Source organism: Janthinobacterium sp. BJB304 (assembly GCF_002735765.1).
Classification (GTDB): domain Bacteria; phylum Pseudomonadota; class Gammaproteobacteria; order Burkholderiales; family Burkholderiaceae_D; genus Janthinobacterium.
In genome coordinates this window covers 1-55,860 of the sequence record NZ_PDZN01000022.1, presented here as the reverse complement: position 1 = coordinate 55,860, position 55,860 = coordinate 1, and the positions used below count along the sequence as shown (strand labels likewise).

The window sequence follows — 55,860 nt, the reverse complement described above, 5'->3', positions numbered from 1 at the left end:
GCCTGGCGCACGAGCGCATCCTTGATGCCGGCGACGTCGTTGACGATGGCCACGTCGACGTTGTTGATCAGGGCGATCTGCGGCGCGGCGAACGTCAGGCCGGCCATGTACTCGCGCAAGCGGTCCGATGCCGGTTTCAGCAGCGACGAGTGGAATGGCGCGGAGACGGGCAGCTTCATGGCGCGCTTGGCGCCCTTGGCCTTGGCCAGTTCGCAGGCACGTTCGACGGCCGCCGTGTGACCGGCGATGACCACTTGCGCAGGCGCATTGAAATTGACGGGTTCGACCACCAGGGTCGGGTTTTCCGCCGCCGCTTCCGCACAGGCGGCGCGCACGTCGTCGTCCGACAGGCCCAGCACGACAGCCATCGTGCCCTGCCCTACCGGTACGGCTTCCTGCATGGCTTGCGCGCGGAAACGCACGAGCGGCACGGCATCCTTGAACGAGATCACGCCGGCGGCGACCAGCGCCGAGTATTCACCGAGGCTGTGACCGGCCACGACCGTCGGCACGGGGCCGCCCGCTGCCAGCCAGGCGCGATAAAAGGCGACGGCCGCCGTCAGCATCACCGGTTGCGTATTGGTGGTCAGGTCCAGCTCTTCCTTCGGACCTTCGGCGATCAGCTTGCCCAGGTCGAATTGCAGGGCGTCCGACGCTTCGGCGACCGTTTGCGCAACCACAGGGTTGCCGGCGAAACCGTCGAGCATCGCAATCGCTTGCGAGCCTTGGCCTGGGAAAACAAATGCAAATTGTGTCATGTCGACTCCGTTTTTTTACTATTTAGAGAATCAGAGACCCAAAGGCAACTGCTGGGGTACGTCCCTGCGGGATCGGAATGCATTCCATTGGAATGTATTCCCCCGACGGGTCGGACCCAAAAGTCAGCCTTCGGCTATCACATCCTTGCCAGCACGGCGCCCCAGGTAAAGCCGCCGCCCACGCCTTCCATCATGACGTTGTCGCCCTTCTTGACCCGGCCGTCGCGCACGGCGATGTCGAGCGCCAGCGGGATCGAAGCGGCCGAGGTATTGCCGTGCTGGTCGACGGTGACAACCATCTTTGCCAGTGGCAAGCCGAGTTTCTTCGCCGTGCTGTTCATGATGCGGATATTTGCCTGGTGCGGGATCAGCCAGTCGATCTGGTCCGACGTCATGTTGGCGTGTTCGAGGGCTTCGTGCGCGACCTTTTCCAGCACGGACACGGCCAGCTTGAACACGGCCGGGCCATCCATGTACAGGAAGGCGCTGCCGGCCAGCGCGCCGCCAGCCAGGCTGCCCGGCACGCTGAGGATGTCCGAGTGGCGGCCGTCCGCGTGCAGCTTGGTGGCCAGAATGCCCGGCTCTTTCGATGCCGTCATGACGATGGCGCCAGCGCCGTCGCCGAACAGCACGCACGTGCCGCGGTCGTCGAAATTGAGGATGCGCGAAAATACTTCGGCGCCGATCACCAGCACGTTTTTATGCATGCCCGATTGAATAAAACTGTCGGCCGTGGCCACCGCATACACGAAACCGCTGCAGACGGCTTGCACGTCGACGGCGGCGCAATTGTTCGTGATGCCCAGCTTGTTTTGCACGATGCAGGCGGTGCTGGGGAAGCTGCCGAAGAAGTCGGGGGTCGAGCTGGCGACGATGATCAGGTCGAGGTCGTTGCCGTTCAGGCCAGCCATCTCCAGGGCCTTTTTGGCCGCTTCCACGCCCAGGTCCGATGAGTTTTGCGTTGGCGCCGCGTAATGGCGCGCCGAGATGCCGCTGCGCGAGACGATCCATTCATCCGACGTCTCGATGCCCTTGGCGGCGAGCTGTTCGGTCAAGTCCTGGTTGGTGACGCGCTTCTCCGGCAGGTAGCTGCCGGTACCGATAATTTTGCTGTAAGTTTTGCTAAAAATAGTCATGCAAGTACCCGTCCACTAAATGGTAGAGCTTGTTGATGTAGGTTCATCCGGAACTGGCGTGCGTGGCATCAACTCGGCGATCATGCTGGCCAAGTGCGCTTGCACGTCATTTTTTGCCGCATCAAAGGCGCGGCGCAAGGCCCATTCGAAGGAATAGGCATCGGCGCTGCCATGGCTCTTGAAGACGAGGCCACGCAGGCCCAGCAGGCTGGCGCCGTTGTAACGCGATGGATTCAAGCGGTTGCCGATGGCTTTCAGGGCCCCGCGGGCGATCAGCGCGCCCAGCATGGTAATCGGATTGCGCTTGAATTCGGAAGTGAGCACGTCTTTCATGAAGCGCGCCAGGCCTTCGATGGCTTTCAGGGTGACATTGCCGACAAAACCGTCGCAGACGACGATATCGGTCGTGCCTTTGAAGATATCGTTGCCTTCCACGTTGCCGTAGAAGTTCAGCGCGCCACGCTCGTGGTCGGCCTGCAGCAGCTTCGAGGTGAGTTTCACCACTTCATTGCCCTTGATATCTTCCGTGCCCACGTTCAGCAAGCCGATCGTGGGACGTTCGATACCCTCCATGGCGGACACGAGCACGGAGCCCATGATGGCGAACTGGTGCAAGTGATGCGGTTCGCAATCGACGTTGGCGCCCAGGTCCAGCATGTAGGTCGGGCCGTTCTTTTGATTCGGCAAGATGCTGCAGATGGCCGGGCGGTCGACGCCGGACATGGTTTTCAATACGTAGCGCGACACGGCCATCAAGGCTGCCGTATTACCGGCGGAAACGGAGGCTTGCGCCGCGCCGCTCTTGACCTGTTCGATGGCCACGCGCATGGAGGAGTCCTTCTTGCGGCGCAGGGCCACTTCCAGGGGATCGTCCATGGTAACTTGTTCGGAGGCATGCAATACCGACAGGCGCGGATGCGTGTCGGCTTTATGTTTCTTCAGTTCGGCACGAATCACGTCTTCCAATCCAACAAGGATCAGTTCGGCTTCAGGCTCATGTTTTACGAAGGAAATTGCTGCGGGGATAGTGACTGAGGGACCGTGATCTCCGCCCATGCAGTCGATAGAAATTTTGATTGTCATTTGTGTTGATTCAATACCGCTGCGGGCGTGCGGCAAGATGTGAATCGGACTGGAGCATATGCAGGGCGCAGCATGTCATGCACAGGCCTGGACAGCGTGATTCAAAATGACGGGTGTGCAAGATGAATTGCAGCCGATAAAAAAGAAGAAGCGGCGCCACGCCGAATAACCACGCAACACCGCTTTCATCTTACCCAACAAAAACGTCGATTACTCGTCGTTTTTGGTCTTCAACACTTTACGGCCACGATAGAAGCCGTTAGGGCTGATATGGTGACGCATGTGTGTTTCGCCGGTAACTGGCTCGACGCTCAATTGCGGCGCGACCAGGAAGTCGTGCGAACGGTGCATGCCGCGCTTGGAAGGGGTTTTCTTGTTCTGTTGAACTGCCATGATGACTCCTAATACATAAGTTCTAAAATTTTAGCACAATCGATTGGCAAATACATGCGAATCGAGTATCCCAGCGGCAAAGACTACCCGAAAATAGCCCGGACCGACATCGTTTATTACAATTACATTTCACTACACTTGCCATACTCGATTACTACACGCGTTTGACACGTTCTCTAAAAGGGACCTCACAAACCTACTGCGCGTCCCACTATCGCCTCGGCGGCGCTCAGTACTTTCGTACGCTTGCGCTACTCAAGACGATATTGGGCCGCTCGCTACGGTTTTTGAGGCCCCCTACAAACTACCACTACTACTTAACTTATTCTCTTAACTTATTCTGACTTCAAGTCTTTCAGTGCCGCAAACGGCGACTTCTTTTCAGTCTTGAGAGCATCGAGCTGCGCCGTATCGGGGCAGACGTCGTGTTTGGGTACCTGCGGCAGGGCCAGCAAGGCTTCATCTTCGATCAGGGCCGCGGCATCCATGCTGCGGCTGCCGACGATCACGTCGATCGATTCATCGTTGATGATTTCTTCGATCTCGTCCGCGTGCTCGTCATCCTTGCCCAGCATCAGAGTGGTCGTCGAATCAATTGCGTAAGCATACGGAGTCAGGCAGCGCTGGCAAACCAGCTGAACGGTGCCGTTGACCGACAAGGTCAGTTGTGGGTAGCCCAGCTTGCTGGTGCCGCCGACGATCTTCCAGGCGATCTCGCCGGAATTATCTGCACAATCCTTGGTCAACCGGGTCATTTCAGCGACAGGAGTTACACCCTCGCGGCTCCCGCTGATACGACAAAAATCAAAGGCGTCGATCACAAAAGCATTCATTGGTAGAAAATTTCCCCGGAAAACCTGCGATAATAACAGGGTTTTTAGCACGGAGTCAAAGGCTAAGCATCTTTTTTGACGCGATCATTGCCATCAACATGACAACTTCATCAACACCGTCATGCCGCATGGAGCCTCAGTTATGGGCTCTGCGCCCTGGAATTTGCGTGAAATCCCACTGACATCGACCTGCGCGGCCATGCCGGCCGCCATCCACTACCGAATGATACCAACTTCCGCCCCATTGCGCTTGATTCTTGCATCGAGTTCGACCTACCGCAAGGAATTGCTGCAACGCCTGCGCCTGCCTTTCGAGGTGGCCGTGCCCGATCTCGACGAAAGCCCCCTGCCAGGCGAAAGCCCCAGCGCCACGGCCTTGCGCCTGGCCCAGGCCAAGGCACAGGCCGTGCTCGACCGCTATCCCGGCAGTCTCGTCATCGGCTCCGACCAGGTCGCCACCCTGGACGGCGCGCAGATCGGCAAGCCCGGCAACCATGACTATGCCCTGCGCCAACTGCAAACCATGCGCGGGCGCCAGACCGTGTTCCACACTGCACTATGCCTGCTCGACGGGCGCCACACTCCGGCCGTGGCCCAGGTGGAAGATATCCAGACCCTCGTCACCGTGCGCGACTTGCCCGACGCGGAACTGGACGCCTACCTGCACATCGAGCAGCCGTACGACTGCGCCGGCAGCGCCAAGAACGAAGGCCTGGGCATCGCCCTGCTCGAACGTATCGACAGCACCGACCCGACCGCCCTCACCGGCTTGCCGCTGATCGCCCTCACCGGCATGCTGCGCAAGGCGGGCGTCACATTTTTCACCATTTAAATTACCGACAAAAAGAATATGACCGGCACCCTGTACCTGATCCCCAACCACCTCGGCCTGTCCGACGGCGCCATCGACCCGCTGGCCCGCATCATTCCCGAGCAGGTGCGGCAGATCACCTCACAACTCGATTATTTCGTTGCGGAAAACGCCAAGACGGCGCGCGCCTTCCTCAAATTGATCGGCAACCAGCATCCGCTGGCCAAGCCGCTGCAGGAAATCACGATTTCCGAACTCAACGTTAATACCCCGGCGCAAGCGCTGGCCGGCTTGCTGGCACCGCTGCTGGCGGGACGCGATGCGGGCCTCGTGTCGGAGGCGGGCGTGCCCGCCGTGGCCGACCCCGGCGCCGACCTGGTGCGCCTGGCGCATCAGCACGGCATTAAAGTACGCCCGCTGGTGGGCCCGTCGTCGATCCTGCTGGCCGTGATGGCCAGCGGCTTGAACGGCCAGAGCTTCGCCTTCAACGGCTACCTGCCCACGGACGCGGCCCTGCGCGCCAAGCGCATCAAGGAACTGGAAAGCCGTTCGCGCAATGAAAAGCAAACTCAGCTGTTCATCGAAACGCCATATCGCAACGCCGCCATGCTCGAAGCCCTCGTGGCCCAATGCGCGCCATCGACCCTGATCTGCGTCGCCACCGACCTGAGCCTGGACTCGGAAAACGTGCAGACGTGGAATGGCGGACAGTGGAAGAAACAATTGGCCGCCGGCAAGGCGCCGGACTTCCACAAGAAACCGACCGTGTTCTTGCTGTTGGGTCAGTAATCTTCCGCCCATAAAAAAACGCCATGATCGAATGATCGTGGCGTTTTTCATTACAGCGCTACCAAACCGAGTATGACTACACTCTTCTTGTTCCGGTATTTTTCTGACCGCCCTTGCCCGTCTCCAGCACAAACTTCGCGCCATCGTCTCGGCCCAGCACCTTCACCAGGTAGGGCATGACTTCGCGCAGCATCGGCTCCAGGGTGTACGGCGGGTTCAGGATGAACATGCCGCTGCTGTGCAAGCCGAAGCCGTCCGGCGACGGCGTGTTGACGGTCAGGGTCACGTGCAGCCAGTCCGAGCTGGGCAATTGCTTGAGTTTGTCGGCGAACTGGCGCGATTCCATGCGCTGCAGCACCGGGTACCAGACGGCATACATGCCGGACGGGAAGCGCACGAGGGCGTCGGCCAAGGTATCTTTGACCTTGCGGTAATCCATCTTGTCTTCGTATGGCGGATCGATCAGCACCAGCGCGCGGCGCGATGGCGGCGGCAGCAGGGCTTTCAGGCTCTGGAAACCGTCCGCCTTGGTGATGAGCACGCGCTTGCCGCGCACGGTCGGACGCTCGCCCTGGGCCAGCGCATGCGCCTCGACCTTGCGGAAGTTGTCAGCCAGAATCTTGGCATCGGCAGGATGCAGCTCGAACAGGCGCAGACGGTCTTGCTCGCGGCTGACCTTGTCGGCGCAGTACGGCGAACCCGGGTAGTAGCGCATCTTGCCGCTCGGATTCATTTCCTTGATCAGCTTCATGTACTCGGCCAGCGAGGCCGGCCAGTCCGTGCGGTCCCACAGGGGCGCGATGCCCGTTTCGTACTCGGCATTTTTCGAGGCATAACCACCGTCGAGCGCATACACGCCCGCGCCGGAATGGGTATCGATATAACTATAGGCGGTATCTTTTTGATTCAGATATTGCAACAACTGAATCTGCACATAATGTTTCAACACATCGGCGTGATTACCCGCGTGAAAGGCGTGGCGGTAACTCAACATAAGCTGGCTAATTCCATAATAAAATAAACAAAGGCGGGAGCGCTGACACCGGGCAGGGCATGAAAACAGACTGGAGGGGGTCAGGCTGCGGGGCCAGGAAACAGCATGGACCAGCGTAATCAGCGCGCAATTATCAGCATTATCCACCAGAAAGGTGTATTGCATCAAAAAACACCCACAAACAAGCTCATGCATTCTCGGGACTGAGGGGGCCGGGCGCGGTAGAATACGCGCATCGGGCACCCGCGCCCATCCGCCTACTGATCTGATACGACCATGCACAGCCTGACCCTCACGACCGATAACCGCGCCGACGTCGCGGCAGCCCTGGCCGGCCCGCGCTGGACCGTGGCCTGCCTGTGCGCGCTGTGGTGCGGCACTTGCGGCAGCTACCGCGCCACGTTCGAGGAACTGGCCGCGCGCCATCCAGACACCGTCTTCGTCTGGATCGACATCGAAGACCAGGCCGACGTGGTGGGCGACCTCGACATCGACAACTTCCCCACCCTGCTGATCCAGCGCGAAGACAACGTGGCCTTCTTCGGCACCGTGCTGCCCGACGGCGGCCTGGCGCACCGCATGGTGCAGGCGCAGCAGGCACTCAGCGCCGGGGAACTGGCGGCGCTGGCCGGCAGCACACAGGAACGGCGCGACTGGCAGCGCGACTGCAATCTGCGCACCCTGCTGGCCACCACCCTCGCTTGATCCGCATCAAGCCAGGCGCAGCGGCAAGCTGCGCAGGCGTTTGCCCGTCAGACTGAACACGGCGTTGGCCACGGCCGGCGCGATCGGCGGCGTGCCCGGTTCGCCCACGCCTTCCGGATGCTCGGCGCTGGCGATGATGATGGTTTCCACCTCGGGCGTTTGCCCCATGCGCAGCACGGGATAGTCGTGGAAGTTGCCTTGCTCGACCTTCCCTTCCTGGAACGTGATCTCGCCGCCCAGCGCCGCCGACAGGCCGAACAGCACGGCCGACTCCATCTGCTGGGCGATAATGTTCGGATTGACGGCGATGCCGCAATCGATGGCGCACACGACGCGCTGCACGCGGATCTCGCCGTTTTCCACGGACACTTGTGCCACTTGCGCGACGATGCTGCCGAACGACTGGTGCAGGGCCACGCCATGCGCATGGCCCGGTGGCGGGCTGCCCGCCCTGGCGACGGCTGCATCGAGCACGGCCAGGTGGCGCGGATGCTGCGTCAGCATGGCGCGGCGGAAGGCGATGCCATCCTGCCCCGCCGCATGCGCCAGTTCGTCGATAAAGCTTTCCTTGAAGAATGCATTATGCGAATGCCCGACGGAGCGCCAGTAGCCGACCGGCACGGCACTGTCGGCGATCACGTGGGCGATGCGCTGGTTGGCGATTTCATACGGCATGTCGAATTCGCCTTCCGCCGTGGTCTTGTCCGGCCCCGCGCCGGGCAGGCCGAAATTACGCTGCAGGTACTGGTGCGTGATGGAGCCGCTGACGGATTTATTGTCCCAGGAAGCGATGCGGCCATGCTCGTCGAGCCGGGCCGCAAAGCGGGCCAGCGCGGCGGGACGGTACATATCGTGCTTGGTGTCCTGTTCGCGCGTCCACACCAGCTGCACGGGCGCGCCATCGCACTGCAGCGCGATGGCCACGGCTTGCGCCACCATGTCCACTTCCAGGCGGCGGCCGAAACCGCCGCCGAGCAGCAGCACTTCGATGCTGACGTCCTGCGCATCGACCCCGGCCACTTTCGCCGCCACGTCGACGGCGATGCCGGGCGCCTGCGTCGACACCCACAGCATCACCTTGCCATTTTTCACCTGCGCGGTGCAGTTGACGGGTTCCATGGCGGCGTGCGCGAGGAACGGCGCGCGGTACTCGGCGCTGACCTGCCGCATGCCCTGCACGGCCTTGCCCTCCACCTCGCCGCTGGCGTGGTAGGCATAACCGGCTTCGCTATCCAGCAGGCGGGAAAATTCCGCATACACGCCGGCGCTGGACAAGTTCGCTTGCGGACCCGCCTTCCACTGCGTCGGCAAGGCGGCCGCCGCCTGTCTGGCGCGCCACCAGGTGTCGGCCACCACGGCCGCGCAAGACACGCTGCGCTGGGCCAGCTGCGGCGTCAGGTCCACCACCTTTTTAACGCCGGGCATGGCCAGGATGGGCGCCGCATCGAACGCGGACAAGGTATCGCCCAGACGCGGCGGCAGATGCAGGGCCGCGTACAGCATGCCGGGCGGACGCGCATCGATGCCGAAACGCGCGCTGCCGTTGACTTTGGCCGGCGTGTCGCGGCGCGGCGCCGGCTGGCCGATCAGTTTGAAATCCTTGGGCGACTTCAGCACGGGCGTGCCCGGATCGATGGCTGCGGCGCGCTGCGCCAGGCTGGCGTAGCTGGCGCGCCGGCCATCGGGGTGGACCACGGCGCCATTTTCCGTGCGGCATTGCGCGGCCGGCACCTGCCACAACGCGGCGGCGGCCCCCACCAGCATGGCGCGCGCGGACGCCCCCGCCTCGCGCATCGGACCCCAGCCATCCTTCACGCTCGACGAGCCGCCCGTGACGATTACGCCCAGTTCGCGCGCCGCCTTGGCCACCGTCCACTGGGCCAGCGCTTTGACGCGGCCCTGGTCATCGGGATGGAACGGCAGGCTATCCTTGAGCATGGCGACGTTGCCGAAGATTTTATCGTTCGGCGCCTGGATCAGTTTGACGCTGGCCAGCGGCACGTCGAGCTCCTCGGCCACCAGCATGGGCAAGGCCGTGTGCACGCCCTGCCCCATCTCGCTGCGCGGCATGGCCAGGGTCACCGTGCCATCCGTGCCTATGGCCAGCCAGCCGTTCAAGGCCACGGCGCCATCCTGGAGCGGCAGCGGCGAACTGCCATGCAGGCGCTGGCGCGGCGGCAGCACGCCCCATCCCAGTACCAGGGCGCCCACGCCGGCCACGCCGAGGCCAAGGCCGCCGAGCAGGAAACGGCGGCGCGACGGGGAGGATTGTGCGGCCATGGGCTGTCCTTTATAGTAATGAGTGATCGATCCAGCGCTCCAGCATATCCTGTGCCAGCACCGGACGGCTATAAAAATAACCTTGCGCCAGCTTGCAGCCATGGCGCAGCAGGAAGGCCGCCTGCTCTTCCGTCTCCACGCCTTCGGCGATCACGGACAATTGCATGCTCTTGCCCAGCTGGATGATGGCAATCGCAATCGCTTCGTCATTGACGTCCGTCGAGATATCCTTGATGAAGGAGCGGTCGATCTTCAAGGTCTGCACGGGCAGCTGTTTCAGATACGCGAGCGAGGAATAGCCGGTGCCGAAATCGTCGATGGCCAGACCCACGCCGATGGCGTGCAAATCATTGATGAAACCGAGGGCGTCGCCCGTGTTCATGATGACGGACTCCGTCACTTCCAGCTGCAGCCGCTGCGGCTCGAGACCCGTTTCCTGCAAGATGGCGGCCACCATGCCGGCGATGCTGCCCCGTTCGAACTGCTTGACGGACAGGTTGACGGCCATCTTCGGCACATGCAAGCCTTGCGCCTGCCAGCGCATCATCTGGCGGCACGCTTCGTCGAGCACCCATTTTCCCAACTGGTTGATGAAACCGCTGTCTTCGGCCAGCGGGATGAAACGCGCGGGCGGCACCAAGCCCAGTTCCGGGTGGTTCCAGCGCACCAGCGCCTCGACGCCGACCAGGCGGCCCGTGTCGATTTCCACCTGCGGCTGGTAATTGAGGAACATCTCGTGCTTTTCCAGCGAACGGCGCAAAAAGGTTTCCAGACGCAGGCGCTCGACGCCCTCGCCCGTCATCGACGGCGCATAGAAGCGGTAGCCGTTGCGCCCGCGCGCCTTGGCCTGGTACATGGCCACGTCAGCATTGCGTATCAGCATGTTCAAGTCCAGCGCATCGTCCGGATACAGGCTGATGCCCACGCTGCAGGTGACGAACAGTTCGTGGTCGGCCACCGTGAACGGCTGGTCGAACATGGTCATCAGCTTTTCCGCCACCTGCGTCGCGCCGTACTCGCCGTCGATACCCTCAAGCAGCACGATGAACTCGTCGCCGCCCAGGCGCGCCAGGGTGTCGCCTTCGCGCAGGCGGGCCGCCAGCTGGCCGGCCACCTTCTGCAGCAATTCGTCGCCCACGTGATGGCCCAGGGTGTCGTTGACGTTCTTGAAGCGGTCCAGGTCGATGAACAGCACGGCCAGCTGCTCCTGGTCGCGCGCGGCGCGCAGCAGCGCGTGCTGCAGGCGGTCGTGGAACAGCAGCCGGTTCGGCAGCGCCGTCAGCGGATCGTGGTGGGCCATGTGGTCGAGCTTTTCCTGTGACTGCTTGACCAGCGTGATATCGCTGAACACGCCCACGTAATGCGTGGTGCCGGCGCGCGCGTCGCGCACGGCGCTGATGGTCAGCCACTCCAGATACAGCTCGCCGTTCTTGCGCTGGTGCCAGATCTCGCCGCGCCAGAAACCGCTGGCCTTCAATTCGTCCCACATGGCCTGGTAGAACGCAGAGTCGTGGCGCGCCGAGCGTGTCAGCGAAGAATGCTGGCCCACCGCCTCGGCTTCGGTATAGCCGGTGATCTGCGTGAAGGCGGGATTGACGGTGACGATGATGCCGTCCGCATCGACCACCATCACGCCGTCGGCGATATGTTCGAGCACGGTGGCCGACAAACGCAGCTTTTCCTCGGCTTCCTTGCGCGCCGTGATATCGGCATACACCCAGATGCTGCCCTCGTTGGGGCGCAGGGGATCGAGCGCGCAACCGCTGACCAGCGCCCAGAACAGGCTGCCGTCGCGGCGCTTGTACTGGCGCTCCTCACTGAAATCGCCGCCCGCGGCCATTGCCGGATACTGGCGCTCGCCCGCCTCCTCGAAGTCATATGAGGTCATGAACACGATGGCGGTGGAACTGCCCGTCATCTCGGCATGGCCGTAGCCGAACAGTTCCTCGCAGCGACGGTTGACGGAAATGATGCGGCGGTGGCGCACGAACATCACGCCGAACATCACGTTGTCGAGGATCGCGCTCTGCTCCGTGAGCAGCGCCTCGATGCGCATCTCGTGGTGCTTGCGCTGGCTGATGTCGGCAATGATGCCGTCGATCCAGATGACGCCCTGCTCGCCCGCCTGCGGCTGGCCATTCTCGGCCACCCAGCGCTCGATGCCGAAAGCGTCGATGATGCGGTATTCGAGCGCATACGGCCGTTCGTCGGCCACCGCCTGGCGCACGGCGCGGCGGTGCTCGCGCCGGTCTTCCGGACAGATCAGGTCGGCCCAGGCATGCGTGGTGCCGCGCATGAACTGGTGCGCCGAGTAGCCGGCGATCTCTTCGATGGCGTCGCTGACGAAATCGATGGGCCCATCGGGCCGGTAGCGGAAGACGGCGCCCGGCACCTGCGTGACGATGGTGCGGAAACGCTCTTCGCGCTGGCCCACATCCTCGAACAGCTGGCCGATGGCCGCGCGCATTTGCTCGAGCTGGGCCGTCAGGCGACCCAGTTCATCATTGCTGTGCGACGTCAGCGGCGTGTCGAAATCGCCGTGCGACAGGCGGTCGGAAAAGCGCGTCAGGCGGCGCAGGGGTTTGAGCAGGCGGCGGTTCAGGAACAGCACGATCAGCGCCATCGACACGGCCAGCTGCGCGCCCAGCACGAAAATATAGGACATCTGCTTTTCGCGCAGCTCCTGCTGGCTGCGCGCGTCGTCCATCTCGACGACGATATGGCCGATGCGTTCGCCGCGCACGAGGATGTCGCGTTCGGCGCGGTACAGATTGCCCACGGGCCGCTGCGGCGCCTGCAGACGGATGAATTCCGTGTCACCCTGCCCCAGTACCTTCACCAGCAGCACGGCGCGGTCGCGCATCACCGATTCGACCAGCGAATGGGCCGATTCCGCATTCATGTTCCACAGCGACTCCTGCATGCCCAGCGCCAGGATGTCGGCATTGCGCTGCAAGGCCTCGTTCAGGCTGGTGCGCGCCGACTGGCGCTCATGCACGCCGACCAATACATAGCTGCCGAAAATGGCGGGCACGACCAGGCCGCCAAACACCACCAGCAGCAGGGCGCCATAGATCGACGAGCCGTACAGCACGCGCAGGCTGGCGCGCAGGCGCTGGTAAGGTGAATTAAACATGCGGCAACAGGGCAACAGGGATCAGGCGGGCGATCATCGAACTTTACAGGGGAATTCAGGTGACAAGGCGGGAAGAAACTTTTTCAAAAGCAATTATGCATGGAAAAAGCGGGAAAAGTCACCAATAAACACGTGTCAGCATCCAGGTCATGCTATATAGACAGGCTTGAAAAACCACACGTGGGCCGGCGCGCCCGGGCGGCGCCAGCAAAAAAGCGCGCGGCTTGCTATCATCGCGCCACTTTACCTAGAGGAACCACCATGACCTTCTCCATCTACTCCGCTTCGATCCCCGTCTTCAAACAGATCCTGGGCAGCCTGGCCGCCATCCTGGACAAGGCGGAAACGCACGCGCAAGACAAGAAAATCGACCCGAACGCCCTGCTGCAATTCCGCTTGTTCCCGGACATGCTGCCGTTCGTGCGCCAGATCCAGATCGCCACCGACTTCGCCAAGGGCTGCGGCGCGCGTCTGGCCGGCGTGGCCGTGCCGCCGTATGAAGACAGCGAACAGAGCTTTGCAGAGCTGAAAGCGCGCATCGTGAAAACCATCGCCTTCCTGGAAAGTCTGCCGCAAGCGGACATCGACGGCAGCGAAACGCGCGCCATCACCACCGGCAGCGGCGAAAAGACCAAGCACTTCACGGGCCAGACCTATCTGTTCCACTACGCGCTGCCGCACTTCTTCTTCCATGCGACGACGGCGTACGACATCCTGCGCCACAATGGCATCGAAGTCGGCAAGAAGGATTTTATCGGCAGTTATTAATAGTTGACGCCAAAAGTACCGGGGTCAGACCCTCGCGGCCGCCAACGCTGAGCTCTGCGTTGGCGGCCTTGGGGGTCTGACCCCAGCAGTTGCCTTTGGGTTTGGCAATACAAACGTCAAGTATTCCGGCGCGGATACCCCTGCGCCAGGATGCGCACCCACACCACTTCCTTCTCCTCGTCCGTCATCGACACCCAGTGGGCCACTTCCACCACGGTGCGGCCGCAGCCGCGGCAGATTTCATCGAACGTCGTCGAGCACACGGCCACGCAGGGCGTGTCTGGACGCGGCGGCAATTCCTTGTCAGCCATCAGGATACCTTCGGCAAGCCGAGCTTTTCCCAGCCTTCGACGCCCAGCGCTTCCAGGGTGGCGATATTCTTGTCGAAGATTTCCGACGCTTCCGGGAACGCTTCGACGGCGCGCTCGATGCTGTCTTCGCGCAGCAGGTGCAGGGTCGGGTACGGCGAGCGGTTGGTGTAGTTGCTGATGTCGTCCTCGAACGTCTCGGCAAACTGGTAGTGCGGGTGGAAACTGGCCACTTGCAGTTCGCCGGCCAGGTGCATGTCTTCCACGGCCGCGTCGGCCACATCGAGGAACTCGTTGTAGTCGAGGAAATCGTTCAGGGTGTAAGGGTGGATCAGCAAGGTCGTGTCGATCTGTTCCGGGTCCGTGTCGGCCAGGGTTTGCAGCTCGTCCATCAGCATCGCCAGCAGATCTTCCGGGTTCTCCGACTCGCATACCACATAGCGGATCTGCTTCTTGACGTGCACGGCCTTGGCGAACGGGCACAGGTTCAGGCCGATCACGGCCTTTTCCAGCCAGGCAACGGTATTGGCGATGATGACGGCGTTGTCGTCGTCGTGGCGCGGCGGGGTGTTCATATACTTAACTCTCTATCAATAAGGCAGCCGGCAGCCAAATGGCCGGCCAAAGCCAAATTGTACGCACTCTTTGCGCAGTCTCATACCGGACGGCCGCCAAGCTTGCGCCAGCCTCCACGCCATGTATGCTATAACAGCGGCCGAATCGCACATCTGGCAAATTAAATTTGTAATAATTACATTATTAGCGACTGGAAACATCGCTATTGACGCCTATGTGCTGTCATCATGCTGACATAATTCTTGACTCCGGCATGTGGATATACGTACACTCGCAGCTTGATCATGGGTCTGTCCGATGTTTCTCCGACGACAACAATGGAACACTATGCACGAAAACTCCTTTAAATCTACCGTCCTGGCGGCGTTGGCCCTGGCGCTTGCGCCCGCCCTCAGCCAGGCGTACGAAGCCGGTGTTGAGAGCGATAACGCGCCAGTCGCCGCCGCCGCACCTGCCCTGATCCCGATGACCGCCCAGGTCACGGCGAAACTCCCCACCCTCGACAACCGCCTGCAAAAGACCGACCGTCTGCTGAAAAACCTCAGCGACAATTCCGATCCGCTGCGCGAAGCCGACGTCTGGGGCCGCATCCGCAGCGGCTATGCGATTCCCGACATCAACAACCAGCTGGTGGCGAATCACGTCAACTGGTACGCCACCCGCCCCGACTACATCGCCCGCACCACGGCGCGCGCCTCGCGCTACATCTTCCACGTGGTGCAGGAACTGGAAAAGCGCGGCATGCCGACGGAACTGGCCTTGCTGCCGTTCATCGAGTCCGCCTTCAACCCGCAGGCGTTCTCCAGCGCCAATGCGGCCGGCATGTGGCAATTCGTGCCCGCCACCGGGCGCGATTTCAACCTCAAGCAAAACATGTTCAAGGACGAGCGCCGCGGCGTGCTGGCCTCGACCGATGCGGCCCTGACATACCTGCAGCGCCTGTATGACATGTTTGGCGACTGGCAACTGGCCCTGGCTGCCTACAACTGGGGCGAAGGTTCGGTGCAGCGCGCCATCAAGAAAAACCAGGCGCTGGGCAAGCCGACCGACTTCGAAAGCCTGGCCGACCTGATGCCGGCCGAAACGCGCAACTACGTGCCGAAACTGCAAGCGGTCAAAAACATCATCGCCAATCCGGCCCAGTTCGGCCTGACCCTGCCGGTGGTCGACAACCAGCCGTATTTCACGGCCATCGACAAGACCAGCGACATCGACATCACCGTCGCCGCCCAGCTGGCCGAACTGTCGATGGATGAATTCAAGGCCTTGAATCCGCAATTTAACCGCCCCGTCATCATCGGCGGCGAAAAGACCAAGATTCTGCTGCCGCAGGAAAACGCCGCCAAGTTCACCACCAACCTGGCGCAATGGGGCCATGCCTTGTCGAGCTGGACCACGCACAAGATCACCAATGCGCGCGAACGCATCGAAACCCTGGCGTCGAAATTCGGCACCACGGCCGACGTGCTGCGCCAGGCCAACAACATTCCCCAGCGCACCAGCCTGCGCGCCGGCTCCACCATCCTCGTGCCGAAAACCTCGGCCACGATGAACAGCGACATCACCCAGGAAATCGCCGACAGCGCCACCATGCTGCTGGAAGCGGACCGTCCTGAACGGGCCGCCAAAGCACTGCGCCGCGTCGCCAAGGGCGGCAAGGCGCAAACGGCACCGATCTCGCTGGTGAAGCCGCGCATCCAGCGCGGCGGCGGTAACAGTCGGGCAAAAGCGCGTCACTGATCGCCTGAGTTGTATTGACGCACTTTACCGGCCGCCACAGCTTTGCTGTCGCGGCCGGTTGTACATCCGCCCGACCCACCACCCCAGACAGGAGTCGTCATGGCTTTCTTGCAAGGCAAAAAAATTCTTATCACGGGCTTGCTGTCGAACCGCTCCATCGCCTATGGCATCGCCAAGGCTTGCCACCGCGAAGGCGCCACCCTCGCCTTCACGTATGTGGGCGAGCGCTTCAAGGAGCGCATCACGGAATTTTCGGCCGAATTCGGCAGCGAACTGGTGTTCGACTGCGACGTGTCCAGCGATGAACAGATCGCCGCCGTCTTCCGCGACCTGGCGCAGCACTGGGAACATCTGGACGGCCTCGTGCACGCCATCGGCTTCGCGCCGCGCGAGGCGATCGCGGGCGACTTCCTCGACGGCCTGTCGCGCGACAGCTTCCGCATCGCCCACGACATTTCCGCCTACAGTTTTCCCGCCATGGCCAAGGCCGCCCTGCCCCTGCTGCATCCGGGCGCCTCGGTCCTGACCCTGACCTACCTGGGCGCCGTGCGCGCCGTGCCCTACTACAACACCATGGGCCTGGCCAAGGCGTCGCTGGAAGCGTCCGTGCGCTACCTGGCCGAATCGCTGGGCCCGCGCGGCATCCGTGCCAACGGCATCTCCGCCGGCCCCATCAAGACCCTGGCCGCCTCAGGCATCAAGGATTTCAGCAAACTCCTGGGTTTTGTGGCCGAGCACGCCCCGCTGCGCCGCAACGTCACCATCGAAGAGGTCGGCAACACGGCCGCCTTCCTGCTGTCCGACCTCGCGTCGGGCATCACGGGCGAGATTACCTACGTTGATGGCGGTTTTTCACAAGTGATGGCGGTCAATCCTGAAGTGGAGTAAAGCGGTGACGTGTGCCGACCTGGCGGCATGCCAAGGGAATGTATCAGCTGGAGCCCGGCCGGCACGACAGGCGCCGCCGCTGCCCGACGACATCGTGGCCATGCTCAATTAAACGGACGAAACCTACGTATTCCTACTGATTTCAGATAGGAAACATCTTCAAAACGTGGTAGGACTTGCGTTTCTTCCCATTTAGCCCGTGCAAAACGGCGGCAAATACGGTATAGTGTCGTTGTGCGCTGCAATATGTTCCCTTGAAGCGATGGCAACACCGCAGTCATGCACTACAAACTTAGCAGCTTCGCAAGCCTTAGCGCATCCACAGGATGCCGCTTATAAAGCCCTCCCGCCTTGTGTGTCGCACCTGACACCGTCCCGGCGCAAAGCTTTTGTGCCGAAATTTCTTTTTAGTTGAGTCATTTCGTTTTGGTTGGCGTTGCTATTTTGCGTTCTGCTTTTTGCAAGAACGCTGATTTTTACGAAAGAAAAGAATGACATTTGAATCCTTAGGCCTGCATCCGTCCATCATCGCCGCTCTGACCGAATCGGGCTACACCGCGCCAACCGCGGTACAGTCGCAAGCGATTCCAGCCGCGATCGAAGGCCGTGACCTGCTGGTCTCGTCGCAGACCGGTTCGGGCAAGACCGCAGCTTTCATGCTGCCGTCGCTGCACAAACTGGCCAGCGCCGAACAAAGTGCCGCCGGCAAGACGCCGAACCAGGAAATGCAAGCATCGCGCGCCCGCGGCGAGCGTCCACGCTTCAAGGCTGCCCAGCCAAAAATGCTGGTACTGACGCCAACGCGCGAACTGGCCCTGCAAGTGACCACCAACACAGACAAGTACAGCACCGGCATCCGCCGCATCAAGGCTGTGTCGATTCTGGGCGGCATGCCTTACCCTAAACAGATGCAATTGCTGGCCAAGAATCCTGAGATCCTGGTCGCCACCCCTGGCCGTCTGATCGACCACATGGATTCGGGCAAGATCGACTTCTCGCAACTGGAAATCCTGGTGCTGGACGAAGCCGACCGCATGCTGGACATGGGTTTCATCGACGACATCGAAAAAATCGTCGAAGCGACGCCGGAAGGCCGTCAAACCATGCTGTTCTCGGCAACCTTGGACGGCGTCGTCGGCAACATGGCCCGCCGCATCACGAAAAACCCGCTGGTCATCCAGGTGGCAAGCTCGAGCAACAAGCATGAAAACATCACCCAGCGCGTGCACTTCGTCGACGATCTGTCGCACAAGAATCGCCTGCTGGACCACCTGCTGCGCGACGAATCGCTGGACCAGGCTGTTGTGTTCACCGCCACCAAGCGTGACGCCGACACCATCGCCGACCGTCTGAACATCGCCGGTTTCTCCGCTGCCGCCTTGCACGGCGACATGCATCAGGGCGCGCGCAACCGCACCCTGGACGGCATGCGCCGCGGCCAGGTCAAAGTGCTGGTTGCCACCGACGTTGCCGCCCGCGGCATCGACGTGCCAACGATCACCCACGTGTTCAACTACGATCTGCCGAAGTTCCCGGAAGACTACGTCCACCGCATCGGCCGTACCGGCCGCGCTGGCCGCAATGGCCTGGCCATCTCGCTGGTGAACCACGCTGAAGGCATGAACGTCAAACGCATCGAACGCTTCACCAAGCAATTGATCCCGGTCAATGTCATCGAAGGTTTCGAGCCGAAGAAAACGGCATCGGCGCCACGTTCGAGCGCCCGTCCAGGCGGCTGGAAACCAGGCGACAACCGTGGCGGCGCGAAGCCAGGCCAACGCACGTTCAGCAAGCCGGGCGCACCACGCAAGGACGGCGCGCCGAGCACCGGCGGCGGCTACAAGGGTTCCAACCCGCGCAGCACCGACGGCGCACGCCGCAGCTACGGCGACCGTTAATCACGGCGCCATGCCGCCAGCAGGCGGCAGGCAATAAAAAAAACGGCCACCAGATCACTCTGGCGGCCGTTTTTTTATGCCGATTGCCTTTACTTCTTCGACACCTTCTGGCGCGACAGCTTGCGCAGCTTGGCTTGCTCGAAGCGCGCATGCTGCTCCGGCGTCTCGAGCACCAGTGGCGGCACGGCCACCGGCTTGCGGTTGGCGTCCACGGCGACCATCGTGAAATAACAGCTGTTGGCGTGGCGCACCAGGCGCTGCTGGATGTTTTCCGTCACCACGCGGATACCCACTTCCATCGACGTCGTGCCCGTGTAATTGATCGAGGCGAGGAACGTCACCAGCTCACCCACGTGGATAGGCTGCAGGAACATCACCTGGTCCACCGACAAGGTGACCACATAGCTGCCCGAATAGCGGCTGGCGCAGGCGTAGGCGACGCTGTCGAGGTATTTCAGGATGGTGCCGCCATGCACGTTACCGGAAAAGTTGGCCATATCGGGCGTCATCAAGACCGTCATCGTCAGTTCGTGGGCCGACCAGTTCATCGCGCTGTCCAAAGTGTTCTCCAAGGGGAAAATGAAAAAATGAGGGGATGTGAAAACCGGCCACTGGGGCCGGTTGCCGGGACAGGCTGTTACAGTCCCAGGTTGTCGATGTCGGCCAGCGATTCGCGGCCCTTGTCGGAAATGTCGTGGCCCTCGCCTTCGGCGCGCGCCACGATGTGGGCTTTCTTGCCCAGGAAATACGCCACTTCCGTGTCCAGCTTGGTCAGCGGATCGGCGGCCACGGCGCGCAGCCCCATGATGCAGCGGCGCAGGAACAGCAGTTGTTGTGCTTTCTCGGTGATGGACAGACGGCCATCGCGTGCATAGCTGAGCAGCTTCAGGCCGGACAGGCGCTTGGCATTGCGAGCAACGCAGGCGCTCGGGCGCTCGGTCTTGATGCCGCGTGCAACTTGCTCCAGCGCGTCATATTCATCGGTTGTTAATTTCTCGTTCTTCATTACTTTTCCATAAAAGGCCAGGTGTTCGGCCCCCATGGTACGCGCCCCGCTGCGCATCGGCAACAGGCAACGTGCATCTACCGCCGCCGGCCAGGCGGCCAGGCGGCGGAAACACGCGTGTGATGAGCGTTATTTGTAGCTGCGCAGCAGCAGCCATGCCAGGCCGCAACCAGCAACGGCACCCGCCAGGGCCAGCGCCACGAGGTGTTTGCTGGTGATCACAGGCCGCCGGCCCAGGTAGATTTTGTTATGCAAGGAATTGCCCACGATGGTCTCCTGTACAAGAATTTTTATGATGTCTCATTATAAGAACAGAATCGTGACGGCCGCATGACACTCGACAGTTGGGGCTTGATTTGTATCCACTCGGCAACATTTGTGGACATTTTTGTTGTTTAAATGGCGTACCTCCGGCGAGGCCCGCGCCTTCCATTTCTGACTGGAAATAAACACGGCGCACGCCTGCCCACCGCAGGCCTTGGCGCGGCGCCATGGCACGAAAACCGCTCAATGCATTTTCACGGGCGGTGGCGGCGGCGTTGGCTCCTCGACCGGCACGGGGTCGATGTGCGGCGGCTGTTCCGGCGGCGGCGTGAGGGGATCGCCTTCCGGCGGTGGCGGCATATCGGGTTCGGGCGTGCTGTGTGCACGCAGCGGGGAAAAACGGAATTGTGGCTGCATGGTGGCCTCCTTTGCCCCACTCTAGCCGATGCGGCCAAATCCTGGCGCCCGCCAGTGGCACGCTGCAGGGGAACTAAACGGCGTGGCGCCACTCCAACTTGGCAGGCATCCCCTACAGCACGAGTGCAAGCGACCCTATGGCGCGCAAGAAAATCCTCTTTATGGCCGAGGCAGTGACCCTGGCCCATGTTGGCCGCCCACTGAGCCTGGCCCAGGGCCTGGACGAGGAAGCGTACGAAGTGCACTTTGCCTGCGCCGATGGGTATGACTTTTGTTTCAGGCAAGCCCACTTCCGCCGCTGGCGCATCGACAGTATTTCATCATTGCAATTTCTGCAGGCGCTGGCCCACGGCAAGCCCGTCTATACGGAAAGCACCTTGCATGCGTACGTGGAAGATGACTTGCGCCTGCTCAATGCCGCCCAGCCCGATCTCGTGATCGGCGACTTTCGCCTGTCGCTGTCCGTCAGCGCGCGCCTGCAGCACATTCCCTACATTACCGTCAGCAACGCCTACTGGAGTCCCTGGGTGCGCCAGCATTACACGGTGCCCAGCCTGCCCCTGACGGGCGTGCTGCCCATCTGGCTGGCCGATCCCCTGTTCCGCCTGATCCGCCCGCTGGCCTTCGCCTCGCATGCCGTCCCCCTGAACCGCGTGCGCCGACGCCATGGCCTGCCATCGCTGGGCAGCGACCTGCGGCGCATCTATACGGATGCCGACCGCACCTTGTACGCCGATATTCCCCAGCTGTTCCCGCCGCATGGCATGCCACCCACGCACGACTACCTGGGACCCATCATCTGGGCGCCGCCGCTCGACTTGCCGGACTGGTGGCAGCGACCGGAACTGAGCAGCGGACGGCCGATCATCTATGTCACCCTGGGCAGCTCGGGCCAGGGGCAATTGCTGCCGCGCGTGCTGCGCGCGCTGGCGCCCCTGCCCGTCACCGTGCTGGCGGCCACGGCCGGCACCATCCGCGTCGATGCCGTGCCGCCGAATGCCTATGTCGCGCCCTTTCTGCCGGGCGACGCGGCCGCCCGCCGCGCCAGCCTGGTGATCTGCAACGGCGGCAGCCCCACCAGCCAGCAGGCGCTGACGGCAGGCGTGCCCGTCATCGGCATCGCCGGCAACCTCGACCAATTCCTCAACATGCACGGCATCGCAGGCGCCGGCGCCGGCCTGCTGCTGCGCGCCGACCGTTTCCAGGAAACCGCCCTGCGCCATGCCGCCACGCGCATGCTCGACGATGGCCGGGCCAGGCTGGCGGCGCGCCAGCTGGCCACCGCCATGCGCGAGTATGTGCCCGGGCAACGCTTGCTGTCCCATCTGCACGCCCTGCTGGGCTCGTCGCCCCGTGGTAGCCAGCCTTGACGGGCGGCGTCGGTTTTTCTTACAACGCGTCCGGCAACACCTGCACTGTGTCAACAAAAGCACGCCAAGTCATTGATTTCAAAAGAACCTCATGCGTTGGCATGGAAGTCGCTTAAGTCTGGCCATGAGCACCTGCCGACAGGACTCAGGCAAGACTTCCAGACTCACTCAACTACGAGGTGAATGACATGAAACTTTCTAAACTGAAACTGCTCCCGGCCGCAGCAGCATTGGCCATGCTGTGCGCGGCCGGTAGCGCACAAGCGGGCGCCTACGGCTATGCCTACAACAATATCTTCGGCCTGCAGATCGCCGCCGCCACGGGTTCCATCACCGCCCTGAACAGCACCACGATCTCGCGCGCCACGGCCACCCTGAATGGCGTCAGCGTCATCAATGGCGGTCCCGGCCTGCTCGACTCGCCCCGCGCCGCCGTCGGTGCCGTGACCAAGGGCGAGAACGACTTCACGCAACAAGGTGCCACGGGCAACTTTTCGCGCGGCGACGCGCAGATCGTCAGCACGCAGTTCCCCTCGTTCCCGCCCGGCTCCACCTCCACGCAGGCGGTGAACGTGGCCGAAGCCCATCTGGATGATCCTGCCGGCACGGCCGATGCGTCCGGGCGCAACGGTTCGACCACGGGCTTCTCCGTCAACTTCGTCGTCGGTTCCCCCACGGCAACGCTGAGCTTTGACTTCTTCTCGTCGCCATTCATGCAAGTCTTCCTGCAAAGCACAGTGGGCCAGCTGTCCACCGCGACGGCCAACCTGGTGATGACCATCACCATCACCGACTCGACCGGCGCGACTGTCTTCAACTGGACACCCGATGGCGTTATCGGCTCCGGCATCTTCGGTGGCACGGAATCGGCGGATGCGGCCAACCTGAACACCAGCCTGGCGACCAACTTCCTGACGCGCGGCAACCTGTTTACGTATGACCCCACCGGTTGCGGCACACCCACGGGCACAGGCGTGGGTACGGCTTGCGGCGGCAACTTCAGTTCCGTCAGCAATGCCCTCGCGACCGGCAACTACACCTTGACATTGAATGCGGTGGAAAGCGTGGACCTGGTGAAACAGGCGGTGCCGGAACCTGGCACTCTGGCACTGCTGGGTCTGGGTCTGGCTGGCCTGGGCTATGCCCGCCGCCGCAAGCTTGCCGCCTGAACCAGGCAACAGGGGGATTTACAGGCGAGGGAGTCTCCTCGCCTTTTTTTATGTGGCAAGCCTGTCGGTTTTCCTTACAACGCGGCCGACCGGCAGATGAGGATTTTCATGACTATATTTTCTTGTACCCGCTTGCCAACGGCCCTGCTGGCCTTGCTGTTGCTGGCCAGCAGCGGCACTGCCAGCGCCGCCGCCTATGGCTATTCGTACACCAGCGTCTTTGGCCTGGTCATCAGCAATCCCTCCGGCTCCGTCTCCCTGCTCAGCAACATCGACCTGTCGCGCACCACCGCCACGCTCAATGGCAGCAGCATCATCCACGGTGGCAGCAACGAGATTGACGCACCGCAAGCGACACGCGGCGCCGTCACCAAGGGACAAAATGATTTTACGCAGCAAGGCATGGGCAATGCCTCGTATGCGCGCGGCGAGGCGCAGATCGTCACCTCGCAAATCCCGCCCTTTCCACCGGGCTCGACCAGCACGCACACGGTGAATGCGGCGGAAACCTTCCTCACGGGCGGCGGCAGCGCCGACGCCTCGGGACGCAACGGTTCCAGCACCGCGATGACCGTCAATTTCGTCGTCGGCCAACCGGGCGCGACCCTGGCCTTCGACTTCCAGGCCCTGCCTTTCATGCAGTTGTACCTCGATGCCCTGGCCGGCACGGGCTCGGCGGCCACGACGAATATGGCGATGACGTTTACCATCATCGATGAACATGGCCAGATCGTCTTCAACTGGGCCCCCGACGGCAACCTGGGCTCCGGCATCCTGGGCGGCACCGAACTGGCCGACGCCGCCAGCCTCAATACAGGGTACGCACAAACGCCGCTGACCAGCGGCAGCGTGTTCACCTACGATCCCGGCGGCTGCGGCGCGCCCACGGGCACCGGCATCGGCACGACGTGCGGCGGGCAGTATGGCGCCGTCACGGACAACCTGGTGGCGGGCAGCTATACCCTGGTATTGAACATGCTGAACAGTTCCGAACTGGCCTATGTGCCGACGGTCACGCCGATGCCGCTACCGGGCACCTTGCCGCTGCTGGCCGCTGGCCTGGCAGCGCTGGCCAGCCTGGCGCCACGGCGGCGCCGCTGACGCGCGCAGGGAACGTCTCACGGCCCAGCCGTGGGCGCCACCAGCAAGTCTTGCAGCGGACGGCGCAGCGAGCGCGCACTGGCCGCCGGCCCGGCGCCGATGCGTCCGAGGAACACGGCCCGCTCGACCGCCTCCGCCCCCAGCACGCCCTGGCATTGCACGGCCAGCTCCTGCGCCATGTCCTGCATGCCATCGGTGCGCGAAAAGGCGCGCCGTTCGCGCACGTAGCGGGCAAAGATCAGCGGCGTCAGTTCCGGCTGCAATTGCAGTCCCAGTTGCGTGGCAGTCAGCCAGAAGCGCTGCATGGCGCGGCCGGCCGCCACGTAATCGTCGATATGGCGCGGCGGCGCATCGGCCAGCAGCACGAAATGCGCGGCACAATACAGGCCCGGCAGCAAGTCCATCTGCAGCCGCGGGGCAATGGTGCCGCCCAGCCAGGTATTGAAAAAATCCACGCGGCGCCAGCTGTGCATGACCCAGCGCATCAGCCGCGCCGTCATGGCATCGACGCCGAGCGCCTGCTCCGGGATGCGGTCGGCACTGAAGCGCGCCCCCCATTCAATGACGTCGCGGTGCACCTTGTGCGCTTCGGGCATGGTCAGGCGCAGCTTCGCATTGTCGAACATCAGGCGCGCACAGGCCAGGCGCGCGCGCCCGCCTTCGAACCACTGCACGCCGTAGCCGGGCGGCAAGCTGGCCGCCAATGCAGCCTTTTCGCTGGCGCGCAGGCTGCGCGTGCTGAGCCGGCGCCGCTGCACGCTGCGGCGCGGCAGGAAGGCTGCCAGCGCATCGGGCAGCATACCGGGGCTGTCGACCAGCCGTACATCGAAGGTGGGCAAGGTGTCGGGCATGGACAAACGCCGGCGCGCTTCCATCCGCAAGCCGTGACAGCTGGCCGCCAGGGCCATGCTTTCAAGCAAGGCACCCAGCGATAGCTGGCTGGGATGGCCGTCGAGGTCGTACACGCAATGGCTGCGCGTATCGAAGCCATGCACGACCACGTGCCGCTGGTCCACGACTTCAAAGCGCCACGGCTGCGTATTGTCGCCGCTGGGCGCCCAGCGCGCCTGCTCGAGGATGTTTTCCAGCACGGGATCGTTCAGCAATGCTTGCGCCATTTATGCCTCCTGTGCGGCGCGGCGCCGCTTGATGATGGCCATCGTCAGGCGTTGCAGCGGATGGCGGTTGCCGCCTGGACGCCAGGTATGCACGAGCTTGTTACGGTAGGCGTCGAAATGCACGCCGTGCGGCGCCGCCATCACCTTGCCCCGTTTTAACAGGATTTTCAAGGCTTCCGTGGCGGCCGCGCCCGCGCACAGCTGGCAGCCCATGATGGTCGACGGTCCGCGCCGCTCCTTCAGGTTGATGGCGGACGGGTCGACCAGATAGGGGCCGTGCAAGCCGGACGGCGCCAGCCCGACGAGGAAGCGCAGGGCCTTCTCTTCTTCGGGCAAGTCGCCCCAGCCAAAATACTCTTCGAACGTCATGCCGCCCGGCATGAAGCTGAGCACGGCCGTGCCCATGCCCAGCGGCGCGGCCGTGATGGCGGGTATGCCCAGGCGCGCGCAGGTGGCGAAGGTGGCCTGGCGCGCGGGAAAGGCGAAGAAATCCAGGCCATCCACGTACAGGTCGACACCGGCAAAGAACTCCGCCAGGTTGCTGTCGTGTATGCCGTCGGGAAATTGTTTAATCTCAAGCTCGGGATTGATGTCCTTCGCCATCTGCGCCAATACGGCCACCTTGGGCTGCCCCAGGGTCGACATCATGGCGCCGGCCTGGCGGTTGAAGTTGGCGATATCGAAGGTGTCGAAATCGGCGATGTGGAAGGCGCCGATGCCCAGCCGCGCCAGGGTCAGCAAGTGCACGCCGCCCACGCCGCCCATGCCGGCAATGGCCACGCGCTTGCCGCGCAAGCTGTTTTGCTCCGCCTGCGTGACCCAGCCCAGGTTGCGGGCAAATGCCGCGTGATAGGAAAAGCCGTCTGTCATGCTCACCTCTTCTGTGCATCCATTGCGGACGAAAAAGTTTGGACAGGTGAGCCGGGGATAAGTTCCCCCGTGACAGATAAAAAGCGGCTAGCGCGTCAGGCGCCGCTGCGCCGCGGCCGACGCCACGGCGCCCACCTTGAATACGCTGACGATCTGCGCCAGCCCGGCCGCCTGCTCGTTCATGGCCTGCGCTGCCGCCGATGCCTGCTCGACGAGGGCCGAGTTTTGCTGCGTCATGTTATCCATCTCGACGATGGCCTGGTTGATCTGCTCGATGCCAGCGCTCTGCTCGGCGCTGGCCGAGGAAATCTCGGCCACGATATCGGTCACGTGCTGCACGCTGGAGACGACTTTTTCCATCGTTTCGCCCGCCAGCGCCACCAGTTTTTCACCGGCGCCCACTTGCTCGGCGGAACTGTCGATCAGTTGCTTGATTTCCTTGGCGGCACTGGCTGAGCGCTGGGCCAGGTTGCGCACCTCGCTGGCGACGACGGCGAAACCACGGCCCTGCTCGCCCGCGCGCGCCGCTTCCACGGCCGCATTCAGGGCCAGGATATTCGTCTGGAAGGCGATGCCGTCAATGACAGCGATGATGTCGCCGATTTTCTTCGACGAGGCATTGATGGCGCCCATGGTGTCGACCACCTGGCTCACCACGCCGCCCGCCTGGCTCGCCACTTGCGAGGCGGAAATGGCCAGCTGGTTCGCCTGGCGCGCATTGTCCGCATTCTGGCGCACGGTCGAGGTCATTTCTTCCATGGTCGATGCCGTTTCTTCCAAGGAACCCGCCTGCTGCTCAGTGCGCGCCGACAGGTCGTGGTTGCCCGAGGCAATCTCGCCCGATGCCGTGGAAATCGATTCCGCATCGCTGCGCACCTGACTCACCAGATGCGCCAGGTTGTCGCGCATGGCCTTGATGGCCATCAGCAAACTGGACGTATCACCGGGACGCGTGTCGATCTGCGTGGTCAGGTCGCCCTGGGCGATTTGCGCCACGATGGCGGCGGCATAGTCGGGTTCGCCACCGAGCTGGGCCAGGATGCGGCGCAGCATCAACGCTGCCAGCGCGCCCACCACCAGCATCAGCGCGCCGCCGATGGCCAGCAGCACGCCCGCCTGGGCCCAGAATTTGTGGTTGATGTCATCGATATACGTGCCCGTGCCGATCAGCCAGTCCCACGGTGCAAATTTCACCACGGCATACATCTTCGCCACAGGGTCGGGCACGCCCGGACGCGTGCCGTCCGCCTGCACGAGGCCGATGCGGCTGTTGGCCAGCGCGGCGCGGTAGCGGTCGCCCGACTGCTTCATGTTCTTTTGCGGCGTGCCGATGCGCGACGCATTCGGGTGCACGTACAGCAAATCCGTGCTGAAATCGCGCACAAAGTAATACATTTCGTCCTTGACGAAGCTGCCGATGGCCAGCTTGGCCTGCTGCTGGGCCTGCTCCCGCGTGAGCTTGCCCGACTGTTCCAGCGCGTACGCCTTTTCCACGGATGCGTTGGCCAATTCGACCAGCACCGTCAATTGCTCGACGCGCTCGGCCATCATGGTCTGGCGCAGGGAATACAGGGAGAAGGAAGCGATGAGGACGATGCCCAGCAAGGTGCTGAAACACAGGAGGAGAATGCGTGAACGGAGTGTCATGGGTGCCTGGAGTGAATAGGAAATTTAATTGCCCGATGGAAATCTTTTCAGAAAAGCAAAACGGGCGGCGCTACCGGGCTGTGCCCGGCAGGCACCGCCCGCTGTAAGTCGTGTTTAAAAGGTCAGGCCAAGGCTTCCTTGGCCGCCTCTTCCGGCGTCAAGCCGTCGTAGAACTGGTCGGTAAACCACTCGACCTGCTCTTCGATGTGATCCTGCGCCTGCGCCACGGTGGCGCCGCCGGCCACGAGGAAGCCTTCGACCTCGATACACCAGTTAATCAACTCCAGAGTTTCCGGATCGAGCTCTTCTTTCTTAGCCATCGTATTTCCTTGCTTGTTAAATTGCGATATCACATCAATAAGCGGCAGTTTAACAGCTTCGTCACGCTGCCGCCCATGCAGATCAAACACGAGGATTACTTGGCTGCAACATTTTTACGTTCCGGATACAGCACCACCTGCACATAATTGTGCATGTCCAGGTAGCGCTGCGCCGCCAGTTTGACGGCTTGCGGCGTGATGGCGCGCACGCGTTGCTCATACCGCAGGATATGCGCGGGGTCGCGCCCCTGCGTCACCGAACCCATCAACTGATTCATCCAGTAGTTGTTTTCGCGCAGGGATTTCTGCTGGCGCGTGATCCAGTTCAGCTTGACCTTTTCCAGGTCGGCCACGGATGGCCCGTCCGCCTTCATCTTGTTGATTTCGGCAAAGGCGGCGGCGATCACCTTGTCCACGTTTTCCGGTCCCGTCGGCAAGTTCAAGGCCACCGAATAATGGCCGTACGGATGCTGGCCCATCGAGGTTTCAAAGCCGCCGCCATAGATCATGCTCATCTTTTCGCGCAGCACTTCGATGACTTTCAGGTTCAGCACCTCGCCCAGCGCCTGCAGGGTCAGTTTTTGCTCGTCCGAATACGCGACGTCGCCATTGAAGGTGATGGAAATCGTACTCTTGGGCTCGCTGCCCATATAGATATCCTTCTTGACGACCCCGGTCACCGGGCGCATGCCCACGTCGCGGTAGGCGTGCGCCACCTCGCCCACGGGCAAGGTGCCCAGGTAGCTGGCGATCAGCGGCTTGATCTTGTCGAGCTCGAAGCTGCCCGCAAAGATGAAGGTCATGCCGCGCGCGCTGGAAAAACGCTGGCGGAAGATGTCCAATGAGCGGTCCAGGCCCACCTTGTCGAAATCGGCCGCACGCGGCACGCCATCGACGCGGGGGTTGTCGCCATACATGGCGTGCTGGATGGCATCGTAAAACACGGCTTCCGGCTGCGCCATGCTGTTTTTCGCCAGGTCCTGCTGCTTGCCGATGAAGGACTGGTACAGGCCCGCATCCTTGCGCACGTCATTGAAATACAAATACACGAGCTGCAACATGGCTTCCACATCGGCGCTGCTGGCCGAGCCGCCAAAGCCTTCGCTCAGTTCGCCCAGCGAAGCGCCCACATTGACCGTTTTGCCGGCCAATACTTTTTGCAAGTCCAGCGGCGCCAAATCCTTCAGCCCCATGCTGCCGACCACGACGCTGGCGTAGCGGGCGTTGTAGATGTCGGCGTCGCCGAACAGGGACTGGCCGCCGAAGCGCGTCGAGCCCATCAGCACCTGGTCATTCTTGAAGTCCGTCGGTTTGAGCAGCACGCGCACGCCATTGCCCAAGGTCAGTTCCGTCACGCCGATGGCACTGTTCAACTTTTCCGAAACGATGCTGCCACCGGCCGGCGGACCGTCCATCAGCTTGCTGGCAAGCACTTTCTCCGTGCGCGGCTCGACCTTCTGCTGCTCGGCCTTCGCCACGGCGTCGAGCAATTGCTGCTGCGTCGGCACGCTGGACGTCGCATCGCCCGCTTTCGGTTCGGCCCCCATGAAGACCACCAGCTTCTTTTGCTGGTCGGGAATCACTTTGGCCACCGTTTCGTTGATTTCCTGCAAGGTTACCTGCGGCAAGAGTTCCTTCGCGTACAGCAATTCATTGGCGATACCGGGGATGGCTTCCTGCTCCAGGAAGTTGCGCGAATACTCGGCCACGAAGCCGGCCGAATCGGATTTGTCGCGTTCGCTGTACGCGCGCTCGTAATTGCGCAACATGTCCTTGCGCGCGCGGTCCAGCTCATCCTGGCTGAAACCGAAGCGGCGCGCCCGCTCGTCTTCCTGCACCAGCGCATCGACGGCCGGCTGCACGCCGCCCTTGCCCAGCAAGGCATAGGCGCTGAACGATTCATAGCCGCGCACCAGCTTGCCCATGCTGCTGCCGCCCTGGATGAACGGCGGGTTGGCCTGCTGCGTCAATTCCTGCATGCGCGCGCTGAGCATTTGCCCGTACAGGTTTTCGATCATCTGGCGGCGGTAGTCGGCAATGGTGACGGGCTCCTGCGCGGCGCGGATCGGGTAGCGGATGAAGACGCTGTCGTCCGGTGCTTCCTTGTCCGTGATCACCACCGCTTCCGTTTGCGAGCGCTGCGGCACTTCCGCATACAGGCGCGGACGCGGTTTCGCGGGGTTTTTCAGCTTGCCGAAATGCTGCTGGATCAGCTTTTCAGCCTGTTTCGGCTCCACGTCGCCGACCACCATCACGGCCATCAGGTCGGGACGGTACCAATCCTTGTAGAAACGCTTGATGGCTTCCGGCTTGAAGGTTTTCAACACGGATTCCTTGCCGATCGGCATGCGTTCCGCATAGCGCGAACCGTTCAGCAGCTTCGGATACAGCACCTTGTTCATGCGGTCGCTGGCGCCCTTGCCCAGGCGCGCCTCTTCCAGCACGATGCCGCGCTCGCTGTTGATGTCGGCCGGATTGAATTTCAAGCCGTGCGCCCAGTCTTCCAGCACGAGAAAACCTTTTTCCAGGTTTTCCTTCTTGTTCGTGGGAATCGGCAACACGTAGACGGTTTCATCGAAGCTCGTGTAAGCATTCAGGTCGGCGCCGAACTTCACGCCGATCGATTGCAAATAGGAAATCAGCTCATTGCGCTTGAAATGCGTGGAGCCATTGAAGGCCATGTGTTCCGTGAAATGCGCCAGGCCTTGCTGGTCGTCATCTTCCAGGATGGAGCCGGCTTTCACCACCAGGCGCAATTCCACTTTCTGCGCGGGACGGGCATTTTTCTTGACGTAGTAGGTCAAGCCGTTCGGCAGTTTTCCGACGGTAACTTCTGGTGCCAGCGGCAGGGGATCGGTCAAACGGATTTCCGCCTGGGCCATGCAGGCGCACGCCAGCAAGACGGCGCCCGAGATCAGGCGTAATTTACTCAGCTTCATGTATTCTCAACGGTAAAATTCAGTAGCCATACCTTACACTGAAATTCTGTTTCCGCCATTAAAAACAACTTAGGAAAAACCGCTTTTCCCAGGCAACTTTGCCGAATGACAAACTCAACGGTGTCCTGCCAGCTTTTTTCAATTGTGCTAAAGTATTGCCGCCGGTCATGTGGACCGGCACAACAATACGTCTTCGGGGCGGGGTGCGATTCCCCACCGGCGGTAAGACCGGCAACGGTCAAGCCCGCGAGCGCTTGTCAGGTTTCGCCTGATGAGGTCAGCAGATCCGGTGTGATTCCGGGGCCGACGGTATAGTCCGGATGAAAGAAGATGTGCAGTAGTGTGATGTCCCGTCGCCACGGCGATGCGGCCAGTTGCGTCTATTCGCTTGCCCTGCAGCGTTTTTCGCCTATGCGAGGAGCGTTTCACCATGTTAGTCAACAGCTATACCCTGCTTTCCAACGACCTGGAAGGTCGCATCCAGTCCGCCCTGGCCGCCATGCGCGCCGGCATTCCCGTCATCCTGCTCGACGATTTCGACCGTGAAAACGAAGCCGACCTGATCCTGTCTGCCGAGAAACTCACGCACGAAACCATGGCTTTGCTGATCCGCGAATGCAGCGGCATCGTTTGCCTGTGCCTGCCGACGGACGTCGTCAGCGCGCTGGAATTGCCGCCCATGTCGTCCGACAACGGCAGCCGCTACGGCACGCCGTTTACCGTCTCCATCGAGGCGCGCGACGGCGTCACGACGGGCGTGTCGGCCGCCGACCGGGTCACCACCATCCGCGCCGCCATCGCGCCGAACGCCAGGCCCGCCGACCTGGTGCGCCCCGGCCACGTCTTCCCCCTGCGCGCCGCTCCCGGCGGCGTGCTCGAGCGCCGTGGCCACACGGAAGGCTCCGTCGACCTGTCGCGCATGGCGGGCCTGAACCCGGCCGCCGTGCTGTGCGAGCTGATGAACCCGGACGGCACCATGATGCGCGGCGATGATATCGAGCGCTTCGCCGAGCTGCATGGCATGCCGATCCTGACCATCGAAGAACTGGTGGAATGGCGCAGCACGCGCGGACAATAAGCCTGCTTCAGACGGCGGCCACGGCCTTCGGCAAATGCACATGCCGGTACACGAGGCCCGCCGCCAGGCCATACGCGGCGGCAATCGTCGCGTAGGCCAGCGGCAGGCGCAGCGACCAGTCGGGCAACATGTGCAGGATGCTGCCGATCAGCGCCACGCCCACCAGGGCGCCGATCTGGCGGTTGGCATTCAGGGCCGCCGCTGCGCTGTTCGCATGCTGCTTGCCGGCCACCCGCATCACGGTGGCCGTCATGGCGGGAATGGCGATGCCGATGGCCACATTCATGACGGCCGTGCCCAGCGCCAGCCAGCCATACGGCGTGCCCGGACGCAAACCCGTCAGCAGCAAGGCCATGACGGTCCCCACCAGCAAGCCGGCCAGCATGGGCCTACGCGTGCCATGGCGCGCCGCAATACTTCCCGCCATGAAATTGCCCACCGTATAGGCCGCCATCATGGGCAGCAGGCGCAAGCCCGACTGCAGGGCATCGGCGCCGCCCGACTGCTGCAGGAACAGGCTCAATAAAAACAGCTGGCCGAATACGCAGAAATTGATCAAAAAACCCACGCCATTGGCCGCGCCAAAACTGCTGCTATGAAACAGCGCGCGCGGCAACAGCGGATGGCTGCCGCTGCGCTCGCGCCGCAGCAATTGCCCGGCCGACAATACCGTCAATGCCCCCGCCGCCAGCACGCCCGGCGACAGCCAGCCCAGCACGGGTCCTTCGATCAGCACGAAACTCAGGCCCGCCAGCGCAGCCACGCCCAGTGCATGGCTGAACAGCGACAAATCGCGCGGCTGACGCGCCGGCGCCACCAAGAGCAGCTGCGCCATGACGATGGCCAGCACGCCCAGCGGCACGTTCACCCAGAACACGCTGCGCCAACCGAACTGGTGCACGAGGATGCCGCCGATCAAGGGGCCGGACGCACCGGCCACGCCCACCAGCGCCGACCAGGCACCGAGCATGCGCGTGCGTTCGCGCTCGTCGTCAAAACTGTGCGTGAGCAGGCTGAGCGAACTGGGCATGAACAGGGCCGCGCCCGCCCCCTGCAGCAGGCGCGCCGCCGTCAGGAAATGCCCGTCCGGCGCGGCGCCGCACAGGACCGAGCCGAGGATGAAGACACCGAGGCCGCCCTGGTACACGGCTTTCGGCCCGTAGCGGTCGGCCAACGCGCCGCCGGCCAGCAGCAGCGCGGCAAACGTCAAGGTGTAGCCGTCGACCACCCAGACCAGGCCCGTCAGCGGAATATTCAAGTCCAGCGCGATATCGGACAGCGCCACGTTGACGGCCGTGACGTCGAGCATCGCCATGACGAAGCCGAAGGCCAGGGTCAGCAAGATCAAGCCGCTGGCGCGGCGCGGTGTGGGAACAGACATGGTACTCCTTGCAGTAACAGGGGGGACGGCCATTATGCGAGCGTTGCATGATGCAGTAAACAGGCATAAACTCGGCACATTGATGCAAAAATGCATCACCATAAGCAATAGGAGAAGCAGCTTGGATTGGGATAACGCGCGCATCTTTCTCGCCATCGGGCGGGCCGGCACCCTGCGCGGCGCGGCCGCCCTGCTGCGCATCGACCAGGCCACCTGCGGGCGCCGCCTGGCCGCGCTGGAAAGCTCGCTGGGCGCCACCCTGTTCCTGCGTACGCCATCGGGCTACGTGCCTACGCCCGCCGGCGAGCTGGCGCTCGCGGCCGCCGAAGCGATGGAGCGGGCGGCCGACAAGCTGCAGCGCGAGATGCAGGGCGTCGACAACCGTTTAAGCGGCCTGGTGCGCGTAGCGACCACGGACACCATGGCCAGCCATTTCGTCATCCGCGCCATGCAGCGGCTGCACGCGGCCCACCCCGACATCCGCATCGTGCTCAACGTGGCGCCCGCGCTGGCCAGCCTGACGCGGCGCGAGGCGGACCTGGCCGTGCGCGGCGTGCGCCCCACCGACCCGGACCTGATCTCGCGCCACCTGGTCAAACGCAGCCTTGGCCTGTACGCCTCGAAAACCTATCTGGCCGAACGGGGCGAACCCGTGCGCGGCACGGCGCTGGCCGGCCACGACATCGTCATCTACCACCAGTCCGTGACGCCGCGCCATGGAGAGAAGATCGCCGGCGAATCCGTCGCCAACGCGCGGGTCGCCATGGAAGTGAACTCGGCGGCCATGCTGCAGGAAGCGACGCGCGCGGGCCTGGGCGTGGCCGAGCTGGCGACTCATTTAGGCGACATCGACCCGCAGCTCGTGCGCATCTGGCCCGAGCGGGCGGAAAGCTACGACGTGTGGCTGGTCATGCATGCGGACCTGAACCGCTCGGCCCGCGTGCGGGCGGCAGCCGACGCCATCATTGCCAGCGTGGCCGGCCCGGGGCACTAGGCGCAAGTCCATCCCAAAAAAAATCATTCCCAAAAGAAACTTTATCTCTTGCGAATCTGATAAAATTCCTCCCCCCGCCGCGCACAGCCGCCGCCAATCGCCGCGGGATCCCTCAATCCCCCTGGAGAATTTTTATGCTTATCTGGCAAGGCTTCGGCATACTTGGCCCCCTTATCTGTTTGATCGTCGTACTGGCCGCGCAAGCGCTGTTTGGCGCCACCCTGGGCGAGGCCTATACGAAGAGCCACACATGGACCCTGGCCCTGGCCTTCCTGCTGGCAGCTGCCGCCAGCTGGTATGCGGGCGTACGCCTGAACAGCGCGCCCGGACGCGAACTGATCGACCCGGCCACGCAGGAGCGCGTGATCCTGCGCCAGCGCCACACCCTGTTCTGGATTCCGATGCAATACATCGCCGTGCTGATGGTCGTCATGGCCGGCTTCGCCCTGTTTGAGTAAGTAGGTCGTGGGAAATTATTGTGAAGTTATGACGAACAGAACCGGATGCGCTGCAAGGCGCCCGTTGCGACGCAGTGCAGGCACTGCTAGCAGCGGGTAACGCCGCAGAGCGCCGGTTATGGAAGTCAGAAATCACAATAATTTATTACGACCTACTTCAGCCCGCACGCTAGCCGTGCTTGCCGGGGCGGGCAGATGTTAAGATGCCATGATGACCCTATCCGTCTCCCTCATCATCAGCCTGCGCCGCCTGCACCGGGCCACCATGGCCTGGCTGGTCAGCTGGTGGCGCATGCTGCATTTCGCCATCCTCGTGTTTTCGCTGGCCCTGTCGCCATCGAGCTATAACCGCGACAACCGCCCCATCCTCGCGCACCGCCTGGTGACGAACACGGCGCCCAATCTCGTGTGGTTCAGCGTGGCCTGCGCGCTCGTCAGCCTGGTGCTGATCCGCATCGTCGTCGTCAGCGCCCAAAGCTACGGCCTGTCGCGCTATGCGCTGGAAATGGTGGTGCGCGTGCTGGTGCTGGAACTGATACCGCTGACGGCCGCCCTGTTCGTGGCCCTGCGCCTGACCCTGCCCGACGGCATTGCTTTCGCGCAAATGCGCTCGTCCGGCATGCTCGATACCATGCAGCGCCAGGGCATCGACCTGTTGCGCCGCGAATATTTTCCTCGTGTCATGTCGGGCATCTTCGCCGTGTGGATGCTGGCCATCGTCAGCTGCGTCACCTCGCTGATCCTCGCCTATCTCACCATCTACGGTTTCACGCCGTGGGCGCTGCAAGGCTACACGCGGGTGGTGGGGCAAATTTTCAATCCGGCCGTGGCCCTGATCCTGATGCTCAAGGTGATCTTCTTCAGCTTTGCCGTGGCCCTGATCCCGCTGGCCTCCTCGTACTATCCGGAAGACCCGCACGGCCGGCGCAACCGCCTGTGGGCCGCGCACGGCCTGTCCGAAATGCTGCGCCTGTTTTCCGTCATCCTGTTGGTCGAAGTGGCTTCGCTGATGGGCAATTACTACTGATGCCCCGCCCGCCACCGCCAGCGATCCCGAACCCCCCATACGAGAGCCAGAAGCCATGAGCCAACCGCAAAATCCCGACCAGGTCGACGTCACGGCGCCCGCCGGTCTCGCGCAAGATAGTGTCCTGCCCGCCCCGCCGCCCGTGCGCCACGCCGAACTGAAGGCGGCCATCCTGCTCATCTTCATGTTCGTGCTGGTGGTCGGCTCCGTCGTCTATCTAATGTATGCACGCGGCGCCTTCGAAGCCACGCAAACCCTGGTGCTGACGGCAGACGACTCGGACGGCGTGGGCGTGGGCGCCGACCTGACCTTTTCCGGCTTTCCCATCGGCCGCGTGCAGCGCATCGAGCTGGCGCCGGACGGCCGCGCGCGCGTCATCGTCGACGTGCCGCGCAAGGACGCGCACTGGCTGCGCAGCAGCTCCATCTTCACGCTGGAGCGCGGCATCGTGGGCGGCGCCAAGCTGCGCGCCTACAGCGGCATCCTGACGGACCCGCCGCTGCCAGACGACGCCACGCGCGACTTGCTGGTGGGCGACATGGCGGCGGAAATCCCCCGCCTGCTGGCCGCCGCCAAGGATTTGCTGAACAATGTGGCGACCCTGACGGGCAGCGATTCCGCCCTCGACGGCACCTTGCGCAATGTGCAGGCCGTGACGGGCAAGCTGAGCGGCCCGGGCGGCGCCATGGGCTTGCTGACGGGCGACGACAAGCAGTCGCGCCTGCTGGTCGAGCGGGCCAACGCCCTGCTCGTCACGGCCGACCAGCTGGCGCGCCGCACGGATGGCCTGGTGGCCAATGCCGACACGCGCGTGTTCGGCGACAAGGGCGTGATGACGGATGCGCAAGCGACCATCGTGCAGCTGAACGCGCTGCTGGCCGACACGCGCAACAGCCTGAAAAAAGTCGACGCCGTGCTGGTCGAGGCGCAAGCCGTGGGCGCCAACGCCAGGGCGGCTACGGCCGACCTGGGCCCGTTGCGCGCCGATGTGGAAAGCAATCTGCGCAAGGTCGAGCAGCTGGTCAATGAAATCAACCGCAAATGGCCGTTCAAGCGCAATCCGGAGATCAAACTGCCATGAAAATGTCCCGCCCCGCCCTCGCCGCCCTGCTGTCCACCTTGCTCGCCGCCTGCTCCAGCGGCCCGCCCGTGCCCGACTGGAAGATGAATGCGCAAAGCTCCGTCGAACGGTTTCAAGCGGCCTACCTGGGCGGCAACGCCCTCGTCGAACAGACGGAATTCAGGCGCGCCCGCAGCCAGGTGGCGGGCACGGGCAAGCTCGAACTGGTGGCGCGCATCGAACTGCTGCGCTGCGCCGCCCGCGTGGCCAGCCTGGCCTTCGAGGATTGCGCCGGCTTCGATGCGCTGCAAGCGGACGCGAACGACGCCGACCGCGCGTATGCGGCTTACCTGGCCGGCAAGGCGCAAGGGGCCGACATCGGCCTGCTGCCGGAAGCGCAGCGGGCGGCAGCAGGCGCCGCATCCGACACGGCCGCCGCCAGCGCCGTGGCGGCCATCGATGACCCGCTGTCGCGGCTGGTGGCGGCCGGCGTGCTGCTGCGCTCGGGCCGCGCCACGCCGGCGCTGCTCGACACGGCCGTCGCCACCGCTTCGGACCAGGGCTGGCGCCGTCCGCTGCTGGCCTGGCTGGGCGTGCAGCGCCTGCGCGCCGAACAGGCGGGCGACACGCAAGCGGCGCAGCGCATCGCACGGCGCATGGCGGTCGTCGAGCAGCCGCTGGTCCCCTGAGCGTGCGATGACGGCCCAAGGCAGGCGGAATCAGGCATAGTCAGGCATAATTCAGCCAGGATGACAGCTATGCCGTGCAGGCAGCGAGGTGTGACGATGCAGTTCGAGGATTTCGACCTTTCCACTCCCGATACCGGCCGGCATGCCGGGGCGGCGCCTGGCGATGACACATCGGCGGCTACAGCCGTGCGCCTGCAATACCTGCTCGACAATACACCCTCCATCATCTATTGCACCGTGCCCAGCGGCGACTTCAAGATGACTTTTGTCAGCAACAATGCCTTGAACGTGCTGGGTTACCGGCCAGAGGACATGGTGTCCGACCCCAATTTCTGGTTCGACCACATCCACCCGGACGATGCGCCCGGCATCTTTTCCAGCCTGGCGCAGATCTTCGTCGAAGGCGCGCGCGCCTATGAATACCGCTTCCGCGTGCACGACGGCAGTTATCTGTGGATGCACGACAGCCTGCGCCTCGTGCGCGACGAGCACGGCGTGCCGTTCGAGGTGATCGGCTCGCTGACGGATATCACGGAACGCAAGCGCATGGAAGCGATGCTGCAGGCGCGCGGCGAAGAGCAGCAACTATTGATCAGCAAGTTACAGGAAGCGCACGACCAGCTGCTGCAATCGGAAAAGATGGCCTCCATCGGCCAGCTGGCGGCCGGCATCGCGCACGAAATCAATAACCCGATCGGCTTCGTCAACTCCAACATGAGTTCGCTGCAAGGCTATGTCGGCACCCTGTTCGGCGTGATCGGGCAATACGAAGCGGCGATGCGCGAAACGCCGGACGGCTCGGCCCTGGCCGCGCGCGTGGCCGAGGTACGCGCGCAGGCCGACCTGGCCTTCCTGCAGGACGACATGGTCGATCTGGTGCGCGAATCGATGGATGGCTTGAAACGCGTGCGCGACATCGTGCAGGCGCTGAAGGATTTTTCTCACGTGGGCGAGACGGACTGGCAAGTGGGCAGCCTGCATGCGGGCCTGGACAGCACCCTCAATATCGTCGCCAACGAATTGAAATACAAGGCGCGCATCGAGAAGCACTATGGCGAGCTGCCGCCGATCCTGTGCCTGGCCTCGCAGCTGAACCAGGTGTTCATGAACCTGCTCGTCAACGCGGGCCAGGCCATCAGCAGCGACGGCGTGATCAGCATCCGCACCGGCCACGCGGGCGACTGGGTGTGGGTGGAGATCGGCGACACGGGCGCCGGCATCGCGCCCGAGCACCTGAACCGCATCTTCGAGCCGTTCTTCACCACCAAGGCCGTGGGCAGCGGCACGGGCTTGGGCCTGTCGCTGTCGTACGGCATCGTCAACAAGCACGGAGGACGCATCGAAGTGGCGTCGGAAGTGGGCCAGGGCACGCGCTTTACCGTGCACCTGCCGCTGCAGCCGCCCACCGCCTCGGCCGCGGCCGCCTAGGCGTCCTTCACTGGCGCATACACGCGGATGCTGAGGCGCCCGCCATTCTTGCCTTCGAAATCGAGCAGCTGGGCGATCACGCGGGCCGTCAGCACGTGTTCGGCCGCCAGCAGCATCAGGCCATCGCGGCTGATCAAATCGCGCGACAGCACCATGCCCGGTTCCAGCTGGCCCGACAGCACGGTCAGGTCGCGCGCCGGCGGCTCCGTCTCCTCCATGATGCTGCGGAAAGCGGCCACCACGGCCGGGTCGTAGCGCTTGCCGATGCTGTCGTAGATCAGGGTGCGGGCCTCGTCGGCGCGCAGGCTGCGCTGCACCATGGCGCCGATCTGCAAGCCGTCGTAGTCCGACGCCAGCGCCAGAATGCGCGCGCCCATGGGAATGGCCAGGCCCACCAGGCCATCGGGAAAGCCGCCGCCGTCGAAGCGCTCCAGCTGCGAGCGCAGGATCACGGAAACGGCGCGCAGCTCGTCGAGCGCCATCAGCAGCTGTTCGGCGCGCAGCGGATGCTTGCGGAAGGCGGCCAGCTGCTCGCCCGTCCAGGCGCTGGCCGGCAATTCCAGCACGTCGTCGCTCAGGCTGAGCTTGCCGATGTCCTTGAGCAGGGCCGCGATGAACACGTCGCGCGCCTCCTGCCCTTCCAGGCCCAGCGCCTGCGCCAGCTTACGCGACAGCTCGGCCACCCGCCGCGCATGGCCGGCCAGCTTGCCGCCGCGCATTTCGATCAGGTTGGAAAACACCTTGATCGTCGTCACGAACGTGGCTTTCAGGCGCTCGTTGGCCGCCTGCACCTCGTCGTGCGACTGTTTCAGCTGCTGCGTGCGCGTGGCCACCTTCGCTTCCAGGCTGGCATTGAGCGCCTGCAGCTCCACGTTCTGGCTGGCCGTCAGCGCTTCCAGGCGCAGCTTTTCCTGTTCCAGCGCGCGCCGTTCCAGCGCGTGGCGCACCACCAGCACGATATCGTTCTCGTCCCACGGCTTGGTCACGTACCGGTAGATTTCGCCCTGGTTGATGGCGTCGAGGATGGACTGGATGTCGGCATAGCCGGTCAGCAGCAGGCGGATGGTGCCGGGCCAGCGCTGGCGCACCTGGGCCAGGAACTGCGCGCCATCCATGTGCGGCATGCGCATGTCGGAGATGACCAGGTCCACCGTCTCGCTCTCGAGCAGGGCTAGGCCGGCCGCGCCGCCGTCGGCCGTCAGCACGCGGTAGCCGTGCGGGCGGAACAGCCGCCGCAGCGACGACAGGATATTCGGTTCGTCGTCGACGCACAGGATGGTGGGCGGCGCGGCCGCAGTGCTGGTGCTGGCGCTGGCGCTAGTACTAGTGCTCATGCTGTCCTGTTCGTTCATGGTGTGACGGGCTGCGCCTGGCGCACGGGCAAGGTGATGCGGAAGGTGGTGCCGCGGCCGATGATGCTGCGCACATCGATGCGGCCATGGTGTTTCTGCACCGTCGTGTAGGCCAGCGACAGGCCTAGTCCCGTGCCCTTGCCGACGGCCTTGGTGGTAAAGAACGGATCGAAGATGCGCGACAGGTGTTCGGGCGCGATGCCGCCGCCCGTGTCCTCGACCTCGATCCATACTTCCGTGGCGTTGTCGCTGCCCGTGCGCAGGGTGATGCGTCCGCGCGCTTCGCCCATGGCGTGGGCCGCGTTGACGACCAGATTCATGATCACCTGGTTCAGCTCGGAAGGCTGGCATTCGATGTCGGGAATGTCGCCATATTCGCGCACCACGTCGGCCTTGTACTTGACCTCGTTGTTCACGATGTTGAGCGTGGTATCGATGCCCTGGCGCAGGTCGGCCCAGACCCACTCCTGGTGCGCATCCGTGCGCGAAAAATCCTTCAGGTCCTGCACGATGCGGCGCACGCGCGCAATGCCTTCCTTCGACTCGCCCATCAGCATGGGAATGTCGGTGCGCAGGAAATCGAGGTCGATCTGTTCGCGCAACGCGCGCAGGCGCGCCGCCACCATGGGGTCGGCGACGGCCGGCTCGGCTTCCTCGTAGGCGTCGAGCATGCTGAACAGGTCATCCAGATAACCTTCCAGGGTGCCGACATTGGAAAACACATAGCCGATGGGATTGTTGATCTCGTGCGCCACGCCGGCGGCCAGCTGGCCGATCGACGCCAGTTTTTCCGACTGCAGCAGCTTTTGCTGGGCCAGCGACAGCTTGCTGTTCAATTCCGTCAGGGCCAGGTTGCGCTCGCGCAGTTCCAGATCGGCGATCTGGCGCTGGCGGATATCGTCGGCCAGGCGTTCGTTCATTTCCGCCAGCTGGGCCGTGCGCTTGGCCACCAGGTGTTCCAGGTTGTCGTGCGCCTTGCGCAGCGCCAGTTCCGCCAGGCGCCGCTCGCTCACGTCGCGCAGGGTTTCGATGGCGCCCACCAGGCGTCCCTGGCGGTCGCGCAGGGGCGCCGCCGTGAAATGCAGCCAGTGGCCGTCGGGCCCGATATCGGCAAAGAAATCCTCGGCCTCAAAGGCGCCGGGGATCACGGGAGAACGCTTCAGCTTGCCAAGGTAAAGGTCGTTTTCGCCGAGCGCGATATCGTCGGCCACCAGCAGGTCGGCCAGGCAGGCGCGCGGCTGCGGATAAAACGCCTTCCAGTGGTCGCGCGTGCCGACCATTTCGGCGGCCGTAAAGCCCAGCAGCTGTTCGCAGGCGCTGTTCCAGTGCGTCACCACGTGGTTCGTATCGATGGCGAAAGTGGCCACGGGATGGCCGTCGAAAAATGCCGACAGCGCGATGGTGTCGCCCTGGCGGCGTTCCGGCACGGCGGGCAGCGCCTGTCCTGCATCTTTTTCCATGGCCTCTATCCTGTTCATGCCAGCATGATCCGCGACATTTCATCGAAGGTGTGTTCCGTTTGCGCCAGCAGCGCCAGCCAGGCCTGCTCGTCCAGCGCAATGCTGCGCCAGCCCGCCGGCGACAGCGGCGGCACCAGCGCATCGTCGACGCCGGCCAGATCGAGCGCCAGGGCGACGGCATTGGCCATGTGCACGGCCAGCGGCAAGCCGCCCGCTTCCAGCCGGTCGATGGCATGGTGGTCGGCCACCGCCTGCTGTATTGCCTCGGGAAACTTCCAGTAGGCGGCCAGGGCGCGGCCCACCTGCGCGTGATCGATGCCGATGACGGCCCGTTCCGCCTCGGCCATCTGGCAGTCGTGCGCCTGGCGGTAGCTGCGCACGAGCGCGTGCTCGGCCGGGAAGCGCGTCACCAGCACCAGGGTACCGAGGTCGTGCAGCAAGCCGGCCGTGAACGCCGTTTCGGGATTGACGCGCAGGTGCGGCGCCAGCAGGCGCGCGGCGATGGCCGTGGCCAGCGAATGGCGCCAGAATGCCTGGAAATCGAAGCCGCCGCTCACCGGCGCGAAGCTGCCCGTCAGGGCGCACGCCGTGACGACGGTGCGGATGCTGTGAAAGCCCAGCACGGATACGGCTTGCGGAATGCTGGTGACCTTCGATTGCATGCCGTAGAACGAGGAATTGGCGATACGCAGGGTCTTCGCCGCCAGGCCCTGGTCCAGCTCGATCTTTTGCGCCAGCACGTGCACGTCCGTGTCGTCCTGATCCATGCTCGACAGCAGTTCCAGCACCACCACGGGCAGCGAAGGCAGTTCCTGTATCTGGCGGATGATATGTTCAAAGCTGAGCCGTGTCATGCCGCTCCCCCTTGCCGGTAGCGCTGCACCAGCGCCAGCAGCTCGGCCCCGGCGGAATCGGGCGGCGTGGCGCGGAACAGCACGGCCAGCCGTTCCAGGCGGCGCAAGCGTTCCTGCTCGGCGTGCGCCTGCGCGGCGGGGTCGGGCGCCTCATCCATGACGACGTGGCAGCGTTCCACATTGCGCCGGCGCAAAGCCGCCAGGTTCGCCGCCGTCAGGGTGGCGCCCTGGGCCAGCAGCACGGCGCCGCTGGCGTCGTTCAAGGCCTGCGCCAGCACCATGCCTTCCTGCGCCTGCTCCATGGAAATTTCGCGTCCGCTTTCACTCATGTATCCGCTCCATGACGACTCAGGGTGACCAGGCTGCCGCGCGAGCGCGAATGCAGGCCCATCGGATGGACCGCCACCGTATACGGCTGGCCATCGATGGCTGCCAGGCAAGGCGCGCCCTGCCCGTCGAACAATTGCGGCAAGACGATCGCCGCCTCGTTGCCCAGCAGGGCCGCGCCCCGTTCGAACAGGTTGGCCGCCGCCGCGTTGATGAAGGCGATCATGCCGTCCTCATCGAGGCCGATCACGGGCAGCGGCAGAAATTGCAGCAATTCGCGCGCGATGCCGAGGCTGACCTCGTCGCGGCTGATCTGATGCTGCTGCTGGCGCACCAGCGCCTGCATGGCGGCATTGGCCGCCGCCAGCGCCTGGTTGGCGTCGCGCAGCTGCGTATTGAGGCGCACATTGTCGTCGTCGATGCCCTTCAGGCGAAAGGCTTCGGCGATATGCTCGCGCAGCTGATGGTCTTCCCAGGGCTTGGTGAGAAATTTGAAGATGGCGCCCTCGTTGACGGCGTCCGTGACGGCCTGCAACTCGGTATAACCGGACAGCATGATGCGGATGGTTTGCGGACACAGCAGCTTGGCCTTGCGCAGGAAGTCGGCGCCCAGCATGCCCGGCATGCGCTGGTCCGACACGATCACGTCGACGGCATGGCTGGCCAGCACGTCCAGCCCTTCCTGGCCGCTGTTGGCCGTAATGATATGGTAGCCATCGCGCCGCAGCAGGCGCTTGAGGGAAGCGAGGATATTCGGCTCGTCATCGACCAGCAGCAAGGTGCGCGGCGGCGCCGCAGGCTGCTGCCCGGCGTCCGCCGCCAGCGCCGCCATACCCGGCATGCCATGCTCGTCGTGCACATCCATCGGACCATCCTCTCATCGCCATGGCGATATCGGAGCTTGCCTGGAGGGGAATCTGCCGCGCGAGACAGTCTTGCGAGTCTTGCGCGGCAGCCAGCTTGCGTTGAAATTATACGACTAAATATTCCTTCATTGCACTTATCCTGCACTTATCCGTGACTTATCCGCGCCGCGCCGGACAAGGCGTGTTGCGGTAGAACACAAAGCCGCCCAGGCCGATGGCTTGCGTGTCGGCCTTCACGGCGTACACCAGCGTATTCCTGGACGCCTCGACCCTCAGCAGATTCTTGTGCAGCACCGTTTGCGCATGCGCCAGTTCCAGAGACGGCGTCGGCGCCAATGCCAGACTTAGTTCGGACGTGACCGCGTCATACGTCCAGCGGCCCGGGTTGAAAAAGGCGAAGCCGCCGTCGAAACGCAGGCTGCCATCCTTGAACTGGGTCAGGCATATGCCGGGAAATTCGCTGGGCGGGTTGTACCAGGTGGCGGCCACGGCGGCATCGGCCGGCGTCTTGCCCGGCATCTGCATGCCGGTGCTGTCAGTTTTTCCGCCCAGGCCGGCGCAACCGGCCAGCGCCAGCGCGCCCGCCAGCACGCCCGCGCGTATGGTGTATATCATGTGCATTGCCGTCCCCTTGCTTTATAGAAACATAATCTTAAAGCGGGATGGCTGGCCGTTCAAGCGGCCAGCGCACATAAGGCCAATTTAATTGTCCCCGGCCGCCTTCGCCGCCATGGCAGCCGCTTCGCGCAATTTGTCCTTCTTGCTCTTGCGCGCGCCCTTCACGCCGCCGTTCACCGCATCGGTGACGGGATGCACGGGCGCAGGCAGTTCCGTCGGCTCGAAACCGGCCACCACTTCGCGCACGATGCGCAAGTCGTTGCGGTTTTCGATCAGGCGGAAATGCGCTTCCGTGTCGGCCGTCACGAAACTGATGGCCGTGCCGCTTTCGCCGGCGCGGCCCGTGCGGCCGATGCGGTGCGTGTAGTCGACGGCCGAACGGGGCAAGTCGTAGTTGACGACGGCCGGCAGGCCGGCGATGTCGATGCCGCGCGCGGCCACGTCGGTGGCTACCAGCACCTGCAGCCGGCACGCCTTGAAGTCGGCCAGCAGCTGGCTGCGCGTGCCCTGGCTGAATTCGCCGTGGAATGCGCCCACGTGCAGGCCCGCGCGCTGCAGCTTGTCGGCCACGTGTTCGGCCGCGTACTTGGTGGCGACGAACACCAGCACGCGCTCCCACTGCTGCTGCAGGATCAGGTAGCGCAGCAGCTGCGTGCGGCGCGGCATGTCGACCGTGATGGCCCGCTGCACGATGTCGGGCTTGTCCTGCGGTTCGGACGCCACCTCGATGCGCACGGGCTCCTTGAGCAGGCTGTCGGCCAGCGCCTGCACGCTGTCGGGGAAGGTGGCGGAAAAGAACAGGTTTTGCCGTTTCGCTGGCAGCAGCGCCAGGATGGCGTTGATTTCCTCGCTAAAACCCATGTCGAGCAGGCGGTCGGCTTCGTCGAGCACGCACAGCGACACGCCGCCCAGCTTCACGGCGTTCTGGCGCACCAGGTCCAGCAAGCGGCCCGGCGTGGCGACGACGATATCGGCGCCGCCGCGCAAGTCCATCATCTGCGGATTGATCGACACGCCGCCGAACAGCACGGAAATCTTCAGTTTGACCGGCAGCGGCTTGGCCAGCGCGTGCACCGTCTGCCCCACTTGCGCGGCCAGCTCGCGCGTGGGCACGAGGATCAGCGCGCGCACCTGGCGCGGGCCGGAAGCGGGCGCCATCAGCGCCTGCAGCAGCGGCAGCGCGTAGGCGGCCGTCTTGCCGGAACCCGTCTGGGCCGCGCCCAGCACGTCGCTGCCGCGCAGGATGGCGGGAATGGCGGCCGCCTGGATGGCCGTCGGCGCGGCATAGCCGGCCTTGTCGACGGCGCGGACCAGGGCGGGAATCAGACCCAGGGAGGAAAATGGCATAGCGGGCCTTCTTTATTCGTAAAGTGAGACCGGCCGCAATGTGCGGCCGGTCGGAATAGCGACAGTATAAGGCAGGCGGCTACTGCTTGGGCATTTGCAGCGTCGGATGGCCCGCGTCATCGTAGCCCGGCATGCCGCGCCGGATCGCGTGCGAAAAGTCCGCATCGTCGTTGGCCGCCCGCGCGCGCGCCGTGATGTGGCCGCCAATACGCAACTGCTGGAAGGTCTGGCCAGGTACCAGGCCCTTGACGTCGAACAGATAGCGGTCGAGGTAGCCCGAGGCCATCAGCCGGTAGTCGAGCGGCAGGCCCGGCACGATGCGGCGCACCATCTCGAAGACGATGGTGGTGCAGTTGGCCGTCAGGGTGTTGTAGAAGCGAGGCTGGTTCTTCAGCGCCTGCGCCTCGTCCAGGTAGGCGAGGAACAGCGAGCGCATGGCCGCTTTCGGCATCATCACGCGGTACAGATGCATGTCCTCGCCGCGCGCATTCGTGCGCACGCGCAGGATGTCGCGCTCGTCGGCGGCGATCAGGCTCATTTCGAAATGCTTGAAAAAGCCGCCGATGGCGGAAAAGCTCTCGCCCTTCTCCTTGCGGATTTCGATGGAAAACGTCAAAAATCGGCCGTCGGCAAAGCCGAACGAGATCAGCGTATGCGCGATGTAGGGCCCCGTCCAGTACGACAGCGCCGTGTCCACCGTGCGCAGTTCGTCGAGGTCGTAACTGCGCTGCTCCCACTTGACCGTGTAGTCATCATCGCTGCGCCAGTCGAAATTGCGCACATTGTCCAGGGTGACGAGATTGCCCTTGACCGTACCCGTGACATTGCGCGCCACGTCGTCGGCCCACACGCGCTGCTGTTTCGGCGCGATCAGGCTCCACCACACGAGCAGCAGGATAAAGCCGGCCGCATACGGCAGCAGCACGCGCGCGTCGCCGCGCGTCCACCACAGCGCGATGCTGGCCACGCCCAGCGCGGCCCACAGCAGCGCGCCGATGGCTTGCGCCGCCGTGCCGCCGGACAGCTGGTACCACAGGGCCAGCGCACCCCACAGTGCGGTCAACAGGATAATCAGGGAAACGGCCATTTTGCCGACGGTGGCCAGCACGAAGCGGGCACGCAGTGATAAGAAAGTCATGCCTCAATTATAGGGGCAAGTGAAGATGTGCAAGTATTTCGGGCGTGCCCAGCCTGTCCAGGACCGACATACAATATTATTTCGATGGCATAATGATTTCTTTTGCAATCATTTCTGCCTTCGCATGAAACTTCATGGCTTCTCCATCGTCCAGGGTTCAACTGCAATTTTGCTTGAAGAGCAAGTATTTGACCTGCACAACGATTATGAATTCACGCAGATCGACTACCGCATCGCTGAACAGCGGCTGCACCTGCATTGGAAACGCAGTGCGGGCGACTGGGTCAGACCATCCATGCCCCCTGCGCTGACGCTGGTCTGCAAAGACGTGCATGTGCTGAAAATCCGCGAATCGGACGAAGATGAACATGTCAACGGGGAAAAATGTCTTTCCTCCATCGGCTTCATGTGGAATGCCATGCGCGATGACATGGATGGCGTCGCGTCGCATGAGGCGAGCGAAGGCTGCACGGATCTTTCGTGCATTTTCATGAGCGGCCTGAGCATCAAGATCGCTGCCGCCGAAGCACGCATCGTCCTTGGCGCCGGGCCGGCCATGGCACCGGACTAGCCTTTCCCTTGCCGGCCAGCATACACGGCCACACTCATTGCATTACAGCAACAACGACAACATTCAGGTGACGCCTTGCAGCACCAAGCCCTCTATGCCCTCGCCGGCAGCCTCAATTCCCTCTTCATCGTCATCAGCCTGTACGGCTTGTGGTCGCAGCTGCAAAAAATCTGGCGGCGCAAGCGCGATGCCGGCATCGGCGCCGGCCAGACGACGGAGATCCTGTCGATCAACCAGTTCACCGTCAGCTTCCTCGCGTATTGCGCGTTCTTCGTCTACGGCTATTCGATCACGCCGTTCAACCACTACATCGTCTGGCCCCGTTTGGTCGCTTCCCTGATCGCGCTGGCCATCCTGCATGAAATCGACCGCGACCGCCGCAGCCTGGCCTCGCGCAATGCGCTGCTGGCCTGCGCGCTGCTGCTGTGCGCGGGCGTGGCGGGGCTGGCCTTCGGTCCCACCTTCACCGATGAAAAGCGCGTGATCTCGCAAAGCCTAATCGTCGCCGTCACCGTGCTGCTGGCGCAGGGCTATGCGCACCAGATCCGCCTGATCTGGCGCTCGGGCAGGACGGGCGCCGTGTCGTTAAAGATGAGCCAGTTCATCCTGGCGATGGATGTCAGCACCATCTTCTTCGCCTGCGTCATGGGCCTGTCGACGGGCTGGCCCCTGCTGCTGCTCGCCAGCGTCAGCGCCACCACCAAGCTGATCATCATGTGGCTGTTCCGCTGGGAGAAGACCAGCCCCGCCGCGCAGATCAAACGGCAGGCGCCAGCCTGACGCTAGAATGGCGGCATCGCCACCGATTGAAAGCGCCGCCATGCACCTATCCCCTGCCATCCCCATCCTGCGCATCTTCTCGGAAGAAAAGGCGCGCGAGTTCTACCTCGGCTTCCTCGGCTTTACCCTGGACTGGGAGCATCGCTTCGAGCCCACGGCGCCGCTGTACCTGCAAGTGACGCGGGGCGACCTGGTGCTGCACCTGAGCGAGCACTACGGCGACGCCACGCCGGGGTCGGCGCTGTTGATTCCCGTCGACGACATCGCCGCCCTGCAAGCGGAGCTGCAGGCCAGGGATTATCCGTATGCGCGGCCCGGCATCCGTGACGAGGACTGGGGCCGCATCCTGGAAGTGGCGGACCCGTTCGGCAACCGGCTGCGCTTCTGGCAGCGTAGCGAGTAACCCTATTGGCCACTCAGCGCGCGCATTTCCGCATACAGGTTCGCCTTGCCCTCGAAGCCGATGCCGACCAGATCCGGCATGGTGATATGGCCGTTTTCGACGCGCACGCCATCGGGAAAGCCGCCGAACGGCTGAAATAAATCCGGGTACGATTCATTGCCGCCCAGGCCCAGGCCCGCCGCGATATTCAAGGACATCTGGTGGCCGCCGTGCGGGATGCAGCGGCTGCGCGACCAGCCGTGCTGGTGCAGCATGTCCAGGGTGCGCAAATATTCCACCAGGCCGTAGCTGAGGGCGCAATCGAACTGCAGCCAGTCGCGGTCGGCGCGCATGCCGCCGTAGCGGATCAGGTTGCGCGCATCCTGCATGGAAAACAGGTTTTCGCCCGTCGCCATGGGCTTGTCGTAATAGCTGCGCAGGGTCGCTTGCAGCTCGAAGTCGAGCGGATCGCCCGCCTCCTCGTACCAGAACAAGTCATATTCACGCAGCGCCTTGGCGTAGGCGATCGAGGTGTCGAGATCGAAGCGCCCGTTGGCGTCCACGCACAGCTTCTGCCCATCCTGCAGCACCTCCATGATGGCGTCGATGCGGCGCAAATCCTCGTCCAGCGAGGCGCCGCCGATCTTTTTCTTGACCACCGTGTAGCCGCGGTCGACATAGCTGCGCATCTCGTCCTGCAGGGCGGAAAGGCTCTGGCCCGGGTAATAATAGCCGCCCGCCGCATACACGAAGACCTGTTTGTCGGGCACGCCCGTGCCGTGGCGCTCGGCCAGCAGCTGGAACAGCGGTTTGTTCTCGATCTTCGCCACGGCATCCCAGATGGCCATGTCGATGGTGCCGATGGCCACCGAGCGCTCGCCATGGCCGCCCGGCTTTTCATTGGTGTACATGCAATCCCACACCTTGTGCGGATCGAGGTTGGCGCCGTCGTCCGTGACGAGCGAGGCGGGATCTGCGTCGAGGATGCGGGGAATGAAACGCTCGCGCATCAGCATGCCCTGGCCGTAGCGGCCGTTCGAATTGAAGCCGTAGCCAACGACGGGCTTGCCGTCGCGCATCACGTCCGTGACGACGGCCACCAGGCTTAAGGTCATCTTCGTGAAATCGATGTAGGCGTTGCGGATGGGGGAAGAAATGGGGATGGTCTTTTCGCGGATCTCGACGATTTTCATGCGGCTCTCCTGTGGGTGAAAACAATGACGCCAGCTTACCCGCGATACAAAGCCATATAATCGATATCAATTTAAAGCATTATTCACTTGAAGTGAAAGATGAACCATGAAAACGGACGCCACCACGGAAATGGCCTTCTTTGTGCTGCTGGCCAAGCTGGGCAGCCTGTCGGCCACGGCGCGCGAACTGGGCATCACGCCGCCCGCCGTCAGCAAGCGATTGGTGCTGATGGAGCAGCGCCTGGGCGTGCGTTTGCTCAACCGCAGCACGCGGCGCATCAGCCTGACGGGCGACGGCGAAAGCTATCTGCGGCAGGCGCGGCAGATCCTCGACGATATCCGCGCCATGGAAGAGTCCTTGGCCAGCGGCGGCGCCGAGCCGCGCGGCCTGCTGCGCGTGAATGCCACCCTGGGCTTCGGGCGCACGGTGATCGCGCCCCTGCTGTCGCAATTCGCGCTGCGCCACCCGCAACTGGAAGTGCAGCTGCAGCTGACGGACAGCCCCATCAACCTGGTCGAGCAGGCGTACGACCTGGGCATCCGCTTCGGCGACTTGCCCGACACGCGTTTGTCGGCGCGGCGCATCATGTCGAACCGGCGCTTCCTGTGCGCCTCGCCCGCCTACCTGCAGGCGCACGGCACGCCGCGGACACCGGACGACCTGGCGCAGCACCGCTGCATCGTGCACCGGCAGAACGACGACGCCTACGGCATCTGGCGTTTGAGCCGTGGCCGCGCCAGCCACACGGTGAAGGTGCGCGGCACGGTGGCCAGCAACGACGGCGACGTGGTGCTGGGCTGGGCGCTGGACGGGCACGGCATCCTGCTGCGTTCGGAATGGGACCTGGCGCGCTACCTCGACAGCGGCCGCCTGCGCGTGGTGCTGGCCGACTATACGCTGGCGCCGGCCGACCTGTACGCCTACTACCCGAGCCGCCACCAGTTGCCCGCCAAAGTGCGCGCTTTTATCAATTTTCTCATCCAGCAATTGCAGCCGGAAGCGGCCACAGCGGCAGAATCAGGTTAAACTATAATATTGCGATATGGCAATATTATGAAGGAGTAGGTTTTGCTAGTCATACTCGGATTTCTCGTCGTGCTGTTTTCCGTCTTCGGCGGCTTCGCCATGCAGGGGGGACACTTGGGCGCCCTGTTCCAGCCGCTGGAACTGCTGATGATCGGCGGCGCCGCGCTGGGCACCTTCTTTGTCGGCAATGACGCCAAGGCCATCCGCGCCACGTTCGCCGCCCTGCCCACCCTGTTCCACGGCTCGCAATACACGAAGGCGCGCTACATGGAGCTGATGGGGTTGATGTATGAAATCCTCAGCAAGATCCGCAAGGAAGGCTTGATGTCGGTCGAGGACGATATCGACGACCCCTACCGCAGCGCCATCTTCGTGAAATACCCGTACACGCTCGGTGACGAGCACATCCTGGAATTCATCACCGATTATCTGCGCCTGATGGTGTCGGGCAATATGGACGCCTACCAGATCGAAAACCTGATGGATAACGAGATCGAGACGCACCATGAAGACGCGGAAATGCCGATCCAGACGATTTCGCAGCTGGCCGACGCCATGCCCGCCTTCGGCATCGTGGCCGCCGTGATGGGCGTGGTGCACACGATGGCCTCCGTCGGCTTGCCGCCGGCCGAGCTGGGCGTGCTGATCGCACAGGCGCTGGTGGGCACCTTCATTGGCATTTTGCTGGCCTACGGCTTCATCGCGCCGCTGGCGAGCTTGCTGCGCCGCAAGCACCATGAAACGGCGAAGATGTACCAGTGCGTAAAAGTGACGTTATTGGCCAGCCTGAATGGCTACGCGCCGGCGCTGGCCGTGGAATTCGGCCGCAAGGTCATTTCCGCCACGGAACGCCCCTCGTTCAGCGAACTGGAAAACCACGTGCGTCAGGTGCGCACGAAGAACTGATCCAGTTCCTTCACGGGCAGGTTGAGGATGATCTGTTTGTTCATGGCGGTTCCTTGCTTCCTTGGTGAAGGTGGGATGGGCAAGCGGTGCGCCTTCCCTGCGACGGGTGACGGCATACCAAATTGACACGCTTACGAAAAAAGCGTTCCTCCAGAATATCAATAAATACTGAAGAAAGGCGCGGACTATGCTCAGGACTTGCCCTCGATGCTGGCGGCGGCGCGGGCGCGGGCCAGGCTTGAGCGCGCGCCAGCCACCGCGCGCAGGCGTTCTTCCAGGTAGGCGCTCACGCGCGGATGCTGGCTGAAGGCGACGTTGAAGCGGATGTGCTGATCGGGCGTGTCGTTGGCCGAAAACGCGGCGCCGCGCATCAGCAAGATCTTGTTGCGGTAGGCATCCTGCACCAGCAAGTCCACGTCCAGCCCTTCGGGCATGCTGCCCCACAGGAAAATGCCTGCGTCGCCCGGCTGCTCGAACAGCACGCCGGCCGCGCTCAGCTGGCGCGTGCTGGCGTTGCGCGCCACCATGATCTTGCGTTGCAGCCGCTCCAGGTGCTTGCGCAGATTGCCGGCCTTGAGCACTTCCAGCAGCACGTATTCGTTCAGCGCAGGCAAGGTCATGATGGAATGGATCTTGGTGCGCATCAAGGGCTTGAGCAGGGCCGGCGCCGCGGCCAGGTAGCCCATGCGCAGGGCCGGGCTCAGCGCCTTGCACAGGCTGGAGTAGTAGATCACGCCGTCCAGTCCGGACAGCGACGCCAGCCGCGTGCTGTGGCCCGGCTGAAAATGGCCGTGCACGTCGTCTTCGGCGATCAGGAAGCCGTACTGCTGCGCCATGATCAGCACCTTGTGCAGGTTGGCGGCGCTGCTGCTCCACCCGGTGGGATTGTGCAAGGCCGTCTGCATGAACAGCAGGCGCGGACGGTGCGTGCGGCAAGCCGCTTCCAGCTCGTCCAGATCGAGGCCATCGGGGCGGCGCCGGATGGGCACCAGGCGCACGCCGTCCTGGCGCAGCCTGCCGAACATCAGGAAGTATCCGGGGTCTTCCACCAGCACCGTATCGCCGGGCTGCAGGAACGTGCGGCAGATCAGATCGATGGCATGGGTGCCGCCGAACGTGGTGAGGATGTGGCTGGCGTCCGCCGCGATGCCGATGCCGCGCAACAGCAGCGCGATCTGCTCGCGCAGTTCGGCCAGCCCTTGCGGCGGGCAGCGCGAAGCCATGCCGGCCGCGCTGCGCGCCAGACCGCGTTGCACGGCGGCCGCCGGCAGCGCGTCCTGCAGCCAGGTGGGCGGCAAGGCGCCGCTGCTGGCCAGCAGCACGCCCGGCCGCTGGTCGTTCACTTGCTGGCTCAGCCAGACCGGCTCCTGCTCCTGTCCCGCTTCCAGCGCCACCTCGTCGGGAATGGCGCGGCCGGCGTCGGCCGGTGCGCAGACGAAGAAGCCTGTCGTGCCGTGCGTATCGATGACGCCTGCAGCCACCAGCCGATCATACGCGACCACCACGGTGTTGGTGCTCACCGCAAGCTGCGTGGCGAGCTGGCGGATCGACGGCAGCCTGGTCCCGCCAGGCAGCACGCGTTGCGCGATCTGCTGGCGCAGTGCGGCTTCGATCTGCTTGAACAGGGGGATGGGTGAGGAGCGGTCGATGGCGAACATGGCGCAAGTCTAGCGTAAAAACGTCAGGGCGAGGACCAGCAGGATGGCGCCCATCGCCAGATTGAAGATGCGCTGGTTGCGCGGCGCTTTCAGCACGCTGCGGATCGACACGCCGAACAGCGCCCACATGGCGTTGCACGGCGTGCCCACCACGGTGCCGGTCACGGACACCAGCAGCGCGCTGGCGAGCATGTTGCCGTGCGCAGGCATGAAGACCGACGCCATGGTGATCGCCTTGATCCAGCTCTTGGGATTCAGCGCCTGAAACAGCGCCGCCTGCGCAAACGACACGGCCTTCGGCGCGCTGCTTCCCGCCACCGAGGCGCCGGCCAGCTTCCACGCCAAAAACATCAGGTACAGCGCGCCCGCGATCCGCAGCAGCTGCTGCGCCATCGGGTACGCAACGAACACGCTGCCCAGCCCCACGCACATGAGCATGGTCTGCACAAAGATGCCGGCCTGGATGCCGAGGATCACCGGCAGCGCACCGCGATAGCCGAAATTGGCGCCGGTGGTAGCCAGCATGACGTTATTCGGCCCGGGCGTGGCGGACATTACAAAGCAATAGCTCATCAGGGGCAGGAGTTCGGTCATGGCAGGCAGTCGCAGCGTGGAAAAGGCCCCAGTCTAGAAGCGCGGCACGGCGGCGACAAGGCACAAGGCGGCGCGTACAGGCACATGCTGTATCAGTTGAACCACTGCTACAGCGGCGATACTGCCGCAAGCTGTTCGTACATGCCATCCCTCTATACCCGTTACGGCAAGGGAAGACTGTAGTGGTCAACCCATCCCGGACACTACGTTAAGTTTTTCTTCGGCGACGGCCGGAGCCAATCCATGATTAAACTGATGTGGCGCTTGGCTTCCAATTCAGCTTCTCGTGCATGGGCGCCATTACGCTCATGTCGGCCGGCGATTTCACGGTCAGTTTGATCTTGCCCCCCGTACGCCGAGCCACGAAGTCTCGAAATCATGAAATACATCATCCACAAGAGGAATCCGCATGCGGAAGTCCTGAACTGGTTTTGCGCCTGCGGAGTTACCGGCTGAGGGGAAAATATCAGCATAGCCTTTGCCTATGGGCTACGGGGCTACAGTCGTCCCAAATCTTGTGGCGATCTGCCACCGGTCAAATGCAAAAAGGGAATTCGGTGTAGGTGGGAGTGATATCAAAATACAACCACTTTAGTAGAGGTGCTCAATTCTTGGCCCAGAAACTTAAAAAAATAGTTGACCCGCAAGAATGATCGTTCTACTATATTGAGAACGATCATTCTACATCTTACGTCACATGGACACTTCCCAAAACTCGCCCCTTAACGCCCGCCTGTTGGCAAGCACGGAGAAGCTCATTTACTCCGGGGGCATTCACGCGACAGGCATGGACGCGATAGTCAGAGAGTCGGGTGTGGCTCGGCGCAGTATTTACAAGCTTTACCCAAACAAAGAGGAGCTGGTGGCAGCGGCCCTGCAGGGGAGGGACGAGCGGTGGATGTCGTGGTTTATAGAGGAAACTTCGCGGGCCAGTACGCCTATCGGGCGGCTGGAGTCGGTGTTTCTCGCTCTCCGGCAGTGGTTTGACGCTGCTGACTTCCACGGATGTGCCTTCATCAATGCGGCGGGTGAATTGGGGGTTACGAACCCCGAAATTGGGGCCGTTTCGGCGCGGCATAAAGAGCGTCTGCTTTCCTACCTTCGTGAGCTGACCAGTGAGTCAGGTTTGGCGAATCCTGATGAAGTCGCAACCTATTTTCTAATCCTAATCGATGGCGCGACAGCAGTTGCAATGGTCACTGGCGATGCTAGTGCCGCCGATAGTGCAGGCAGGGCGGCAGCCCTGCTTTTATCAACCCTGCCGCGACAGGCAGGATCTAGTTCACCTAACCGTTAAGGTCATATCATGTCATCCAGTAGTGAAATTCGTCCGCCCCTTCCGCCATTCACCCGCG

The 55,860-nt window shown here is 63.2% G+C and carries 55 protein-coding genes and 1 riboswitch (1 of these 56 only partly in view); of the genes, 23 read left to right on the top strand and 32 right to left on the bottom strand.

Features of this window, described 5'->3' with window-relative positions; genetic code table 11:
- The 5 genes from fabD to CSQ95_RS22920 all read right to left on the bottom strand — a co-directional run.
- Positions 1-758 carry the 5' portion of an ACP S-malonyltransferase gene (fabD, locus tag CSQ95_RS22940; protein ID WP_099411195.1) on the bottom strand. It extends 184 nt beyond the left edge of the window, so the window shows 758 of its 942 coding nt (coding positions 1-758); its start codon is at positions 756-758; the stop codon falls past the left edge of the window.
- A 137-nt stretch (positions 759-895) separates the two neighbouring features.
- Positions 896-1,894: a beta-ketoacyl-ACP synthase III gene (locus CSQ95_RS22935; protein WP_099411194.1), complete on the bottom strand. Its 999-nt coding sequence runs from the start codon at positions 1,892-1,894 to the stop codon at positions 896-898.
- Between the two features lie 15 nt (positions 1,895-1,909).
- Positions 1,910-2,977: a phosphate acyltransferase PlsX gene (gene plsX, locus CSQ95_RS22930; protein WP_099411193.1), complete on the bottom strand. Its 1,068-nt coding sequence runs from the start codon at positions 2,975-2,977 to the stop codon at positions 1,910-1,912.
- A gap of 210 nt (positions 2,978-3,187) precedes the next feature.
- Positions 3,188-3,370, bottom strand: coding sequence for a 50S ribosomal protein L32 (gene rpmF, locus CSQ95_RS22925; protein ID WP_034749653.1), 183 nt, complete (start codon positions 3,368-3,370; stop codon positions 3,188-3,190).
- A 335-nt stretch (positions 3,371-3,705) separates the two neighbouring features.
- Complete coding sequence (locus CSQ95_RS22920) at positions 3,706-4,203, bottom strand: DUF177 domain-containing protein (protein ID WP_099411192.1); 498 nt, start codon at positions 4,201-4,203, stop codon at positions 3,706-3,708.
- A 223-nt stretch (positions 4,204-4,426) separates the two neighbouring features.
- Between CSQ95_RS22920 and CSQ95_RS22915 the strand changes: the two genes are divergently transcribed.
- Positions 4,427-5,035, top strand: a complete 609-nt coding sequence (locus CSQ95_RS22915; RefSeq protein ID WP_099411232.1) for a Maf-like protein — start codon at positions 4,427-4,429, stop codon at positions 5,033-5,035.
- An 18-nt stretch (positions 5,036-5,053) separates the two neighbouring features.
- Positions 5,054-5,803, top strand: coding sequence for an SAM-dependent methyltransferase (locus tag CSQ95_RS22910; RefSeq protein WP_070223890.1), 750 nt, complete (start codon positions 5,054-5,056; stop codon positions 5,801-5,803).
- Between the two features lie 76 nt (positions 5,804-5,879).
- On the opposite strand, the gene CSQ95_RS22905 is transcribed toward CSQ95_RS22910, so the two are convergent.
- Entirely contained in the window at positions 5,880-6,797 is a 918-nt protein-coding gene (locus CSQ95_RS22905; RefSeq protein WP_092714677.1) for a 23S rRNA (adenine(2030)-N(6))-methyltransferase RlmJ, read from the bottom strand.
- Positions 6,798-7,073: 276 nt separating this feature from the next.
- Between CSQ95_RS22905 and CSQ95_RS22900 the strand changes: the two genes are divergently transcribed.
- Positions 7,074-7,502, top strand: a complete 429-nt coding sequence (locus CSQ95_RS22900; protein ID WP_099411191.1) for a thioredoxin family protein — start codon at positions 7,074-7,076, stop codon at positions 7,500-7,502.
- A gap of 6 nt (positions 7,503-7,508) precedes the next feature.
- Here the strand turns inward: CSQ95_RS22900 and CSQ95_RS22895 are convergent, their stop codons facing one another.
- Entirely contained in the window at positions 7,509-9,782 is a 2,274-nt protein-coding gene (locus CSQ95_RS22895; protein ID WP_180279139.1) for a xanthine dehydrogenase family protein molybdopterin-binding subunit, read from the bottom strand.
- Between the two features lie 10 nt (positions 9,783-9,792).
- Entirely contained in the window at positions 9,793-12,918 is a 3,126-nt protein-coding gene (locus tag CSQ95_RS22890; protein ID WP_099411190.1) for an EAL domain-containing protein, read from the bottom strand.
- A 261-nt stretch (positions 12,919-13,179) separates the two neighbouring features.
- Here CSQ95_RS22890 and CSQ95_RS22885 point away from each other — a divergent pair, with 261 nt between their 5' ends.
- The gene (locus CSQ95_RS22885) at positions 13,180-13,686 is read left to right on the top strand and encodes a DUF1993 family protein (RefSeq protein ID WP_034779265.1); all 507 of its coding nucleotides are present in this window, start codon (positions 13,180-13,182) and stop codon (positions 13,684-13,686) included.
- Between the two features lie 116 nt (positions 13,687-13,802).
- On the opposite strand, the gene CSQ95_RS22880 is transcribed toward CSQ95_RS22885, so the two are convergent.
- Together CSQ95_RS22880 and CSQ95_RS22875 are read right to left on the bottom strand one after the other, a co-directional pair.
- Positions 13,803-13,997, bottom strand: coding sequence for a DUF1289 domain-containing protein (locus tag CSQ95_RS22880; RefSeq protein WP_034749680.1), 195 nt, complete (start codon positions 13,995-13,997; stop codon positions 13,803-13,805).
- Positions 13,997-14,569: a DUF1415 domain-containing protein gene (locus tag CSQ95_RS22875; protein ID WP_070311434.1), complete on the bottom strand. Its 573-nt coding sequence runs from the start codon at positions 14,567-14,569 to the stop codon at positions 13,997-13,999. Before CSQ95_RS22875 ends, CSQ95_RS22880 begins: the two co-directional genes overlap by 1 nt.
- A 328-nt stretch (positions 14,570-14,897) precedes the next feature.
- Here CSQ95_RS22875 and CSQ95_RS22870 point away from each other — a divergent pair, with 328 nt between their 5' ends.
- The 3 genes from CSQ95_RS22870 to CSQ95_RS22860 all read left to right on the top strand — a co-directional run bounded on the left by CSQ95_RS22870 (position 14,898) and on the right by CSQ95_RS22860 (position 19,096).
- Positions 14,898-16,310, top strand: coding sequence for a transglycosylase SLT domain-containing protein (locus tag CSQ95_RS22870; RefSeq protein WP_070288666.1), 1,413 nt, complete (start codon positions 14,898-14,900; stop codon positions 16,308-16,310).
- Positions 16,311-16,409: 99 nt separating this feature from the next.
- The gene (gene fabI, locus CSQ95_RS22865; RefSeq protein WP_099411189.1) at positions 16,410-17,198 is read left to right on the top strand and encodes an enoyl-ACP reductase FabI; all 789 of its coding nucleotides are present in this window, start codon (positions 16,410-16,412) and stop codon (positions 17,196-17,198) included.
- Positions 17,199-17,689: 491 nt separating this feature from the next.
- A complete protein-coding gene (locus tag CSQ95_RS22860; RefSeq protein ID WP_035820280.1) occupies positions 17,690-19,096 on the top strand; it encodes a DEAD/DEAH box helicase in 1,407 nt (468 codons plus the stop codon).
- A gap of 89 nt (positions 19,097-19,185) precedes the next feature.
- Here the strand turns inward: CSQ95_RS22860 and CSQ95_RS22855 are convergent, their stop codons facing one another.
- The 4 genes from CSQ95_RS22855 to CSQ95_RS29735 all read right to left on the bottom strand — a co-directional run bounded on the left by CSQ95_RS22855 (position 19,186) and on the right by CSQ95_RS29735 (position 20,783).
- Positions 19,186-19,644 (bottom strand): acyl-CoA thioesterase, encoded by a 459-nt coding sequence (locus CSQ95_RS22855; protein WP_034750191.1) that lies wholly within the window; start codon positions 19,642-19,644, stop codon positions 19,186-19,188.
- Positions 19,645-19,733: 89 nt separating this feature from the next.
- Positions 19,734-20,102, bottom strand: a complete 369-nt coding sequence (locus CSQ95_RS22850; RefSeq protein WP_099411188.1) for a hypothetical protein — start codon at positions 20,100-20,102, stop codon at positions 19,734-19,736.
- Positions 20,103-20,231: 129 nt separating this feature from the next.
- The gene (locus CSQ95_RS29740) at positions 20,232-20,369 is read right to left on the bottom strand and encodes a hypothetical protein (RefSeq protein WP_162995739.1); all 138 of its coding nucleotides are present in this window, start codon (positions 20,367-20,369) and stop codon (positions 20,232-20,234) included.
- A 240-nt stretch (positions 20,370-20,609) separates the two neighbouring features.
- Positions 20,610-20,783 carry a hypothetical protein gene (locus CSQ95_RS29735; RefSeq protein ID WP_175445159.1) on the bottom strand — a complete coding sequence of 58 codons (174 nt, stop codon included), beginning with the start codon at positions 20,781-20,783 and terminating at the stop codon, positions 20,610-20,612.
- A 137-nt stretch (positions 20,784-20,920) separates the two neighbouring features.
- Between CSQ95_RS29735 and CSQ95_RS22845 the strand changes: the two genes are divergently transcribed.
- From CSQ95_RS22845 to CSQ95_RS22835, 3 genes are all read left to right on the top strand, one after another.
- Positions 20,921-22,153 carry a glycosyltransferase gene (locus CSQ95_RS22845; protein ID WP_143450054.1) on the top strand — a complete coding sequence of 411 codons (1,233 nt, stop codon included), beginning with the start codon at positions 20,921-20,923 and terminating at the stop codon, positions 22,151-22,153.
- A gap of 188 nt (positions 22,154-22,341) precedes the next feature.
- Positions 22,342-23,322 (top strand): EDSAP-1 family PEP-CTERM protein, encoded by a 981-nt coding sequence (locus tag CSQ95_RS22840; RefSeq protein WP_099411229.1) that lies wholly within the window; start codon positions 22,342-22,344, stop codon positions 23,320-23,322.
- Between the two features lie 108 nt (positions 23,323-23,430).
- Complete coding sequence (locus CSQ95_RS22835) at positions 23,431-24,423, top strand: EDSAP-1 family PEP-CTERM protein (RefSeq protein ID WP_099411187.1); 993 nt, start codon at positions 23,431-23,433, stop codon at positions 24,421-24,423.
- A 17-nt stretch (positions 24,424-24,440) separates the two neighbouring features.
- On the opposite strand, the gene CSQ95_RS22830 is transcribed toward CSQ95_RS22835, so the two are convergent.
- The 5 genes from CSQ95_RS22830 to CSQ95_RS22810 all read right to left on the bottom strand — a co-directional run bounded on the left by CSQ95_RS22830 (position 24,441) and on the right by CSQ95_RS22810 (position 31,317).
- A complete protein-coding gene (locus CSQ95_RS22830) occupies positions 24,441-25,541 on the bottom strand; it encodes a nitroreductase family protein (RefSeq protein ID WP_099411186.1) in 1,101 nt (366 codons plus the stop codon).
- Positions 25,542-26,411: a ThiF family adenylyltransferase gene (locus tag CSQ95_RS22825; protein ID WP_099411185.1), complete on the bottom strand. Its 870-nt coding sequence runs from the start codon at positions 26,409-26,411 to the stop codon at positions 25,542-25,544. It abuts the gene before it with no gap.
- A gap of 87 nt (positions 26,412-26,498) precedes the next feature.
- Positions 26,499-28,058 carry a methyl-accepting chemotaxis protein gene (locus CSQ95_RS22820; RefSeq protein WP_099411184.1) on the bottom strand — a complete coding sequence of 520 codons (1,560 nt, stop codon included), beginning with the start codon at positions 28,056-28,058 and terminating at the stop codon, positions 26,499-26,501.
- A 122-nt stretch (positions 28,059-28,180) separates the two neighbouring features.
- Positions 28,181-28,378, bottom strand: a complete 198-nt coding sequence (locus CSQ95_RS22815; protein WP_010399555.1) for a hypothetical protein — start codon at positions 28,376-28,378, stop codon at positions 28,181-28,183.
- A gap of 95 nt (positions 28,379-28,473) precedes the next feature.
- Entirely contained in the window at positions 28,474-31,317 is a 2,844-nt protein-coding gene (locus CSQ95_RS22810; protein WP_099411183.1) for a pitrilysin family protein, read from the bottom strand.
- A gap of 185 nt (positions 31,318-31,502) precedes the next feature.
- Positions 31,503-31,653, top strand: a riboswitch (FMN riboswitch).
- Between the two features lie 94 nt (positions 31,654-31,747).
- On the opposite strand from CSQ95_RS22810, the gene ribB reads away from it, so the two are divergent.
- Positions 31,748-32,395 carry a 3,4-dihydroxy-2-butanone-4-phosphate synthase gene (gene ribB, locus CSQ95_RS22805; RefSeq protein ID WP_099411182.1) on the top strand — a complete coding sequence of 216 codons (648 nt, stop codon included), beginning with the start codon at positions 31,748-31,750 and terminating at the stop codon, positions 32,393-32,395.
- A 7-nt stretch (positions 32,396-32,402) separates the two neighbouring features.
- On the opposite strand, the gene CSQ95_RS22800 is transcribed toward ribB, so the two are convergent.
- Positions 32,403-33,776 carry an MFS transporter gene (locus CSQ95_RS22800; protein ID WP_099411181.1) on the bottom strand — a complete coding sequence of 458 codons (1,374 nt, stop codon included), beginning with the start codon at positions 33,774-33,776 and terminating at the stop codon, positions 32,403-32,405.
- Between the two features lie 121 nt (positions 33,777-33,897).
- Between CSQ95_RS22800 and CSQ95_RS22795 the strand changes: the two genes are divergently transcribed.
- The 6 genes from CSQ95_RS22795 (at position 33,898) to CSQ95_RS22770 (ending at position 39,432) form a co-directional block, all read left to right on the top strand.
- Positions 33,898-34,770 (top strand): LysR family transcriptional regulator, encoded by an 873-nt coding sequence (locus CSQ95_RS22795; protein ID WP_099411180.1) that lies wholly within the window; start codon positions 33,898-33,900, stop codon positions 34,768-34,770.
- Between the two features lie 134 nt (positions 34,771-34,904).
- Complete coding sequence (locus CSQ95_RS22790) at positions 34,905-35,228, top strand: hypothetical protein (RefSeq protein ID WP_070223930.1); 324 nt, start codon at positions 34,905-34,907, stop codon at positions 35,226-35,228.
- Positions 35,229-35,439: 211 nt separating this feature from the next.
- Complete coding sequence (locus CSQ95_RS22785) at positions 35,440-36,255, top strand: ABC transporter permease (protein WP_070288806.1); 816 nt, start codon at positions 35,440-35,442, stop codon at positions 36,253-36,255.
- Between the two features lie 55 nt (positions 36,256-36,310).
- A complete protein-coding gene (locus CSQ95_RS22780; RefSeq protein ID WP_070223932.1) occupies positions 36,311-37,336 on the top strand; it encodes an MlaD family protein in 1,026 nt (341 codons plus the stop codon).
- Complete coding sequence (locus CSQ95_RS22775; RefSeq protein ID WP_099411179.1) at positions 37,333-38,004, top strand: hypothetical protein; 672 nt, start codon at positions 37,333-37,335, stop codon at positions 38,002-38,004. Before CSQ95_RS22780 ends, CSQ95_RS22775 begins: the two co-directional genes overlap by 4 nt.
- Positions 38,005-38,100: 96 nt before the next feature.
- Positions 38,101-39,432 carry an ATP-binding protein gene (locus tag CSQ95_RS22770; RefSeq protein ID WP_099411178.1) on the top strand — a complete coding sequence of 444 codons (1,332 nt, stop codon included), beginning with the start codon at positions 38,101-38,103 and terminating at the stop codon, positions 39,430-39,432.
- On the opposite strand, the gene CSQ95_RS22765 is transcribed toward CSQ95_RS22770, so the two are convergent.
- From CSQ95_RS22765 to CSQ95_RS22730, 8 genes are all read right to left on the bottom strand, one after another.
- Positions 39,429-40,766: an HD domain-containing phosphohydrolase gene (locus CSQ95_RS22765; RefSeq protein ID WP_099411228.1), complete on the bottom strand. Its 1,338-nt coding sequence runs from the start codon at positions 40,764-40,766 to the stop codon at positions 39,429-39,431. The genes CSQ95_RS22770 and CSQ95_RS22765 overlap by 4 nt on opposite strands.
- Before the next feature lie 14 nt (positions 40,767-40,780).
- Positions 40,781-42,244 (bottom strand): ATP-binding protein, encoded by a 1,464-nt coding sequence (locus CSQ95_RS22760; protein ID WP_099411177.1) that lies wholly within the window; start codon positions 42,242-42,244, stop codon positions 40,781-40,783.
- Between the two features lie 14 nt (positions 42,245-42,258).
- Positions 42,259-43,098, bottom strand: coding sequence for an HDOD domain-containing protein (locus CSQ95_RS22755; RefSeq protein ID WP_099411176.1), 840 nt, complete (start codon positions 43,096-43,098; stop codon positions 42,259-42,261).
- Positions 43,095-43,427, bottom strand: a complete 333-nt coding sequence (locus CSQ95_RS22750; RefSeq protein WP_099411175.1) for a hypothetical protein — start codon at positions 43,425-43,427, stop codon at positions 43,095-43,097. Before CSQ95_RS22750 ends, CSQ95_RS22755 begins: the two co-directional genes overlap by 4 nt.
- On the bottom strand, positions 43,424-44,290 hold the full coding sequence (locus tag CSQ95_RS22745) for a response regulator (RefSeq protein WP_099411174.1): 867 nt from the start codon (positions 44,288-44,290) through the stop codon (positions 43,424-43,426). Before CSQ95_RS22745 ends, CSQ95_RS22750 begins: the two co-directional genes overlap by 4 nt.
- A gap of 157 nt (positions 44,291-44,447) precedes the next feature.
- Positions 44,448-44,906 carry a hypothetical protein gene (locus CSQ95_RS22740; RefSeq protein ID WP_143450053.1) on the bottom strand — a complete coding sequence of 153 codons (459 nt, stop codon included), beginning with the start codon at positions 44,904-44,906 and terminating at the stop codon, positions 44,448-44,450.
- Positions 44,907-44,993: 87 nt separating this feature from the next.
- Entirely contained in the window at positions 44,994-46,256 is a 1,263-nt protein-coding gene (locus CSQ95_RS22735) for a DEAD/DEAH box helicase (RefSeq protein WP_099411172.1), read from the bottom strand.
- Between the two features lie 79 nt (positions 46,257-46,335).
- Positions 46,336-47,394, bottom strand: coding sequence for a DUF4105 domain-containing protein (locus CSQ95_RS22730; protein WP_180279138.1), 1,059 nt, complete (start codon positions 47,392-47,394; stop codon positions 46,336-46,338).
- A gap of 124 nt (positions 47,395-47,518) precedes the next feature.
- Between CSQ95_RS22730 and CSQ95_RS22725 the strand changes: the two genes are divergently transcribed.
- The 3 genes from CSQ95_RS22725 (at position 47,519) to CSQ95_RS22715 (ending at position 49,148) form a co-directional block, all read left to right on the top strand.
- Positions 47,519-47,965, top strand: a complete 447-nt coding sequence (locus CSQ95_RS22725; protein ID WP_143450052.1) for a hypothetical protein — start codon at positions 47,519-47,521, stop codon at positions 47,963-47,965.
- A gap of 75 nt (positions 47,966-48,040) precedes the next feature.
- Complete coding sequence (locus CSQ95_RS22720; RefSeq protein WP_099411170.1) at positions 48,041-48,745, top strand: hypothetical protein; 705 nt, start codon at positions 48,041-48,043, stop codon at positions 48,743-48,745.
- Between the two features lie 40 nt (positions 48,746-48,785).
- Complete coding sequence (locus CSQ95_RS22715; protein ID WP_099411226.1) at positions 48,786-49,148, top strand: glyoxalase superfamily protein; 363 nt, start codon at positions 48,786-48,788, stop codon at positions 49,146-49,148.
- Between the two features lie 2 nt (positions 49,149-49,150).
- On the opposite strand, the gene CSQ95_RS22710 is transcribed toward CSQ95_RS22715, so the two are convergent.
- Positions 49,151-50,320 (bottom strand): mandelate racemase/muconate lactonizing enzyme family protein, encoded by a 1,170-nt coding sequence (locus CSQ95_RS22710; RefSeq protein WP_099411169.1) that lies wholly within the window; start codon positions 50,318-50,320, stop codon positions 49,151-49,153.
- 106 nt (positions 50,321-50,426) lie between these two features.
- Here CSQ95_RS22710 and CSQ95_RS22705 point away from each other — a divergent pair, with 106 nt between their 5' ends.
- On the top strand, positions 50,427-51,347 hold the full coding sequence (locus CSQ95_RS22705) for a LysR family transcriptional regulator (protein ID WP_070288687.1): 921 nt from the start codon (positions 50,427-50,429) through the stop codon (positions 51,345-51,347).
- Positions 51,348-51,389: 42 nt separating this feature from the next.
- Entirely contained in the window at positions 51,390-52,253 is an 864-nt protein-coding gene (motA, locus tag CSQ95_RS22700; protein WP_035820336.1) for a flagellar motor stator protein MotA, read from the top strand.
- A gap of 191 nt (positions 52,254-52,444) precedes the next feature.
- On the opposite strand, the gene CSQ95_RS22695 is transcribed toward motA, so the two are convergent.
- The 3 genes from CSQ95_RS22695 to CSQ95_RS22685 all read right to left on the bottom strand — a co-directional run bounded on the left by CSQ95_RS22695 (position 52,445) and on the right by CSQ95_RS22685 (position 54,978).
- Positions 52,445-53,911 (bottom strand): PLP-dependent aminotransferase family protein, encoded by a 1,467-nt coding sequence (locus tag CSQ95_RS22695; protein ID WP_099411168.1) that lies wholly within the window; start codon positions 53,909-53,911, stop codon positions 52,445-52,447.
- Positions 53,912-53,920: 9 nt separating this feature from the next.
- Positions 53,921-54,505 (bottom strand): LysE family translocator, encoded by a 585-nt coding sequence (locus CSQ95_RS22690; protein ID WP_099411167.1) that lies wholly within the window; start codon positions 54,503-54,505, stop codon positions 53,921-53,923.
- A gap of 203 nt (positions 54,506-54,708) precedes the next feature.
- A complete protein-coding gene (locus CSQ95_RS22685; RefSeq protein ID WP_099411166.1) occupies positions 54,709-54,978 on the bottom strand; it encodes a hypothetical protein in 270 nt (89 codons plus the stop codon).
- A gap of 224 nt (positions 54,979-55,202) precedes the next feature.
- Here CSQ95_RS22685 and CSQ95_RS22680 point away from each other — a divergent pair, with 224 nt between their 5' ends.
- On the top strand, positions 55,203-55,802 hold the full coding sequence (locus tag CSQ95_RS22680; protein ID WP_099411165.1) for a TetR/AcrR family transcriptional regulator: 600 nt from the start codon (positions 55,203-55,205) through the stop codon (positions 55,800-55,802).
- Positions 55,803-55,860 lie beyond the last annotated feature (58 nt).

Coding starts and splice junctions, on each gene's coding strand:
- CSQ95_RS22885 (WP_034779265.1), top strand. CDS start 13,180: ATGACCTTCTCCATCTACTCCGCTTCGATCCCCGTCTTCAAACAGATC.
- CSQ95_RS22820 (WP_099411184.1), bottom strand. CDS start 28,058: ATGACACTCCGTTCACGCATTCTCCTCCTGTGTTTCAGCACCTTGCTG.
- CSQ95_RS22850 (WP_099411188.1), bottom strand. CDS start 20,102: ATGAAGAACGAGAAATTAACAACCGATGAATATGACGCGCTGGAGCAA.
- fabI (WP_099411189.1), top strand. CDS start 16,410: ATGGCTTTCTTGCAAGGCAAAAAAATTCTTATCACGGGCTTGCTGTCG.
- CSQ95_RS22730 (WP_180279138.1), bottom strand. CDS start 47,394: ATGACTTTCTTATCACTGCGTGCCCGCTTCGTGCTGGCCACCGTCGGC.
- CSQ95_RS22855 (WP_034750191.1), bottom strand. CDS start 19,644: ATGAACTGGTCGGCCCACGAACTGACGATGACGGTCTTGATGACGCCC.
- CSQ95_RS22830 (WP_099411186.1), bottom strand. CDS start 25,541: ATGGCGCAAGCATTGCTGAACGATCCCGTGCTGGAAAACATCCTCGAG.
- CSQ95_RS22825 (WP_099411185.1), bottom strand. CDS start 26,411: ATGACAGACGGCTTTTCCTATCACGCGGCATTTGCCCGCAACCTGGGC.
- CSQ95_RS22745 (WP_099411174.1), bottom strand. CDS start 44,290: ATGGATGTGCACGACGAGCATGGCATGCCGGGTATGGCGGCGCTGGCG.
- CSQ95_RS22770 (WP_099411178.1), top strand. CDS start 38,101: ATGCAGTTCGAGGATTTCGACCTTTCCACTCCCGATACCGGCCGGCAT.
- CSQ95_RS22790 (WP_070223930.1), top strand. CDS start 34,905: ATGCTTATCTGGCAAGGCTTCGGCATACTTGGCCCCCTTATCTGTTTG.
- CSQ95_RS22725 (WP_143450052.1), top strand. CDS start 47,519: ATGAAACTTCATGGCTTCTCCATCGTCCAGGGTTCAACTGCAATTTTG.
- CSQ95_RS22775 (WP_099411179.1), top strand. CDS start 37,333: ATGAAAATGTCCCGCCCCGCCCTCGCCGCCCTGCTGTCCACCTTGCTC.
- CSQ95_RS22755 (WP_099411176.1), bottom strand. CDS start 43,098: ATGACACGGCTCAGCTTTGAACATATCATCCGCCAGATACAGGAACTG.
- CSQ95_RS22690 (WP_099411167.1), bottom strand. CDS start 54,505: ATGACCGAACTCCTGCCCCTGATGAGCTATTGCTTTGTAATGTCCGCC.
- CSQ95_RS29735 (WP_175445159.1), bottom strand. CDS start 20,783: ATGCAGCCACAATTCCGTTTTTCCCCGCTGCGTGCACACAGCACGCCC.
- CSQ95_RS22800 (WP_099411181.1), bottom strand. CDS start 33,776: ATGTCTGTTCCCACACCGCGCCGCGCCAGCGGCTTGATCTTGCTGACC.
- CSQ95_RS22845 (WP_143450054.1), top strand. CDS start 20,921: ATGGCGCGCAAGAAAATCCTCTTTATGGCCGAGGCAGTGACCCTGGCC.
- CSQ95_RS22935 (WP_099411194.1), bottom strand. CDS start 1,894: ATGACTATTTTTAGCAAAACTTACAGCAAAATTATCGGTACCGGCAGC.
- CSQ95_RS22750 (WP_099411175.1), bottom strand. CDS start 43,427: ATGAGTGAAAGCGGACGCGAAATTTCCATGGAGCAGGCGCAGGAAGGC.
- CSQ95_RS22710 (WP_099411169.1), bottom strand. CDS start 50,320: ATGAAAATCGTCGAGATCCGCGAAAAGACCATCCCCATTTCTTCCCCC.
- plsX (WP_099411193.1), bottom strand. CDS start 2,977: ATGACAATCAAAATTTCTATCGACTGCATGGGCGGAGATCACGGTCCC.
- CSQ95_RS22705 (WP_070288687.1), top strand. CDS start 50,427: ATGAAAACGGACGCCACCACGGAAATGGCCTTCTTTGTGCTGCTGGCC.
- CSQ95_RS22915 (WP_099411232.1), top strand. CDS start 4,427: ATGATACCAACTTCCGCCCCATTGCGCTTGATTCTTGCATCGAGTTCG.
- rpmF (WP_034749653.1), bottom strand. CDS start 3,370: ATGGCAGTTCAACAGAACAAGAAAACCCCTTCCAAGCGCGGCATGCAC.
- CSQ95_RS22685 (WP_099411166.1), bottom strand. CDS start 54,978: ATGCTGATATTTTCCCCTCAGCCGGTAACTCCGCAGGCGCAAAACCAG.
- ribB (WP_099411182.1), top strand. CDS start 31,748: ATGTTAGTCAACAGCTATACCCTGCTTTCCAACGACCTGGAAGGTCGC.
- CSQ95_RS22920 (WP_099411192.1), bottom strand. CDS start 4,203: ATGAATGCTTTTGTGATCGACGCCTTTGATTTTTGTCGTATCAGCGGG.
- CSQ95_RS22890 (WP_099411190.1), bottom strand. CDS start 12,918: ATGTTTAATTCACCTTACCAGCGCCTGCGCGCCAGCCTGCGCGTGCTG.
- CSQ95_RS22740 (WP_143450053.1), bottom strand. CDS start 44,906: ATGATATACACCATACGCGCGGGCGTGCTGGCGGGCGCGCTGGCGCTG.
- CSQ95_RS22785 (WP_070288806.1), top strand. CDS start 35,440: ATGACCCTATCCGTCTCCCTCATCATCAGCCTGCGCCGCCTGCACCGG.
- CSQ95_RS22910 (WP_070223890.1), top strand. CDS start 5,054: ATGACCGGCACCCTGTACCTGATCCCCAACCACCTCGGCCTGTCCGAC.
- CSQ95_RS22875 (WP_070311434.1), bottom strand. CDS start 14,569: ATGAACACCCCGCCGCGCCACGACGACGACAACGCCGTCATCATCGCC.
- CSQ95_RS22870 (WP_070288666.1), top strand. CDS start 14,898: ATGCACGAAAACTCCTTTAAATCTACCGTCCTGGCGGCGTTGGCCCTG.
- CSQ95_RS22765 (WP_099411228.1), bottom strand. CDS start 40,766: ATGAGCACTAGTACTAGCGCCAGCGCCAGCACCAGCACTGCGGCCGCG.
- CSQ95_RS22860 (WP_035820280.1), top strand. CDS start 17,690: ATGACATTTGAATCCTTAGGCCTGCATCCGTCCATCATCGCCGCTCTG.
- CSQ95_RS22780 (WP_070223932.1), top strand. CDS start 36,311: ATGAGCCAACCGCAAAATCCCGACCAGGTCGACGTCACGGCGCCCGCC.
- CSQ95_RS22695 (WP_099411168.1), bottom strand. CDS start 53,911: ATGTTCGCCATCGACCGCTCCTCACCCATCCCCCTGTTCAAGCAGATC.
- CSQ95_RS22840 (WP_099411229.1), top strand. CDS start 22,342: ATGAAACTTTCTAAACTGAAACTGCTCCCGGCCGCAGCAGCATTGGCC.
- CSQ95_RS22905 (WP_092714677.1), bottom strand. CDS start 6,797: ATGTTGAGTTACCGCCACGCCTTTCACGCGGGTAATCACGCCGATGTG.
- CSQ95_RS22760 (WP_099411177.1), bottom strand. CDS start 42,244: ATGGAAAAAGATGCAGGACAGGCGCTGCCCGCCGTGCCGGAACGCCGC.
- CSQ95_RS22810 (WP_099411183.1), bottom strand. CDS start 31,317: ATGAAGCTGAGTAAATTACGCCTGATCTCGGGCGCCGTCTTGCTGGCG.
- CSQ95_RS22680 (WP_099411165.1), top strand. CDS start 55,203: ATGGACACTTCCCAAAACTCGCCCCTTAACGCCCGCCTGTTGGCAAGC.
- CSQ95_RS22880 (WP_034749680.1), bottom strand. CDS start 13,997: ATGGCTGACAAGGAATTGCCGCCGCGTCCAGACACGCCCTGCGTGGCC.
- CSQ95_RS22835 (WP_099411187.1), top strand. CDS start 23,431: ATGACTATATTTTCTTGTACCCGCTTGCCAACGGCCCTGCTGGCCTTG.
- CSQ95_RS22900 (WP_099411191.1), top strand. CDS start 7,074: ATGCACAGCCTGACCCTCACGACCGATAACCGCGCCGACGTCGCGGCA.
- CSQ95_RS22815 (WP_010399555.1), bottom strand. CDS start 28,378: ATGGCTAAGAAAGAAGAGCTCGATCCGGAAACTCTGGAGTTGATTAAC.
- CSQ95_RS22715 (WP_099411226.1), top strand. CDS start 48,786: ATGCACCTATCCCCTGCCATCCCCATCCTGCGCATCTTCTCGGAAGAA.
- CSQ95_RS22735 (WP_099411172.1), bottom strand. CDS start 46,256: ATGCCATTTTCCTCCCTGGGTCTGATTCCCGCCCTGGTCCGCGCCGTC.
- CSQ95_RS22895 (WP_180279139.1), bottom strand. CDS start 9,782: ATGGCCGCACAATCCTCCCCGTCGCGCCGCCGTTTCCTGCTCGGCGGC.